Here is a 57359-nt window from a genome sequence, read left to right on the forward strand (position 1 = left end):
TGCAGAAAGTGCTGGCGCGCATTGGCGTGGGCTCGCGGCGTGATGTCGAGGCCTGGATCAGCCAGGGTCGCATCAAGGTCAACGGCGTCGAGGCCACCCTTGGCCAGCGCGTCGACCTGCACGACGCCATCGCCGTCGACGGCAAGCTGATCAAGCGCGAGGAGGCCGCCGAGGCCACCCGCCGGGTGATCATGTACAACAAACCCGACGGCGAAATCTGCACCCGTGACGACCCGGAAGGCCGTCCGACCGTGTTCGACCGCTTGCCACGGCCAAAAGAGGGCCGCTGGATCAACATCGGTCGTCTCGACATCAACACCACTGGCTTGCTGCTGTTCACCACCGACGGTGAACTGGCCAACCGCCTGATGCACCCATCCTACGAGATGGACCGTGAGTACGCGGTACGTGTGCGTGGTGAAGTCGACGACGAGATGATCGAGCGCCTGAAAGCCGGCGTAATGCTGGAAGACGGCCCGGCCAAGTTCACCGATATCCAGAAGGCACCGGGTGGCGAAGGCTTCAACCACTGGTACCACTGCGTGGTGATGGAAGGTCGTAACCGTGAGGTGCGTCGCCTGTGGGAATCCCAGGGCATGGTGGTCAGCCGCCTGAAGCGTGTGCGTTTCGGCCCGGTGTTCCTCAACTCCGACCTGCCGATGGGCCGCTGGCGCGAAATGACCCAGGGCGAAATCGACATCCTCGCCGCCGAAGTCGGCCTGCAGCCGGTCGCGCTGCCAGCCATGAAGCTCAAGGCCAAGGACAAGATGGAGCGCCTGCAGCGCAAGTCGACCCGCCCGCTGGGCCGTGGCGAGCGCGTGCGCAACCTGCGCCCGGCCCACGAAGGTGCCGCTACTGGCGAACGCCCGGCGCGTCAGCCGCGTGAAGAAGCGCCGCGTAAACCCACCCGTGGCAGCACGGTGGCTGAGCGCCCGAGCGAGATGCGCAAGCGTCCGGGCAAGCCTGATGGCGACAAGCCGGCAGGCCGTGGTCGCGGCAAGCCGCGTGGCTGATAAGCCAGTGTGGTTATCAAGGAACCAGCCTTCGGGCTGGTTTTTTTATGCCTGGGGGAATGTGGGCCAAGCCCAAGATATTGAACAAAAAGAATTTTTCGGACGACTGGCAAGTTCTTGAACCGCCTTGTAAAGAAATCTGTACGAATGTAGCCGTTTTCAGTCCGCATTTCAGATCATGCTCGATCGTGTAAACAAACCTTGCCGGCGCCCCTGTGCCAAAGCCGTCGCCATGGCGCTAGCCACCCTTGCCCAAACCCCCGTCCCCACGGTGTTATAGCCGCCATTGCCTTGTGCAGGAGCCCGTCCAGAGAGCCGGGCTGACAAAACAACAAATGGAGGCGCCATGTACGCCGATCACTTCGCCTTTGAAGGCCTGTACCACAGGAACGCTGCGTTTTTTCCCGAGGAAACGATGCAACGCGTTGACGCCTGCGCGTTTGCAGGGGTATACAGTGCGCCGCGTTTTACCTGTGACCCTCTTGCGTACCGCGCACTCTTGATCACGCCTGGTTGACCCGCTCCGGCGGCACCTGAGGTCAAGAAACCCAAGGTAACCACCTTGCCCATTCCGCTGCGCCACGAGCGCGGTGGGTCCGATTCCGTCACAGATAAAAACAATGCAGGTGACTTCGTTCATGAGTGGACAAAACATGCATTCAGGCGAGCTAAAGCGGGGCCTGAAGAACCGCCATATCCAGTTGATCGCCCTCGGCGGTGCGATTGGTACCGGCCTGTTCCTCGGCTCGGCAGGCGTGATGAAATCCGCCGGCCCGTCGATGATCCTTGGCTACGCGATCTGCGGCTTCATCGCCTTCATGATCATGCGCCAGCTGGGTGAAATGATCGTCGAAGAGCCGGTGGCCGGTTCGTTCAGCCATTTCGCCCACACCTACTGGGGTGGGTTCGCCGGCTTCCTGTCGGGCTGGAACTGCTGGGTGCTGTATATCCTGGTGGGTATGTCGGAGCTTTCGGCGGTCGGCAAGTATGTCCACTACTGGTGGCCGGAGATCCCCACCTGGGTCACGGCGGCAGCCTTCTTCGTGCTGATCAACGCCATCAACCTGATGAACGTGAAGTTCTTCGGTGAAGCCGAATTCTGGTTCGCCATCATCAAAGTGGTCGCCATCGTCAGCATGATCGGCCTGGGTGCCTACCTGCTGACCAGCGGCAGCGGCGGCCCTGAAGCCACCGTGGCCAACCTGTGGACACACGGCGGCTTCTTCCCCAACGGCGTCAGCGGGCTGGTAATGGCCTTGGCTTTCATCATGTTTTCCTTTGGTGGCCTGGAAATGCTCGGCTTCACCGCCGCCGAGGCCGACAAGCCAAAGACCGTGATCCCCAAAGCGATCAACCAGGTCATCTACCGCATCCTGATTTTCTATGTCGGTGCGTTGGTGGTGCTGCTGTCGCTGACCCCGTGGGACAACCTGGTCGCCAGCATCGACGCCTCGGGTGGCAGCTACGGCAGCAGCCCGTTCGTGCAAGTGTTCTCGCTGCTGGGCAGTGACGTGGCTGCCAACCTGCTGAACTTCGTGGTGCTGACTGCGGCGCTGTCGGTGTACAACAGCGGCACCTACTGCAACGCCCGCATGCTGCTGGGTATGGCCGAGCAGGGCGATGCCCCGGCGTCGCTGGCCAAGGTCGACAAGCGGGGCGTGCCAGTGCGTTCGATCCTGGTGTCGGCTGCCGTGACCTTCGTCGCCGTGCTGCTGAACTACCTGATGCCGCAAAACGCGCTGGAACTGCTGATGTCGCTGGTCGTGGCCACCCTGGTGATCAACTGGGCGATGATCAGCTACTCGCACCTGAAGTTCCGTCAGCACCTCGACCGTACCGGCCAGAAGCCGCTGTTCAAGGCGCTGTGGTACCCGTACGGCAACTATGTGGTGCTGGCTTTCGTGGTGCTGATTCTGGGCATCATGCTGATGATCCCGGGCATCCAGGTGTCGGTGTATGCGATCCCGGTGTGGCTGCTTGCGATGTTCGTGGTGTACATGGTCAAGTCGCGTCGCCAGGTGAATGCGGGCGGTGCTGTTGAGACTGTGGCCAAGTAAGGCGCCATAGGCGGTATGTGAAAACCCGGAGTCAGGTGACTGGCTTCGGGTTTTTTGTTGCCTGTGCGGGCCCTTTCGCGGGTGAACCCGCTCCTACAACGACCTGGTATGCCTGAGGCTTACGTAACCTTTGTAGGAGCGGGTTTACCCGCGAATACGGTGGCGGCGGCAACGTTGAACGGCGGGTGAAAATTGGCCAGCAGGCCCGGCCCTTTCGCGGGTGAACCCGCTCCTACAACGACCTGGTATGCCTGAGGCTTGCGTAACCCTTGTAGGAGCGGGTTTACCCGCGAATACGGTAGCGGCGGCAACGGTGAGCGGCAGGTGGAGATTGGCCGGCAGGCCCGGCCCTTTCGCGGGTGAACCCGCTCCTACAACGACCTGGTATGCCTGAGGCTTGCGTAACCCTTGTAGGAGCGGGTTTACCCGCGAATACGGTGGCGGCGGCAACGGTGAAAGGAAGGTGGAGATTGGCCAGCAGGCCCGGCCCTTTCGCGGGTAAACCCGCTCCTACGGGTACAGCGTTGCCCTCAGGTCAGGTGACCCCGCCAAAAATCAGATCTGCTCCAGCAACCAGCCTCTGAATGCCCGCAGCGACGGCAGTGCCTCATTCCTCGGCGGGTAGATCAGGTAATAACTGCGCTGGCTGGCAAACGCCACACCCGGGCTGTACAGCTCTCCCTTGGCCAGTTCCTCCTCCACCAATATGCGCGGCACCAGCCCGATCCCGATTCCGGCACGTACCGCCTGGATCAGGTGCGAGGTCAGCTCGAAGCTCGGCCCCAGCCGCATCGCCCGGTGCGGCAGGCCATGATGGGAAAACCACTCGCCCCACGCATGCGGGTTGTTGGCCACATTCAGCAGCACCTCTTCACTGATCCGCGCCGGGCTCCAGCCCTGGCTGCCGACGCCGGCCTCCGGCGGCAAGATCACCACCAGCTCCTCGGCATGCAGGCGATGGCAGACAAGCCCCGGCAAGTCGTGGCTGGCCACGCCGATGGCGGCGTCGATTTCGCTGGTGTCGAAGTTGATGGTTTCAATGCGTGAATGAATGTGCACCAGCATGCCCGGGTGAGCGCTGTAGAACGCATGCAGCCTCGGCAACAGCCATTTCGAACCGAAGGTTGGCAGGGTAGCCAGGCGCAACGTGCCTACTCCCGATTGATAGGCCAGTGCCTGCAAGGTGGCGCTGCGGATGCGCCCCAGTGCCTCGCTCAGCTCGCGCTGGTACAGGCGGCCGACATCGGTCAACTGCACCTGGCGCCCCTCGCGGCGGAACAGGGTCAGGCCCAACTGCTGCTCCAAGGCTTGCACCTGGCGGCTGACCGCGCTTTGGGTCAGCGACAGTTCGGCGGCGGCGCGGGTGTAGCTTTCATGCCGGGCGGCGGCCTCGAAAGCCAGCAGCAGTGACATGGATGGGGTCAGGTGGCGGTAATTCATTCATAAAAGTCATTGATAGCGGCAGGATTATCCGTTTGCCCCTGACGCGAAACTACAGGAACATTGGCCTATACGTCATCCCTGCATGCCTGAACCCATGCCAGGGCGACAGGTATCCCGTGATCTAGCCAATATCAAGAGGCCATCCTTCGATGATCGCCCAGCTGTCCACCGTTGCACCGAGCGCCAATTACCCCGAATTCCTCGAAGCCCTGCGCAACAGCGGCTTCCGCGGCCAGATCAGTGCCGACTACGCAACCCGCACGGTACTGGCCACCGACAACTCGATCTACCAGCGCTTGCCGCAGGCGGCGGTGTTCCCGCTGGATGCCGACGATGTGGCGCGGGTCGCCACGCTGATGGGCGAGCCGCGCTTCCAGCAGGTCAAGCTGACCCCCCGCGGTGGTGGCACCGGCACCAACGGCCAGTCGCTGACCGACGGTATCGTCGTCGACCTGTCGCGGCACATGAACAACATCCTCGAAATCAACGTGGAAGAGCGCTGGGTGCGGGTACAGGCCGGCACGGTCAAGGACCAGCTCAATGCTGCGCTCAAGCCGCACGGGCTGTTCTTCGCCCCTGAGCTGTCCACCTCCAACCGCGCCACGGTCGGCGGCATGATCAACACGGATGCCAGTGGCCAGGGCAGTTGCACCTACGGTAAAACCCGCGACCACGTGCTGGAGCTGCACAGCGTGCTGCTCGGTGGCGAACGCCTGCACAGCCTGCCGATCGACGATGCTGCGCTGGAACAGGCCTGCGCCGAGCCGGGCCGGGTCGGCGAGGTGTACCGCATGGCCCGGGAAATTCAGGAAACCCAGGCCGAACTGATTGAAACCACCTTCCCCAAGCTCAACCGTTGCCTGACCGGCTACGACCTGGCGCACCTGCGCGACGAGCAGGGCCGCTTCAACCTCAACAGCGTACTGTGCGGCGCCGAGGGCTCGCTGGGCTACGTGGTCGAAGCCAAGCTCAACGTGCTGCCGATTCCCAAGTATGCGGTGCTGGTCAATGTGCGCTACACCAGCTTCATGGATGCGCTGCGTGATGCCAACGCCCTGATGGCGCACAAGCCGCTGTCGATCGAGACGGTCGACTCCAAGGTGCTGATGCTGGCGATGAAAGACATCGTCTGGCACAGCGTTGCCGAGTACTTCCCGGCGGACCCCGAGCGCCCCACGCTGGGCATCAACCTGGTGGAGTTCTGCGGCGACGAGCCGGCCGAGGTCAACGCCAAGGTGCAGGCGTTCATCCAGCACCTGCAAAGCGACACCAGCGTCGAGCGCCTGGGCCACACCTTGGCCGAAGGCGCCGAGGCAGTCACCCGCGTCTATACCATGCGCAAGCGTTCGGTCGGCCTGCTGGGCAACGTCGAAGGCGAAGTGCGCCCGCAGCCGTTCGTGGAGGACACTGCAGTACCGCCAGAGCAGTTGGCCGACTACATCGCCGACTTCCGCGCACTGCTCGACGGCTACGGCCTGGCCTACGGCATGTTTGGCCACGTCGATGCCGGCGTGCTGCACGTGCGCCCGGCACTGGACATGAAAGACCCGGCGCAGGCCGCGCTGGTCAAGCCGATTTCCGATGCCGTTGCCGCGCTGACCAAACGCTATGGCGGGTTGCTGTGGGGTGAGCACGGCAAGGGCTTGCGCTCGGAATACGTGCCCGAGTACTTCGGCGAACTGTACCCGGCGTTGCAGCGCCTGAAGGGCGCCTTTGACCCGCACAACCAGCTCAACCCGGGCAAGATCTGCACGCCACTGGGCAGCGCAGAGGGCCTGACCCCGGTCGATGGCGTGACCCTGCGCGGCGACCTTGACCGTACCATTGACGAGCGCGTTTGGCAGGACTTCCCCAGCGCCGTGCACTGCAACGGCAATGGCGCCTGTTACAACTATGACCCCAACGACGCCATGTGCCCGTCGTGGAAGGCTACCCGCGAACGCCAGCATTCGCCCAAGGGCCGCGCCTCGCTGATGCGCGAGTGGCTGCGCCTGCAGGGCGAGGCGAACATCGATGTGCTGGCTGCGGCGCGCAACAAGGTGTCGTGGCTCAAGGGCCTGCCGGCGCGTCTGCGCAATAACCGCGCGCGCAACCAGGGCCAGGAGGACTTCTCCCATGAAGTGTACGACGCCATGGCTGGCTGCCTGGCGTGCAAGTCGTGCGCCGGGCAGTGCCCGATCAAGGTCAATGTGCCGGATTTCCGCTCGCGCTTCCTCGAGCTGTACCACGGTCGCTACCAGCGCCCGCTGCGTGACTACCTGATCGGCTCGCTCGAGTTCACCATCCCCTACCTGGCTCACGCGCCGGGGCTGTACAACGCGGTGATGGGTTCGAAGTGGGTGAGCCAGCTGCTGGCCGACAAGGTGGGCATGGTCGACAGCCCGCTGATCAGCCGCTTCAACTTCCAGGCTACCCTGACCCGTTGCCGCGTCGGCGTGGCCACGGTGCCGGCCCTGCGCGAGCTGACCCCGGCCCAGCGCGAGCGCAGCATCGTGCTGGTGCAGGACGCCTTCACCCGCTACTTCGAAACGCCGCTGCTGTCGGCCTTCATCGACCTTGCCCACCGCCTGGGCCACCGGGTATTCCTGGCGCCGTACAGCGCCAACGGCAAGCCGTTGCACGTACAGGGTTTCCTTGGCGCGTTTGCCAAGGCAGCGATCCGCAACGCCACGCAGCTCAAGGCCCTGGCCGACTGCGGTGTGCCGCTGGTGGGGCTGGACCCGGCGATGACGCTGGTGTATCGCCAGGAGTACCAGAAGGTGCCAGGCCTGGAGGGTTGCCCGCAGGTGCTGCTGCCGCAGGAATGGCTGATGGATGTGCTGCCCGAGCAGGCGCCTGCCGCACCGGGCAGCTTCCGCCTGATGGCGCACTGCACCGAGAAGACCAACGTGCCGGCCAGCACCCGGCAGTGGGAGCAGGTGTTCGCCCGTCTGGGGCTGAAGCTGGTGACCGAGGCCACGGGTTGCTGCGGTATGTCCGGTACCTATGGGCACGAAGCTCGCAACCAGGAAACGTCTCGGACCATATTCGAGCAGAGCTGGGCGACCAAGTTGGACAAGGAAGGGGAGCCGCTGGCGACCGGTTATTCGTGCCGTAGCCAGGTCAAGCGCATGACCGAGCGGAAGATGCGTCACCCGCTTGAGGTGGTGTTGCAGTACGCTCAGCGCTAAGGTTTAGGGCCTTGGGGGCTGCTTTGCAGCCCTTCGCGGGTGAACCCGCTCCTACGGGGGATCGTGCACGCCAGGCGGGCGGGGTTGCCCGCGAAGAGGCCGGCAGCGGCTTTCAGGCTTCTGTTGTACGGTCCCTGTCCCTACGCCCTTGGCGGTACAAATAGAGGCTCAACACCAACCCGCACGCTGCCGCAGCCGCCGCGAACAGAAACATCGAAGCAAAGCCGAACCCCGCCGCCACCGCACCGACCAATGGCCCGGTCACCCCCAGTGACAAGTCGATGAACAGCGAATACGCCCCCACCGCCGCCCCGCGGTTAGCCGCCGACACTTGGTTCACTGCCTCCACGCCCAATGCCGGAAACACCAGCGAGAAACCAAACCCGGTCAATGCAGCCCCCGCCAAGGCCAGTTCGGCGTTGGGTGCCAGCCACAGCATCAACAACCCGAGCGTTTCAACCGACAGGCAGGCGATCGCCACCCTGAAGCCACCGATGCGGTTGATCAGGTTGCCAAAGAGCAGCCGTGCGCTGATGAAACTGGCGCCGAACAGGCTCAGGGTCAGCGCCGCATTGGCCCAGCCACGGCTTGCATAGTAAAGGGTGATGAAGGTGGCGATGGTGCCAAAGCCGATCGAACCCAGGGCAAGCCCCGAGCCATGCGGGAATACCTTGCCCAGCACCCGCAGGAACGGCAGGCGTACACCGCTGACGATGGGTGCGGCTTGCTTGGGCCAGGCCAGCAGCAAACCGAGTACGCACAGCAGGATGATGCTCACACCCATGCTCCACAGCCCGAGGCCTTTGACCATCAGCACGCCCAGTGGGGCGCCGATGGCCAGCGCACCATAGCTGGCGATGCCGTTCCAGGAGATGACCTTGGCCGTGTTTGCGGCACCCACCCGGCCAATGCCCCAGCCGATCGCGCCCGAGCCTACCAGGCTTTCGGCGCTGCCCAGCACCAGGCGGCCGACCAGCAGGCAAGCCAGGCTCAGCCAGGGCAGGTGAGTGAGGAAGGCGCAGGCCAGCATGAATACCCCGCTAAGCCCGCAACCGGCCAGGCCGTACATGACTGCCTTCTTGCTGCCATGGTTGTCGATGATACGGCTGGCGCCAGGGCGGCTGAGCAACGTCGCGAGGTACTGCACGCTGATCACCAGGCCGGCGACCACGGCACTGAAACCCAGGTCGTTGTGCACATAGCCGGGCAACACGGCCAGAGGGATGCCGATGTTCAGGTAGCCGATGAAGGTGAACAGGACGATGGAGACGACTTGCCCAGTGACGGCAAGGGACGTGGGACTGCGTGCTGGCATTGGGGATCCGTTGCTGCGGTAAGGATGGCGGTGTATGCCGCCATCTTAACCACAGCAAGGGTGTTTGCGGGCGCAGCTGTCAGCCTGTAGTCAGTTGGTGTAATCGAGCATCCAGGTCACACTGAACTCGGCTTGCGAGTAATCCAGCCGCAAGCGCGGCAGCACAAAGCCGGCCCATCGGGTGAACATGGACGAATGCAGCAGGGCGTCGAGCGCTTGAGCGGCTGGCGCATTTCTGCCTCTTAGCGGTAGGAGGCACGAGTCTGTGTGGGGGAGGGGCGGGGCAGGTGGTAGTGGGTTGTTACAACGTTGATTTTAGACGGTGTGAAAACGTGATGACGGGGGTAGCCCGCAGGTCAGCCGTTTTCACACAGTCGGGGATGCGCAGTTATTCCTGGTCAGCGCTGGATTGATCGTCACCATCCTGCTCGGCGGCAGCTGCCGGTTCGGCGTGAACGGTCACGGATGGCTCTTCTGGGTTCAGGCTTGGGAAGGGAAGATTCGGGATTTCATGCATCTCGTCGTTCCTCGCAAGTGTGAGTGAAAAGTCTGCGCCAGGCGCGTTTGGAGCTTCAAAAAGCTCGGGCAGGATACACAACTCTGGATGACAGTTTGGTTTTTTTCCCGGTCGTTTGTCGGTTTTGCGGGCGAACAGCGCACATATGCCCCATGAAAAAAGGGGCCTCTGGCCTAATGCCAGTCAGTTAAGCTGACTGGCATTTTTCATTTTCGGGTGGGGTACTTCGCTGGACGTTGCTTCACCGTTCGCGGAAACCATCGGTCAGGCCGTCGATGTGGCAAGACATATTGTGCCGCCGAAGCCTGCAGATCCGACAAAAATCCCGGCAAATTTCCGGGGTGGTTCAAGGATGTGCCATGCAGCAAGCCCAGTATTGCCCAGCTACAGGCAGTAAAACTCATCTCGCATGGGTACACACCAGGGCACTGTCGAGACATTTGCACCATCTGATAACGCAACAGGTTGTAGCCCAGCAGTACGCCCCATAGCTCTTGCGCAATCATCTCCGGCGTCTTGCTTCTCAGCGTATATTCACCACCTAAAAGCCCTTGCTTGATCTCTCGATATCCCAGTTCGATTTCCCAACGCTGACTGTAAAGGTCGACGATCTCATCACCCGGGAAACGCAGCGGATCGACCATTGAGGTCAGTACGCTCACCACCTTGCCTTTAATCGTCTTGCTTAACAGCCGTGCTCGAGTCTCCAGCGGCAGGCCGGGCCATTGCTTACGGGCTTGTGGCGAGGTGCGCAGAATGACTACGGCATCGTTGCGCCCAAGCTTGTGCTCGACTTCGTACTGGCTACCCTTCTTCAAAGGAATAAGCCAATGACGCTGCTCGCCTTGTGATTGCCAGTGATGCAGCAAACCCAACGAGTAGAAACCTTTATCGAACAGGGTCAGCGAGTGATCAGGCGTGGTAGCGATCAACTGTTCGGCCAGCTTCATTTCGCTACTGTGATAGCTCTCGAAAGTACTGCTTATCAGCAGATGGCTAGTCAGTTCCATCTGGCAGACCATTCGGACTTGAGGGTAACTGCCATCGCCATGCTGATTGGTCGCGCCGCCGTAGCACGCCCGATTTTCTGCGGTGTCGGGGGTATTCCAGACGACGCCATCCACACCCAAAAGTGTTAACCCCAACCATTGAGGGTGTTGGACTTCTGCATGCCATCGCTGCTGGGTGAGCGAAAACACCTCGCGAACCGCTTCGCTACCCAGCCGTTGCCGTCCCTGAACAACAGCGCTGGGCGCCACCAGCGGTCGCTTGCCCGGCAGCATGATGTCCATGTGATTCACGACATCCCAAGCCGACATCCGGCGGAACAACGCCATGCCGATGATGCACCAGACCAGGCTTTCCAACGGCAACCGGCGCTTGCGTATAGTCGAGACACCTGCCGTTTCGAAGGCCTGTTTCACAATGTCTGGATCAAGCAAGGCTCCAAGCCCTTCGAGGGCATGTGGCCGCGATGCCATTTCATGAGTGAGGGACAGGGCTTTTGACAGGCGCATAAAAAATCCGATGCTCGTTTCCAAGCATCGGATTTTGCGGCCTATGGGCTAAAGGTCAATGCGTCAGTCTTAACTGACTGGCATTAGCCTCTGGCCCCTTTTTCTGGTGTTTACTTCCGGCCTTCAGCCGTTTCCGCCACCTTGTCAGTGCGTGCGCACATGATGAAGTCGTTGCGGTGCAGGCCTTTGATCGAGTGGCTCCACCAGGTCACGGTGACCTTGCCCCATTCAGTCAGCAGCCCTGGGTGGTGGCCTTCAGCTTCGGCGATTTCGCCCACGGCATTGGTGAACGCCAAGGCGTGCTTGAAGTTCTTGAACAGGAACACGCGCTCCAGCTCCATGTGGCCGTCACGTACTTCGATGTTCCAGTCCGGGATTTCGCGGATCAGCTCGGCCAGCTCTTCGTCGGTGACTTTCGGCGCATCGGCGCGGCAGGCTTCGCAATGGGCTTGGTTCAAGGCATTCATGAGGTGTTTTCCGGTTCGAGTTGTTATCGGCAAGGTCGCTCAGGCAGCGACCTTGGGTGGAAACTTCGGTGCATGCAGACCCAGTTGCATGGCTTTGTGGACCATGCCCATGATGTCCTCGTGGGCCAGGTCGAACAGGCGCTTCATGTTCGGCAGTACGAAATACACCGGTTGCAGAATGTCGATGCGGTAGGGCGTACGCATGGCCTCGATCGGGTCGAAGGCCTGGTGCTCAGGCTCGTCAGACAGACTGTAGACGGTCTCTTTCGGCGACGAGAGGATGCCACCACCATAGATTTTGCGGCCTTGCGCTGTTTCCATCAGGCCAAACTCGATGGTCATCCAGTACAAGCGCGCCAGGTACACACGTTGTTCCTTGGTCGCGGCCAGGCCGAGCTTGCCATAGGTGTGGGTGAACTCGGCGAACCAGGGATTGGTCAGCAGCGGGCAGTGGCCGAAGATCTCGTGGAAGATATCCGGCTCTTGCAGGTAGTCCAGCTCTTCCGGGGTGCGGATGAAGGTGGCGACCGGAAAGCGCTTGCTGGCCAGCAGTTCGAAGAAGGTCTGGAAGGGGATCAGCGCCGGTACCCGGGCAACCTGCCAGCCGGTGGTGGCACCCAGCACCTTGTTGATCTCGCCCAGTTGCGGAATGCGGTCATGCGGCAATTTCAGCTGGTCGATGCCGTCCAGGTATTCCTGGCACGCACGGCCTTCGATCACTTTCAGCTGGCGGGTGATCAGGGTGTTCCACACCGCATGCTCTTGCTGCGGGTAATCGATAAAACCATGCGCATCGGGCTCGCGTGCCACGTATTGCGTCTGTTTCATGAGGCTCTCCTGGTGAGGGCTTTTCTTGTTATGTACAGGACATGCCTAAAGGAATATCCCTTCGCCAGCGGTTTTGCACGGGGGCGTGGCTCGGCCGTGAAGGGGCCGACGTCGGTTTTCGTAACGATAATTTTACAAAACTCGGCAAGTGTCGGAAAATTCGAGGCATCTGGTTGATAGAAACGCGGTTTTTGTCAGCTTATCTTTACGACTTTTCTGCGCGGTGTGGAAAAACATCAGCGCTTCGAGAGCCCTCATGCGTATCAAAGTCCATTGCCAGAACCGCATTGGCATCCTGCGCGACATCCTCAACCTGCTGGTGGAGTACGGCATCAACGTGCTGCGCGGCGAGGTGGGCGGTGATCATGGCAACGCCATCTACCTGCACTGCCCGAACCTGATCAACCTGCAATTTCAGGCCCTGCGGCCGAAGTTCGAGGCCATTGCCGGGGTATTCGGCGTTAAGCGTGTGGGCCTGATGCCCAGCGAACGCCGGCACATGGAGCTGAATGCGTTGCTGGGAGCGCTGGACTTCCCGGTGCTGTCGATCGACATGGGCGGCAGCATCGTTGCGGCCAACCGTGCAGCCGCGCAGTTGCTTGGCGTGCGGGTTGATGAGGTGCCGGGCATGCCGCTGGCGCGCTACGTAGAAGACTTCGATCTTCCGGAGCTGGTGCGGGCCAACAAGTCGCGCATCAACGGCTTGCGCATCAAAGTCAAAGGTGATGTGTTTCTGGCCGATATCGCACCGCTGCAGTCCGAACACGATGACAGCGAGGCTCTGGCCGGCGCGGTGCTTACCCTGCACCGTGCCGACCGGATCGGCGAGCGTATCTACAACGTGCGCAAGCAAGAGCTGCGTGGCTTCGACAGCATCTTCCAGAGCTCGCGGGTGATGGCTGCCGTGGTGCGTGAAGCGCGGCGCATGGCGCCGCTGGATGCACCGTTGCTGATCGAGGGCGAAACCGGTACGGGCAAGGAGTTGCTGGCGCGTGCCTGCCATTTGGCCAGCCCGCGTGGACAGTCGCCGCTGATGGCGCTCAACTGCGCCGGGTTGCCCGAGTCGATGGCCGAGACCGAGCTGTTCGGTTACGGCCCTGGGGCATTCGAAGGGGCACGGGCCGAAGGCAAGCTGGGGCTGCTGGAGTTGACTGCAGGCGGCACGTTGTTCCTTGACGGGGTAGGGGAGATGAGCCCGCGGTTGCAGGTAAAGCTGCTGCGCTTTCTGCAGGACGGCTGCTTCCGTCGGGTAGGTAGCGATGAAGAGGTCTACCTGGATGTGCGGGTAATTTGTGCAACCCAGGTGGATTTGTCCGAGTTGTGTGCCCGTGGCGAGTTTCGCCAGGACCTGTATCACCGGCTCAATGTACTGTCGCTGCACATTCCGCCTTTGCGCGAATGCATGGATGGTCTGGAGGGGTTGGTGCAGCATTTTCTCGATCAGGCCAGTCGGCAGATTGGCTGCGCCATGCCGCGCCTGGCACCGGCGGCAATGGACAAACTTGGACAGTACCACTGGCCAGGTAATGTAAGGCAGTTGGAAAACGTTTTGTTCCAGGCGGTTTCGCTATGTGATGGCGGCGTGGTTAAAAGCGAGCATATTCGTTTGCCGGATTATGGCGTGCGGCAACCGTTGGGCGAGTTTTCGCTGGAAGGGGATCTTTCGCAGATAGTAGGGCGCTTTGAAAAGGCGGTGCTGGAAAGTTTGATGGGGGAGTTTCCCAGTAGTCGGGCCTTGGGCAAAAGACTGGGTGTTTCGCATACCACGATTGCCAACAAGTTGAGGGATTATTCGTTGGGCAAGTCGACTGATTAAATGGCTGTAAGTTAATAGCCTGTTAATCAGGTGGTGAATGCTTCGCGGGTGAACCCGCTCCTACAGGTACCGCGCCGCATTCATGGTGTGCGAGGTGCCCGTAGGAGCGGGTTCACCCGCCAAGGGGCCCGCAGGGCCCCCAATTCACAAGGTATCAGCCGTTAGAGCAGCCGTTCCCCATCACGCGGTATTCGAGAATGTGCCTCTGGCCCTTGGAGTCCTCGTAGGTCATGCGGGCTGGCACGACTTCGCAGACGTTGGGCACTTCGCTCATGGAAATGACGCGAGCAATGTCCAGGTGCTGCGAGTAACTGTACTGTTCAACCGGAATCTGCTCGGCATCTTTGGCTTCGCCGGCCATCGCCGCGCCGCAAAGACTGCCAAGTACCAATACCAGTAAAGCTTTCATTTTCTTTTTACCTGTCTAAGGTCGTGAGGGGGCACGCGGCGCTTATGGCGCCGCGAGTACAGCGAGTGTTAACTATCGGGATTAGAGGGAGATTAACGCTTGCCTTCGTGGGGGCTGTTACCAGTTGTTAATCGCCTTGCCGTTGCTGGCGAGGTGAATTTTATGGCGGTGGCCAATGCTGAAACAGTGGGTGTTTTGATAAAGTGTTTTGACAGAATCTGTAACAATCCTGGGCCAATCCCCCTCCTTTTTTCTCCGGCAGGCTGTAACGCCCGCGCCAGAGCGCTTTGCCGGAACGGGTGTACCAAATTACTACCAACGTCGAATGGCTTTTGTCGCTCTGGTACAGTTACAAACGGTTCCATACAAAAACAACTATTACACCGAGGTAACACAGATGAGTGCGGCTCCACTGTATCCCGTTCGTCCCGAGGTTGCGGCCACTACCCTGACCGACGAGGCCACCTACAAGGCCATGTACCAGCAATCGGTGATCAACCCGGACGGCTTCTGGCGCGAGCAGGCCCAGCGTATCGACTGGATCAAGCCGTTCACCAAGGTCAAGCAGACCTCCTTCGACGACCACCATGTCGATATCAAATGGTTCGCCGACGGCACTCTGAACGTTTCCTCCAACTGCCTGGACCGCCACCTTGAAGAGCGCGGTGACCAGTTGGCCATCATCTGGGAAGGTGACGACCCTTCCGAGCACCGCAACATCACTTACCGCGAGTTGCACGAGCAGGTCTGCAAGTTCGCCAACGCCCTGCGTGGCCAGGATGTGCACCGCGGTGACGTGGTCACCATCTATATGCCGATGATCCCCGAAGCGGTGGTCGCCATGCTGGCCTGTGCACGCATTGGTGCGATTCACTCGGTGGTGTTCGGCGGCTTCTCGCCCGAGGCGCTGGCTGGCCGTATCATCGACTGCAAGTCCAAGGTGGTGATCACTGCCGACGAAGGCGTGCGTGGTGGCCGCCGTACACCGCTCAAGGCCAACGTCGACCTGGCGCTGACCAACCCTGAAACCAGCAGTGTGCAGAAAATCATCGTGTGCAAGCGCACCGGTGGCGACATTGCCTGGCACCAGCACCGCGACATCTGGTACGAAGACCTGATGAAAGTGGCCTCCAGCCACTGTGCACCCAAAGAAATGGGCGCTGAAGAGGCGCTGTTCATCCTTTATACCTCCGGCTCCACCGGCAAGCCGAAGGGCGTGCTGCACACCACAGGCGGTTACCTGGTTTACGCCGCGCTGACCCATGAACGTGTGTTCGATTACCGTCCGGGCGAGGTGTACTGGTGCACCGCCGACGTCGGTTGGGTCACAGGCCACAGCTATATCGTCTACGGCCCGCTGGCCAACGGCGCCACCACCTTGCTGTTCGAAGGCGTGCCGAACTACCCGGACATTACCCGCGTATCGAAGATCGTCGACAAGCACAAGGTCAACATCCTCTACACAGCGCCAACTGCCATTCGCGCCATGATGGCCGAAGGGCAGGCAGCTGTTGAAGGCGCCGACGGTTCCAGCCTGCGCCTGCTGGGGTCGGTGGGTGAGCCGATCAACCCTGAGGCCTGGAACTGGTACTACAAGACCGTCGGCAAGGAGCGTTGCCCGATCGTCGACACCTGGTGGCAGACCGAGACCGGCGGCATCCTGATCAGCCCGCTGCCTGGTGCCACCGGCCTCAAGCCGGGTTCGGCAACTCGCCCGTTCTTCGGTGTGGTGCCTGCCCTGGTCGATAACCTGGGCAACCTGATCGACGGTGCTGCCGAAGGCAACCTGGTAATCCTCGACTCCTGGCCGGGTCAGTCGCGTTCGCTGTACGGCGACCATGACCGCTTCGTCGACACCTACTTCAAGACCTTCCGTGGCATGTACTTCACCGGCGACGGTGCGCGCCGCGACGAGGACGGTTACTACTGGATCACCGGCCGTGTGGATGACGTGCTCAACGTGTCCGGCCACCGCATGGGTACCGCCGAGATCGAAAGCGCCATGGTCGCGCACTCGAAGGTTGCCGAGGCTGCAGTGGTCGGCGTGCCGCATGACATCAAAGGGCAGGGCATTTATGTGTATGTCACCCTCAATGCCGGCATCGAGGCCAGCGAGCAATTGCGCCTGGAACTGAAGAACTGGGTGCGCAAGGAGATCGGCCCGATTGCTTCGCCAGATGTGATCCAGTGGGCGCCGGGGCTGCCGAAGACCCGCTCGGGCAAGATCATGCGCCGCATCCTGCGCAAGATCGCCACCGGTGAATACGACGCCCTGGGCGATATCTCGACCTTGGCCGACCCAGGTGTGGTGCAGCACCTGATCGATACCCACAAGGCGATGAACCTGGCTTCGGCCTAATTCCCTCCCCGGCAATACCCCCTGTAGGCGCGGGCTTGCCCGCGAATGCGTCAGTTCAGGCTAAGCTGTCCCCTGACCTCACGCATTCGCGGGCAAGCCCGCTTTTGCATTGTTACCCGACAATCATCGGTTACTGTTCTGTCACCGGCCCCGCACAGGTTCGGGGCGCCAGGAAACAATTTCGGCCCGTTTCGGTGCATCGGAGTCAGCATTTTGTGCATCAAGGCACGCTGCACTTGCCGTCGTACAAGGCTTTGCCAATAATAGGCCCAGGAATTGCTAGGTCTATAGGTTCTATTTCTTGCGCCTTTGCATATTTTGCACTGGCTGTCAACATCGCCCGCGGCGGTTTCAGGCGCTTCTATAAGTAGTTGTCGCTTTGAAGAAATATCGACTACCGGGCTGTCGTTAAAATGCCACTCACTCGCTCGTGGTATGCGGCCTTGGTCGAACCCTGCGCGGCTCGCGTTGTACTCATTCGCATATCGGGCAGCTGTTACCTGCCTTGTATTGCCCCGTACCGATGGAGTTACCTGATGAAGAAGCTCGCACTGCTTGGCGCCCTGGCGCTGTCTGTGTTTTCCCTGGTGTCGCAGGCTGCTGAAAAACCGCTGAAAATCGGCATCGAAGCTGCCTACCCACCCTTCGCCTTCAAGCAACCTGACGGCAGCATTGCCGGCTTTGACTACGATATCGGCAACGCGCTGTGCGAAGAGATGAAAACCAAGTGTACCTGGGTCGAGCAGGAGTTCGACGGCCTGATCCCGGCGCTGAAAGTGCGCAAGATCGACGCCATCCTGTCGTCCATGTCGATCACCGATGACCGCAAGAAGTCGGTCGACTTCACCAAGCGCTACTACCTGACTCCGGCGCGCCTGGTCATGAAGGACGGCACCACCGTCAGCGACAGCCTGGACGAACTGAAAGGCAAGAAGATCGGCGTGCAGCGCGGCTCCATTCACGACCGCTTCGCCAAGGAAGTGCTGGGCGCCAAAGGTGCCACCGTGGTGCCTTACGGTACCCAGAACGAAATCTACCTGGACGTCGCAGCTGGCCGCCTCGACGGCACCGTGGCTGACGCCACCCTGCTGGAAGATGGCTTCCTCAAGACTGACGCCGGCAAGGGCTTCGCGTTCGTAGGCCCGGCCTTCACCGACGCCAAGTACTTCGGTGACGGTATCGGTATTGCCGTACGCAAGGGTGACAAGGCCAATGTCGACCGCATCAACGCGGCGATCGACGCCATCCGTGCCAACGGCAAGTACAAAGAAATCGAAAGTAAGTACTTCAATTTCGACATCTACGGTCCAGACTCGAAGTAAGACGTCGGGTTTCACCTGTGCAATGGTGCAAACAGCAGAGGCTCTGAGGTTTGCACCATTTTTCATTCTCTAGGTCGAGGACCTCATCATGTTGAAAGGCTACGGGGCAGTCATCCTCGACGGGGCGTGGCTGACGCTACAGCTCGCCCTGTCGTCGATGGCCCTGGCCATCGTGCTCGGCCTGATCGGTGTGGCGCTGCGTTTGTCGCCAGTGCGCTGGTTGGCCTGGCTGGGCGATCTGTATTCCACGGTGATCCGTGGTATTCCGGACCTGGTCCTGATCCTGCTGATCTTCTACGGCGGGCAAGACATCATCAACCGGGTGGCGCCGCTGCTCGGCTATGAAGACTATATCGATCTGAATCCGCTGATTGCGGGTATCGGTACCCTGGGCTTCATCTTTGGCGCCTACCTCTCGGAAACCTTCCGCGGGGCCTTTCTGGGCATTCCCAAGGGCCAGGCCGAGGCGGGCGTGGCGTATGGCATGAGCCCTCGCCAAGTGTTCTTCCGCATCCAGGTGCCGCAAATGATTCGCCTGGCCATTCCGGGCTTCACCAACAACTGGCTGGTGCTGACCAAGGCTACTGCGCTGATTTCGGTCGTCGGTCTGCAGGACATGATGTTCAAGGCCAAGCAGGCGGCTGACGCCACCCGCGAACCCTTCACCTTCTTCCTGGCAGTGGCGGCGCTGTACCTGGTGCTGACCAGTGTTTCGCTGCTGGCCCTGAAGTATCTGGAGCGCCGCTACTCGGTGGGCGTCAAGGTGGCTGAACTATGATCTTCGACTACAACGTCGTCTGGGAAGCGCTGCCGATGTACTTCGGCGGCCTGCTGACCACCCTGAAACTGCTGGCGATTTCGCTTTTCTTCGGCCTGTTGGCAGCCATTCCGCTGGGGCTGATGCGGGTATCCAGGCAGCCGGTGGTCAACCTTGCTGCATGGCTGTACACCTACGTCATCCGTGGCACGCCGATGCTGGTGCAGCTGTTCCTGATCTACTACGGCCTGGCCCAGTTCGAGGCGGTGCGCGAGAGTATCTTCTGGCCGCTGCTGTCCAGCGCCACCTTCTGCGCCTGCCTGGCGTTCGGCATCAATACCAGCGCCTACACCGCCGAAATCATTGCCGGCAGCCTCAAGGCGACGCCGCATGGCGAAATCGAGGCTGCCAAGGCCATGGGGATGTCGCGCATGAAAATGTACCGCCGCATCCTGCTGCCTTCGGCACTGCGTCGGGCACTGCCGCAGTACAGCAATGAAGTGATCATGATGCTGCAGACCACCAGCCTGGCGTCGATCGTCACCCTGATCGACATCACCGGTGCTGCGCGCACGGTCAATGCCCAGTACTACCTGCCTTTCGAGGCTTATATCACGGCGGGCGTGTTCTACCTGTGCCTGACCTTCATCCTGGTGCGCCTGTTCAAGATGGCCGAACGCCGCTGGCTCGGCTACCTGGCGCCGCGCAAGCACTGACCGCTTTGTGAGAATCGACAGCATGTACAAACTCGAAGTCCAAGACCTGCACAAGCGCTACGGCAGCCACGAAGTGCTCAAGGGCGTGTCGCTGGCGGCCAAGGCCGGCGACGTCATCAGCATCATCGGCTCCAGCGGTTCGGGCAAGTCGACCTTCCTGCGCTGCATCAACCTGCTGGAGCAGCCGCACGCCGGCAAGATCCTGCTCAACAACGAAGAACTGAAGCTGGTCCCCGGCAAGGATGGCGCGTTGAAGGCTGCCGACCCGCGTCAATTGCAGCGCATGCGCTCGCGCCTGTCGATGGTGTTCCAGCACTTCAACCTGTGGTCGCACATGACTGCGCTTGAGAACATCATCGAAGCGCCCGTGCACGTGCTGGGCGTGAACAAGAAGGAAGCCCTGGAAAAGGCCGAGCACTACCTGGCCAAGGTGGGGGTTGCCCATCGCAAGGATGCCTTCCCCGGGCATATGTCGGGGGGTGAGCAACAGCGTGTGGCAATTGCCCGGGCGCTGGCCATGGAGCCGGAGGTCATGCTGTTCGACGAGCCGACCTCGGCGCTTGACCCTGAGCTGGTGGGTGATGTGCTGAAGGTGATGCAGGCGCTGGCCCAGGAAGGTCGGACCATGGTAGTGGTGACCCACGAAATGGGCTTTGCCCGCGAGGTGTCCAACCAGTTGGTGTTCCTGCACAAAGGCCTGGTGGAAGAAACCGGCTGCCCGCGTGAAGTGCTGGCCAACCCGCAGTCGGAGCGCTTGAAGCAGTTCCTCTCCGGCAGCCTGAAGTAAAAGCTGCATTTTTGCACCAGAATAGGGCATGCTGCGCGGCGAGCGCAGCCTGACCCGGCGCACAGACTCGAACGACCTCAGGTTTCGGACCGCACCCTATGACCACCCAGCGAATCGGTTTTCTCATCTGGCCCAGCACCAGGCCTTTGACCCTGGCGTTGGCCGAGGAAGTGTTGCTGGTGGCGCAGCGTGTGCATCCGGATGTGGTCTACGAGTTGGTCTTCCTGCAGGCCGAGCCCGCGCAGGAAGGCGCCTGGCGGCTGCCGGGCGAGCCGTGGACCGGCCGCCTGGAGGGCTGTCACAAGCTCTTTCTGCTGGCCGACGAGCCGCCTGCGGCGATGGGGGCTGCCTTTTCAGCGGCGCTCAAGCAACTGGCGCGCAGTGGCTGCCTGATCGGTGGCCTGTCGGCCGGGGTGTATCCGCTGGCAATGCTGGGCCTGCTCGATGGGTACCGGGCAGCCGTGCACTGGCGCTGGCAGGATGACTTTGCCGAACGCTTCCCCAAGGTGATTGCCACCAGCCACCTGTTCGATTGGGATCGCGACCGACTGACCGCCTGCGGCGGTATGGCGGTGACCGACCTGCTGCTGGCGGTGCTGGCGCGGGATCACGGGGCGGAGTTGGCCGGGGCGGTGTCGGAAGAGCTGGTGGTAGAGCGCATCCGCGAGGGTGGCGAGCGCCAGCGTATTCCGCTGCAGAACCGCCTGGGCTCGAGTCACCCCAAGCTGACTCAGGCCGTGTTGCTGATGGAAGCCAACATCGAAGAGCCGCTGACCACCGACGAAATTGCCCAGCATGTGTGTGTGTCGCGTCGGCAGTTGGAGCGTATCTTCAAGCAGTACCTGAACCGCGTGCCCAGCCAGTACTACCTGGAGTTACGGTTGAACAAGGCGCGGCAGATGCTGATGCAGACCAGCAAGTCGATCATCCAGATCGGGCTGTCTTGTGGTTTCTCGTCGGGGCCGCATTTTTCCAGTGCCTACCGTAATTTCTTTGGTGCAACGCCGCGGGAAGACCGCAATCAGCGTCGCAGCAGCAGCCCGTTTGAATTGAGCTCGGCGCCGGCTGAAAAGGGCTGAGATTTCGGGTGGGTTCGGGGTGTATGCCTTGGGGTTGGTGTTGGGGCGCAAATCGAGCGCCGCCCACGCGGCGCTTCGCGGGTAAACCCGCTCCTTGTATGTTGTCCTTAGCCTGGCGGGAGAGGTTATTCTCGTCAGGCTGAAGAAGCACTTCCGGGGAGGCCGATCGCTCCTAAAGGCAGGGATTACCCCTGACCTTGTACGTAGAGAGGCCCCCCGCCTCATTGCCCACTGCGAAGAGTATCGAGAAGCCGACAAGTCGGACTTCGCATTACAAGGTTGCAGCAGCATGAAGTTCGAGGTCGGGGAACCGGAGGCCATTGTTACCTAACTCGCTGGGGAGAGGGAAGAATGAGTGTCTGTGTTGGCCTCGATATCGGCTCACGCACTTCGATCGTCGGGGTACGTAAAGATGGGCGTCCGGCCGGACAGTGGGATATCGCTCAAACCCCTGCAGGCCGTAAGGCTGCGGTGAAAAAGCTGCTGGCACTCAAGCCCAAGTCGATCGTGATGGAGGCGACCGGAATCTATTACCTAGACTTGGCTCTTGAGCTACATGCGGCTGACCTCCCTGTTTCAGTGATCAACCCCAAGAGCTTTCACAATTTCGCCAAACTGATGCTGGTGAACAGCAAGACCGATGCAATAGATGCTCAGTTGCTGTCCGAGTACGGCGAGCGTATGACACCGCGCTTGTGGACGCCTCCAAGCCCTGTGCAGCTTGAGCTGAGGGCTCTGGGCCGGCACATCAACCGTTTGGTGGGACACCGTACCAGGGCGAAGAACGAACTTCATGCGCTGCAGGCGACCTCTACGACCGTGTCGATGCTGATCGAAGATCAAGAAGAAGCCATTGCTTCACTGGATAATCGAATTGAACGCTTTCGTAAGGCTGGCCGCGAGATGGTCGCCCAGTGTCCGACGCTTACTCGGCAGTACAAGCAGCTGCTCGCAGGCCCAGGAATAGGAGAAGTCTCAGCACTTGCTGCATTGGCTGAGCTGACCACCCTTCCTCAAATGCTCAAGTCCTCGCAGGTAGCTCGTCACGCGGGGCTGGATGTTCGGCAGACACAGTCGGGGACGAGCATTGACAAGCCCGGTCGGCTCGGCAAAAGCGGGAATGCTTATCTGCGGGCAGCCATGTACATGCCTGCCTTGACCGCAGTGCGCTGCGACCCTTATGCGAAGGCTTTTTACGAATCCCTGGTCAGTAGGGGCAAGAAAAAAATGCAGGCTATCGCTGCTGTCATGCGCAAGTATCTGACAGGCATCTGGGCATGCATGCGTGGGGATGTGCCATTTGATACGGTGAAGCTTTTCAGCTCTGAACACCTCGGAAAAGCTTGACCGCCAACAGAGTATCTACGTTTGTTTCGAGCCAGTCCATCCTGTGCCAGGCGCGCGCGATGGCCTTGTTTGTACGACGCGATATCGAGCCATGCGCCAGGGCGTTCGCGCGCAAATCCCACAGGCATAATTGGCCCGAAACAAACGTAGGAGCGGGTTTGCCCGCGAAGCGCCGCGCGGGCGGCGCTCGATCTCCCCGTCATCACATCAACATCGCCGTACATCCTGCCCCCTCACAATCCTATGTGAACACCCGTTCACCCAGCCCCCTCTCTCCCGTACACTGCGCGATTGCGACAGTGTTTGTCGCATTGCCGAAAGCCTTGTCAAAACTGGGTTTTGCGCTGTAACAAGTTGTCGCTTGGCCGCAAGGACAGGCGCGGATCAGTCCTTACAATCCCCCCATCGCTCGCCACTTCCAGGCCAGCGTTCCTCTTCAGGAGACTCAGATGTCCGTTGAGCAAGCCCCGGTGCAACGTGCCGATTTCGACCAGGTGATGGTCCCCAACTATTCTCCGGCGGCCTTCATTCCTGTGCGAGGCGAGGGTTCCCGTGTCTGGGACCAGTCGGGTCGCGAGCTGATCGACTTTGCCGGCGGCATCGCGGTCAATGCCCTGGGCCACTGCCACCCGGCACTGGTCAAGGCCCTGACTGAACAGGCCAACACCCTCTGGCACGTCTCCAACGTGTTCACCAACGAGCCGGCCCTGCGCCTGGCCCACAAGCTGGTGGACGCCACCTTTGCCGACCGCGCGTTCTTCTGCAACTCCGGCGCCGAGTCCAACGAGGCCGCTTTCAAGCTGGCCCGTCGTGTGGCGCATGACCGCTTCGGTCCGCAAAAGCACGAAATCATCGCCACCGTGAACAGCTTCCACGGTCGCACCCTGTTTACCGTCAGCGTGGGTGGCCAGCCGAAGTACTCCGATGGCTTTGGCCCGAAGATCACCGGTATCAGCCATGTGCCGTACAACGACCTGGAAGCGTTGAAGGCACAGATTTCCGACAAGACCTGCGCCGTGGTGATCGAGCCGATCCAGGGCGAGAGCGGCGTGGTGCCGGCCGACAAGGCCTACCTGGAAGGCGCGCGCAAGCTGTGTGACGAGCACAACGCTCTGCTGATCTTCGACGAAGTGCAGACTGGCGTGGGCCGTACCGGCTCGCTGTATGCCTACCAGCACTACGGCGTGACCCCGGACATTCTGACCAGTGCCAAGAGCCTGGGCGGCGGTTTCCCGATTGGCGCCATGCTGACCACCACCGAGCTGGCCAAGCACCTGGCCGTTGGCACCCACGGCACCACCTATGGCGGCAACCCGCTGGGCTGCGCCGTTGCCTGCGCGGTGCTGGACGTGGTCAACACCCCGGAAACCCTGGCCGGTATCAAGGCTAAGCACGAGCGCTTCAAAACCCGCCTGGAACAGATCGGCCAGCAGTACAACCTGTTCAGCCAGGTGCGTGGTGTCGGCTTGCTGCTGGGCTGTGTCTTGACCGAGGCCTGGAAAGGCAAGGCCAAGGACGTGCTCAATGCTGCCGAGAAAGAAGGCGTGATGGTGCTGCAGGCCGGCCCGGACGTGGTCCGCTTCGCGCCAAGCCTGGTAGTTGAAGACGCCGACATCGACGAAGGCCTGGACCGCTTCGAACGCGCTGTGGCCACACTGACCAAAGGCTGATCCGCCAGCGGTCCTTTCGCCGGCCCTGGCGCAGCCTCAGCCCGAGGCTGAGCCGGGTCGGCGATACCCGATTCCAGTGCAGGTGCCTGGGTGCCTGCCGTTTTTCCGTGCCGACGTGAATGGCCCGTATTCCAAAGGAGTGACACCATGCTGGTGATGCGCCCCGCGCAAATGGCTGATCTGAACGACGTGCAGCGCATGGCTGCAGACAGCCCCATTGGTGTCACCTCGCTGCCGGACGACACTGCTCGTCTGGGCGACAAGATTGCCGCCTCTGAGACATCCTTCGCCGCCGAGGTCAGCTTCAACGGTGAAGAGAGTTACTTTTTCGTACTCGAAGACAGCGAAACAGGCAAGTTGGCCGGCTGCTCGGCCATTGTCGCTTCGGCCGGCTATTCCGAGCCGTTCTACAGTTTTCGTAACGAAACATTCGTGCACGCCTCACGCGAGCTGAAGATACACAACAAGATCCATGTGCTGTCGCTGTGCCACGATCTGACCGGCAACAGCCTGCTGACCAGCTTCTATGTGGCGCCGGAGCTGGTGAACAGTGGCTGGGCCGAGCTCAACTCGCGCGGCCGGCTGCTGTTCATGGCCGCGCACCCGGAGCGCTTTGCCGATTCGGTGGTCACCGAGATCGTCGGCTTCAGCGACGAGCAGGGTGAATCGCCGTTCTGGGATGCCATCGGCCGCAACTTCTTCGATCTCAACTATGCCGACGCCGAGCGCCTGTGCGGCCTGAAGAGCCGTACCTTTCTCGCCGAGCTGATGCCGCATTACCCGATCTACGTGCCGTTGTTGCCAGACCTGGCGCAGGAAGCCATGGGCCAGGTACATCCGCGGGCACAGATCACCTTCGACATACTCATGCGCGAAGGCTTCGAGACCGAGCACTACATCGACATCTTCGACGGTGGCCCGACCCTGCATGCGCGCACCTCTGGCATCCGCTCGATCGCCCAGAGCCGGGTTGTACCGGTGAAGATCGAAGAGGCCCCGGTCAAAGGCGGGCGCCCGTACCTGGTGTGCAACGGCCTGTTGCAGGACTACCGCGCGGTGTTGCTGGACCTGGACTGGGTGCCTGGCAAGCCGGTCAGCCTGAGCGTGGCAGCAGCCGACGCGCTGGGCGTGGGTGAGGGCGCCAGCGTGCGCCTGGTCGCGGTTTGAGGTCTGGCAACAGACGTTTCGGGCTTGATGCGTTAGCAGAGTTTCGCGCCGGCCGATGCCGCCGCACAAGGAGATAGCATGATCGTTCGTCCTGTACGCAGCAGCGATTTGCCTGCGTTGATCGAATTGGCACGCAGCACCGGCACCACCGGGCTGACCACGCTGCCGGCCAACGAAGAGCGCCTGGGGCATCGCGTTGGTTGGGCGGAAAAAAGCTTTCGTGGCGAAGCTGAGCGTGGCGACACCGATTACCTGTTCGTGCTGGAAAACGACGAAGGTCTGGTGGTGGGCATCAGTGCCATCGCCGGCGCCGTCGGCCTGCGTGAGCCCTGGTACAACTATCGGGTCGGCCTGACTGTCAGCGCCTCGCAGGAGCTGAAGATCTACCGCGAAATCCCGACGCTGTTCCTGGCCAACGACCTGACCGGCAATTCCGAGCTGTGCTCGCTGTTCCTGCGCAGCGACTACCGCTCGGGCCTCAATGGCCGCCTGCTGTCGCGTGCGCGCATGCTGTTCATTGCCGAGTTCCCCGAGCTGTTCGGCAAGAAGATCATTGCCGAAATGCGCGGCATGTCTGACGAGCAGGGCCGTTCGCCGTTCTGGGAAAGCCTGGGCCGGCATTTCTTCAAGATGGAGTTCAGCCAGGCGGACTACCTCACCGGCGTGGGCAACAAGTCGTTCATCGCCGAGCTGATGCCCAAGTTCCCGCTGTACACCTGCTTCCTGTCCGAAGCGGCGCGCAGTGTGATCGGCCGTGTGCACAAAGACACCGAGCCGGCGCTGGCCATGCTCAAGCAGGAAGGCTTCAACTACCAGGGCTACGTCGACATCTTCGATGCCGGCCCGGCCATCGAGTGTGACACTGCCAAGATCCGCGCCGTGCGCGAGAGCCAGACCCTGGTGCTGGCGGTAGGTACGCCAGGCGATGACGCGACCCCTTTCATCATCCACAACCGCAAGCGCGACGACTGTCGCATCACTGCTGCACCTGCACGGTTGGCCGCCGGCACCCTGGTGGTCGACCCGTTGACCGCCAAACGCCTGCGCATGGGCGTTGGCGACAATGTCCGCGCGGTGCCGCTGTCGGCCAGCCGGGAGGCCCAGTAAATGACCACGCATTACATCGCAGGCAATTGGCAGGCCGGCCAGGGCGAACCCCTGCAGTCGCTCAACCCGGTGACCCAGGCCGTGATCTGGCAAGGGCAGGGCGCTGACGCCAGCCAGGTCGACGCCGCCGTGCAGGCCGCGCGGCAGGCCTTTCCGGCCTGGGCGCAATTGAGCCTGGAGGCACGTATCGATGTGCTGGAGAAGTTTGCCGCGCAGCTGAAAGTGCATGCCGAGGCCATGGCCCAGTGCATTGGCGAGGAAACCGGGAAGCCGCTGTGGGAATCTGCGACTGAAGTCACCAGCATGATCAACAAGGTGGCGATTTCGGTACAGAGCTACCGCGAGCGCACCGGCGAAAAGAGTGGTCCTCTGGCCGATGCCACGGCTGTTCTGCGGCACAAGCCTCACGGCGTCGTGGCGGTGTTCGGCCCTTACAACTTCCCCGGGCACCTGCCCAATGGCCATATCGTGCCGGCGCTGCTGGCAGGCAACTGCGTGGTGTTCAAGCCCAGCGAGCTGACCCCCAAGGTCGCTGAGCTTACCGTCAACTGCTGGATTGCTGCCGGCCTGCCGGCGGGTGTGCTGAACCTGGTGCAGGGCGCACGCGAAACCGGTGTGGCGCTGGCCGCCAACCCAGGTATCGATGGCCTGTTCTTCACCGGCTCGAGCCGCACCGGCAACCTGCTGCATCAACAGTTCGCAGGCCGCCCAGACAAGATTCTGGCCCTGGAAATGGGGGGTAACAACCCGCTCGTGGTGGACGAGGTCAAGGACCTCGACGCGGCGGTGTATACCATTATCCAGTCGGCGTTCATTTCCGCCGGCCAACGCTGCACTTGCGCGCGGCGCCTGCTGGTACCGCAAGGCGCCTGGGGCGATGCACTGATCGCGCGCCTGGTCGAGGTGTGCAAAGCCATCACGGTGGGGGCGTTCGATGAACAGCCGGCGCCTTTCATGGGCTCGGTGATTTCGCTGCAGGCGGCTCGGGCGCTGCTTGCCGCCCAGGCCGAACTGGCTGCCAAAGGTGGCGTGAAACTGCTGGAAATGACTCAGCCACAGGCCGATGCTGCACTGCTGACTCCGGGTATTGTCGATGTCACCGCCGTGGCTGACCGCCCGGACGAAGAGTTTTTCGGCCCGCTGTTGCAGGTGATCCGCTACGCCGACTTCGATGCTGCCATCGATGAAGCCAACAACACCCAGTATGGCCTGGCCGCTGGCTTATTGTCTGATTCGCGAGCTCGCTACCAGTACTTCTGGCTGCGCAGTCGCGCGGGCATCGTCAACTGGAACAAACAGCTGACGGGGGCTGCCAGCAGCGCGCCGTTCGGTGGCGTGGGAGCCAGTGGCAACCATCGCGCCAGTGCCTATTACGCAGCCGACTACTGCGCTTACCCCGTGGCTTCGCTGGAGACCGCCAGCCTTGCCTTGCCGGCGACCCTGACGCCGGGCGTCACCCTATAACAACAGGTCACGGAGCCTAGCCGATGAAATCCTATGAAGTGAATTTTGATGGCCTGGTGGGGCCTACCCACAACTATGGCGGTCTGTCTTACGGTAACGTGGCTTCGCAGAGCAATAGCCAGCAGGCGTCCAACCCGCGTGAGGCAGCGCGCCAGGGCCTGGCGAAGATGAAAGCGCTGGCCGACATGGGCTTCAAGCAGGGTGTTCTGGCGCCACAAGAGCGCCCGGACGTGGCGGCGCTGCGCCGCCTGGGGTTCAGTGGGAGCGATGCCGAAGTTATCCAGCGCGCCGCCCGCGAGGCCATGCCTTTGCTTGTGGCCAGTTGCTCGGCCTCGAGCATGTGGGTGGCCAACGCCGCAACAGTCAGCCCGAGTGCCGACACTGCTGACGGTCGCGTGCACTTCACCGCCGCCAACCTCAACTGCAAATATCACCGCAGCATCGAGCACCCGACCACCAGCCGCGTGCTGGGCGCCATGTTCAACGACGAGAAATACTTTGCCCACCACGCCGCGCTGCCTGCCGTGGCACAGTTCGGTGACGAGGGCGCGGCCAACCACACGCGCTTCTGCCGCGTCTATGGCGAGGCTGGCGTGGAGTTCTTTGTCTACGGCCGCAGTGCCTTCGACAGCCGTTACCCGGCGCCACAGAAGTACCCGGCCCGACAAACCCTGGAGGCCTCGCAAGCTGTGGCCCGGCTGCACGGCCTGAGCGATGACGGTGTGGTCTACGCTCAACAGAACCCGGCGGTGATCGACCAGGGTGTGTTCCACAATGATGTGATTTCGGTGGGTAACGGCGAGGTGCTGTTCTACCACGAGGACGCGTTTCTCGAGACCGACGCGGTACTTGGGCAGCTGCGAGCTAAACTGGCCAGCAAGGGTGGCAACTTCCAGGCCATCTGCGTGCCCAGGGCAGCGGTGGCGGTGGAGGACGCGGTGCGTTCCTACCTGTTCAACAGCCAGCTGCTCAGCCGCGACGATGGTTCGATGCTGTTGGTCGTGCCGGAAGAGTGCCGCAACAACGAGCGGGTCTGGGCCTATCTGGGCCAGCTGACCAGCCAGGGAGGCCCGGTGAAGGAGGTCAAGGTGTTCGACCTCAAGCAAAGCATGCAGAACGGCGGCGGCCCGGCCTGCCTGCGTTTGCGCGTGGCTTTGAAGGAAGCGGAGCTGGCGGCGGTCAACCAAGGCGTTATCATGACGGCCACGCTGTATGACACGCTGCTGCAGTGGGTCGACAGGCACTACCGCGATCGCCTTGGCGAAGCAGACCTGGCTGACCCGCAACTGCTGGTGGAATGCCGTACGGCACTGGACGAATTGACCCAGATCCTGAAGTTGGGCTCGGTGTATCCGTTCCAACGCCAACCTTGAAGAGAGACTCTGTAATGACCGACGCCTTGCGCCTGATCCTCGAAGATGAAGACGGCACCCAGCTGGAAACCTCCTGCACCCGCTTTGCTGTGGTCTGGCAAGGCAAGGAAGTGTGGATTCAGCAGGATGGCCGTGGCCAGTTGCTGATCGGCGTGGATGTCGAGGAAGACGACACCGAGTATGCCAACTTGCTGCTGCGCCCGATGGCCACCAATCTGGTCAGCCTGCAGCTGGAAATGGAACCGGCAGAACTTGGCGAAGACGACGATCACGTTCATGGCCCTGACTGCGGTCACCACCACTAAGGAAGCACCTATGCTCGCCCTTGGCAAATTGCTTGAGCTGACCCTCACCGATCACGAACCGGCCGAGAAGACCCAAGTGACACCCAAGGGCGCGCGTTTGCGATGGCTGGGGGAGGGCGCGCTCGAAGTGCGCCCGGCCGAAAGCGACGATTGCGGGCTGGACTTGCTGTTGTCCGCCGGCATTCATGGCAATGAAACAGCGCCGATCGAATTGCTCGAGCGGCTGCTGCACGGCGTGGCCAACGGCAAGATCAGGCCCAGGGCACGGGTGCTGTTCCTGTTCGGCAACCCGGCGGCGATCCGCAAGGGCGAGCGCTTTATCGAACAGGACATCAACCGCTTGTTCAATGGCCGCCATGAGCTGTCCAGCGGTTTCGAAGCATTGCGTGCTGCCGAGCTGGAACAGTTCGCCCGGGTGTTCTTCAGCAAGCCGGGGCGCAACCGCCTGCATTACGACCTGCATACTGCCATCCGCGGTTCGAAGATCGAGCAATTTGCCTTGTACCCTTATAAAGAGGGACGCAAGCACTCCCGTCGCGAACTGGCGCGCCTGGCGGCGGCAGGTATGGAAGCGGTGTTGCTGCAAAGCAAGTCGTCCATCACCTTCAGCGCTTTCACCTACGAGCAACTTGAGGCTGAAGCCTTCACCCTGGAGTTGGGCAAGGCCCGTCCGTTCGGCCAGAACGAGCAGGTGAACCTCGACAAGCTCGAAGAGCGGCTGATCCGCATCATCGAGGCTACCGAGCCAGAGGACGAAAGTTCGCTGGATGGCCTGCAGCTGTTCAGTGTTTCCCGCGAAATCATCAAGCACAGCGACAGCTTCCACCTGCACCTGCCGGCGGACATCGAAAACTTCTCCGAGCTGAGCAAGGGTTACCTGCTGGCTGAAGACCTGGCCGAGATGCGCTGGGTGGTCGAGGAAGAGGGTGCGCGCATCATTTTCCCCAACCCCAAGGTCAAGAACGGCTTGCGCGCCGGCATTCTGATCGTGCCGGATTCGGGGCAGCGCCTGGGGTGAGAGCGGTGTCGCCTGTTTCGCGGGTGAACCCGCTCCTACGAGATATGTGCAAGGTCTCAGTGTGGCGCCGTGCCCGTAGGAGCGGATTTACCCGCGAAACAGGCGACACAGTTTCGGATCCTATCCTTGATGAAAACCCTTTAATTCACCGCCTGTTCCATTTTCCCCTCCCTTGAGCGGTAATTGGCTTGCCAGTGGCGAAACACAGGATTTAGCATCCGGTCATGTCGTTTTCGTTTGCATAGCCCCAAAAACCGTCCAAACGATGGCTTCTATCGTATAAACACACTGCATCGAGACTGCAGGACCGATATAATGCGGCCCTTTGCCGTCGTTTCGTCGACGCGTTTGCCCAACAGGGCCGCCGTTTCCGTGGAAGAACCTATGAAAAGCGCAGAAATCCGTGAAGCCTTCCTTCGCTTCTTCGAAGAGCAGGGACATACCCGAGTCGCCTCCAGTTCGCTGATCCCGAACAACGACCCGACCCTGCTGTTCACCAACGCAGGCATGAACCAGTTCAAGGACTGCTTCCTCGGTGCGGAGAAGCGCGCCTACACGCGTGCTGTCAGCAGCCAGAAGTGCGTGCGTGCCGGTGGCAAGCACAACGACCTGGAAAACGTCGGTTACACCGCGCGTCACCACACCTTCTTCGAAATGCTGGGCAACTTCAGCTTCGGCGACTATTTCAAGCGCGACGCCATTACCTTTGCCTGGACCTTCCTGACGTCTGAGCAGTGGCTGAACCTGCCCAAGGAAAAGCTCTGGGTCACCGTCTACGCCACCGACGACGAAGCCTACGACATCTGGACCAAGGAAGTCGGCGTGCCGGCCGAGCGCATGGTGCGCATCGGCGATAACAAGGGCGCCCCGTACGCCTCCGACAACTTCTGGACCATGGGCGATACCGGCCCGTGCGGCCCGTGCACCGAGATTTTCTACGATCACGGCCCGGATATCTGGGGTGGTCCACCCGGCTCGCCAGAAGAAGACGGTGACCGCTACATCGAGATCTGGAACAACGTCTTCATGCAGTTCAACCGCACTGCCGACGGTGTGTTGCACCCGCTGCCAGCGCCGTCGGTGGACACCGGCATGGGCCTGGAGCGTGTCAGCGCCGTGCTGCAGCACGTGCATTCGAACTACGAGATCGACCTGTTCCAGAACCTGCTGGCTGCCGCAGCCAAGGCCATCGGTTGCAGCAATGACGGCCAGGCTTCGCTGAAAGTGGTCGCCGACCACATCCGTTCGTGCGGCTTCCTGATTGCCGACGGCGTGCTGCCGTCCAACGAGGGCCGTGGCTACGTGCTGCGCCGCATCATTCGCCGCGCTTGCCGTCACGGCAACAAGCTGGGCGCCAAGGGCAGCTTCTTCTACCAGATCGTTGCCGCACTGGCCGCTGAAATGGGCGAAGCCTTCCCGGAGCTCAAGAGCCAGCAAGCGCACATCGAGCGCGTGCTCAAGGCCGAAGAAGAGCAGTTCGCCAAGACCCTGGAGCAGGGCCTGCGCATCCTCGAGCAAGACCTGGCCCAGCTGAAAGGCGACGTGGTACCGGGCGACGTGGTGTTCAAGCTGTACGACACCTATGGCTTCCCGATGGACCTGACTGCCGACATCGCTCGTGAGCGTGAGCTGACCATCGACGAAGCCGGCTTCGAGCGTGAAATGGACGCCCAGCGTGAGCGCGCCCGCTCCGCCAGCGCCTTCGGCATGGATTACAACAGCCTGGTCAAGGTCGACAGCGCCACCGAGTTCCTCGGTTACGACGCCACCGAGGGCCAGGGCAAGATCATCGCCCTGTACAAGGACGGCCAATCCGTTGACCAGCTGGGTGAAGGCGAGCAGGGCGTTGTGGTGCTCGACCGCACGCCGTTCTACGCCGAGTCCGGTGGTCAGGTGGGTGATACCGGCTTCCTGCAGGCTGGCGCTGCACGCTTTGACGTGCGCGACACCACCAAGACCGGCGGTGCCTTCCTGCACCACGGCGTGGTGGCCAGCGGTGCGCTGGTGATCGGTTCGCCCGTCGAGGCCAAGGTCGATGCAGAGGTGCAGCGTGCCACCTCGCTGAACCACTCCGCCACTCACCTGCTGCACGAAGCACTGCGCCAGGTGCTGGGCGAGCATGTACAGCAGAAGGGCTCGCTGGTCGACAGCCAGCGCCTGCGTTTCGACTTCAGCCACTTCGAGGCGGTGAAGCCGGAGCAGATCAAGCAGCTGGAAGACATCGTCAACAGCGAGATTCGCAAGAACACCCCGGTTGAAACCGAACTGACCGACATCGAAACTGCCAAGGCCAAAGGCGCAATGGCGCTGTTCGGCGAGAAATACGGCGACACCGTGCGTGTGCTGAGTATGGGCGGTGATTTTTCGGTGGAATTGTGCGGCGGTATCCACGCCAAGCGCACCGGTGACATCAGCCTGTTCAAGATCATCAGCGAAGGCGGCGTAGCCTCTGGCGTGCGCCGTATCGAAGCCGTAACCGGTGCCGCTGCGCTGGCCTACCTGAACGCTGCCGAAGAGCAGGTCAAGGAAGCCGCGCAACTGGTCAAGGGTAACCGCGACAACCTGATCGACAAGCTGTCGGCTGTGCTTGAGCGCAACCGCCAGCTGGAGAAGCAGCTGGAACAGCTGCAGGCCAAGGCCGCCAGCGCCGCCGGGGACGATCTCTCCAACGCGGCTGTTGAGGTCAAGGGTGCCAAGGTCCTCGCCGCCCGCCTGGATGGGCAGGATGGCAAGGCCCTGCTGGCCCTGGTCGATCAGCTGAAGAACAAGCTCGGCCACGCAGTGATCCTGCTGGGCAGCGAGCATGAGGGCAAGGTTGTGCTGGTGGCCGGCGTGACCAAGGACCTCTCCAGCCAACTCAAGGCTGGCGATCTGATGAAACAAGCCGCTGCGGCGGTGGGTGGCAAGGGCGGCGGCCGTCCGGACATGGCCCAGGGTGGTGGCGTCGACGTCGCTGCGCTGGACCAGGCCCTGGCGCTGGCCGTGCCATTCGCAGAGCAGGGACTTTGAGATGAAGGGGTGGATGGTCCAGTGGTCACGCAGGCCACTCCCGTCCACCCCTTCATGTTGGATTGTTTTTTGGGGCCCTGTATGGGCTGAGGCACCATTGAAATGGCGTTGATCGTACAGAAATTTGGCGGCACCTCTGTCGGTTCCATCGAGCGGATCGAGCAGGTAGCCGAAAAGGTCAAGAAACACCGTGAAGCGGGCGACGACCTGGTGGTTGTGCTGTCGGCCATGAGCGGTGAAACCAATCGCCTGATCGACCTGGCCAAGCAGATCACCGATCAGCCGGTTCCTCGTGAACTGGACGTGATCGTGTCGACGGGTGAGCAGGTCACCATTGCCCTGCTGACCATGGCCTTGATCAAGCGTGGTGTGCCAGCGGTGTCCTACACCGGCAACCAGGTGCGTATTCTCACCGACAGCTCGCACAACAAGGCGCGCATTCTGCAAATCGACGACCAGAAGATTCGTGCCGACCTCAAGGAAGGCCGCGTGGTCGTGGTTGCAGGCTTCCAGGGCGTCGACGAGCACGGCAGCATCACTACCCTGGGTCGTGGTGGCTCTGATACCACCGGCGTGGCCCTGGCGGCGGCGCTGAAGGCTGATGAGTGCCAGATCTACACTGATGTTGATGGCGTCTACACCACCGACCCGCGCGTCGTGCCACAGGCTCGTCGCCTGGAGAAGATCACCTTCGAAGAGATGCTGGAAATGGCCAGCCTTGGTTCCAAGGTGCTGCAGATCCGTTCGGTGGAGTTCGCCGGCAAGTACAACGTTCCGCTGCGCGTGCTGCACAGCTTCAAGGAGGGTCCGGGTACCCTCATTACCATTGATGAAGAGGAATCCATGGAACAGCCGATCATTTCCGGTATCGCCTTCAACCGTGATGAAGCAAAGCTGACCATTCGCGGCGTGCCGGATACCCCGGGCGTGGCCTTCAAGATCCTCGGCCCGATCAGCGCTTCGAACATCGAAGTCGACATGATCGTGCAGAACGTTGCTCACGATAACACCACCGACTTCACCTTCACCGTGCACCGCAACGAGTACGAGAAGGCGCAGAGCGTGCTGGAAAACACTGCGCGCGAAATCGGCGCCCGTGAAGTGATCGGCGACACCAAGATCGCCAAGGTCTCGATCGTTGGCGTCGGCATGCGTTCGCACGCCGGTGTTGCCAGCTGCATGTTCGAAGCCCTGGCCAAGGAGAGCATCAACATCCAGATGATCTCCACTTCCGAGATCAAGGTTTCGGTGGTGCTCGAAGAGAAGTACCTGGAGCTGGCCGTACGCGCGCTGCATACCGCGTTCGATCTGGATGCTCCTGCCCGACAGGGCGAGTAAGGCGCTGCCTGGAAGGGCGCGGCTTGCCGCGCCCTTCGCGTTTCTGCTCGCCGCGCAGGTCCTGTCCTGCCTTGTGCGGCGAGTAACCGGGGCCATGGTCGTCGTCCGCGACCCGGGCCCGATATCCAAGACTGTTACCCCTGAATGTTTTGCGTAAGGAGAAAGCTATGTTGATTCTGACTCGTCGGTGCGCCGAGAGCCTGATCATTGGAGACGGCGAGATCACCGTGACGGTGCTTGGCGTCAAAGGCAACCAGGTGCGTATTGGCGTGAGCGCCCCGAAAGAAGTGGCAGTTCACCGCGAGGAAATCTACCTGCGGATCAAGAAGGAGAAGGATGAAGAGCCAAGCCTTTAATTTTTTTGAAGTTTTTTTCAAAAAAAGGGTTGCAAAGGTGAAAGAGGTTCTTTAATATTCGCCTCGTGTTGCGGTGAGGTGGCCGAGTGGCCGAAGGCGCTCCCCTGCTAAGGGAGTATACCTCATAAGGGTATCGGGGGTTCGAATCCCCCCTTCACCGCCATTATTTGCGTAGGGCGCTGTAAACGGTAGGAACGCTAAGTAGTTGTTTTATAACGCAAAGCTTCTTGCAAAAATGTTTCAGCGACCTATAATGCGCGGCAAGACACGGACTCATAGCTCAGCTGGATAGAGTACTCGGCTACGAACCGAGCGGTCGCAGGTTCGAATCCTGCTGAGTCCGCCACTTTTGAAGTGGCTTTGTTTGCAAGGCTGCTTCAATCAACCAGCGGTATCTGGTCTAAAACTGCCAATCGCGGACTCATAGCTCAGCTGGATAGAGTACTCGGCTACGAACCGAGCGGTCGCAGGTTCGAATCCTGCTGAGTCCGCCACTTTCTTGAAGTGGTTCTGCTTGCAAAGCCATTTCAGTCAACCAGCGGTAATCTGGTTTAAAACTGCCAATCGCGGACTCATAGCTCAGCTGGATAGAGTACTCGGCTACGAACCGAGCGGTCGCAGGTTCGAATCCTGCTGAGTCCGCCACTTTTTGAAGTGGTTCTGCTTGCAAAGCCATTTCAGTCAACCAGTGGTAATCTGGTCTAAAACTACCACCACGGACTCATAGCTCAGCTGGATAGAGTACTCGGCTACGAACCGAGCGGTCGCAGGTTCGAATCCTGCTGAGTCCGCCATACCCCATCAAAAAGCCCGCTCAATAGAGCGGGCTTTTTGTTTGTGCGCCAATGAATTCTTGAGCCTCTCGATCTACGCTCTTCTGTAATGATTGCGGTGTAGTCTTGAGCCGCTGAGCGGCCTCAAAAATCAAATGTGCTTTCCCATCCACAACAATCGTCGCACTGATAGCTTCACGCGTTGTCCCAGCTTTATCACGCAAACGATTGTTCTGGCCAAAAATTTAAGCGATCTGACAGCTTTAGCAGTGTATGATTGCGCCCGTCAGCCCCGCCGGGGCTTGTGGAAAACCACCATGGACTTACCCAGTAGTTACTCGCTAACACGATTCATACAGAAAGATCTGACCGATTGATTCCCTCGGCGTGCTCCGCTGCTGGGAGTGGAGTTCGCCTATGACCGAAGTAGAAGTTAAAAAAGCGCAAGAAAGCCTGCAGGATCGCCTGGCCCAGGTGGTCGAACTGCTGCAGCGCCAGCGCATGGTCGAAGACCTGACCCATCGCCAGGAAGGCGCGCACAACGACCTGGTGGAAAACCTGGTCCACCGCCAGAACCTCGTTGAGCTGCAGCGCAAGCTCGATGACCTGCACCCCGCCGACATCGCCTACATCCTCGAAGCCTTGCCCCTGGAAGATCGCCTGACGGTCTGGCAGCTGGTGCGCTCGGAGCGCGATGGCGACATCCTGCTGGAAGTTTCCGATTCGGTTCGCCAATCGCTGATCGCCGACATGGACGATCACGAGCTGCTGGCTGCCGCCAAGGAGATGGACGCCGACGAACTGGCCGACCTCGCCCCAGAGCTGCCGCGTGACGTTGTTCACGAGCTGATGGAAACCCTCGATGCCCAGCAACGCGAGCGGGTGCGTTCGGCGCTGAGCTACGACGAGGAGCAGGTTGGTGCGCTGATGGACTTCGAGATGGTCACCATCCGCGAAGACGTCAGCCTGGAAGTGGTGCTGCGCTACCTGCGCCGCCTGAAAGAACTGCCGAACCACACCGACAAATTGTTCGTGGTCGATTACGACGGCATCCTCAAGGGGGTATTGCCGATCAAGCGCCTGCTGGTCAACGACCCGGAGAAGAAGGTAGCGGAGGTCATGGCGACCGACCCTGTCTCCTTCCAGCCCGAGGAAGATGCCTACGATGCAGCGCAGGCTTTCGAGCGTTATGACCTGGTATCCGCCCCGGTGGTGGACAAGAGCGAACGCCTGATCGGCCGTCTGACCATCGACGAAATGGTTGACCTGATCCGTGAGGAAAGCGAGAGCGAAGTCCTCAACATGGCGGGTCTGCGTGAAGAGGAAGATATTTTCGCCTCGGTCTGGCGTTCGTTCCGCAACCGTTGGGCGTGGCTGGCAATCAACCTGATTACCGCGTTCGTTGCTTCGCGAGTGATCGGGTTGTTCGAAGGTTCGATTGAAAAGCTGGTGGCGTTGGCTGCGTTGATGCCGATCGTTGCGGGTATTGGTGGTAACTCTGGTAACCAGACCATCACCATGATCGTCCGCGCCATGGCCCTGGACCAAGTGTCGCCAGGCAATACCAGCCGTTTGATGCGCAAGGAGTTGGCGGTGTCGCTGATCAACGGCCTGGTTTGGGGCGGCGTGATTGGTGCGGTGGCTTTCTGGCTGTATGGCAGCTGGTCGCTGGGGGTGGTGATGACCGCGGCGATGACCTTGAACTTGTTATTGGCGGCGCTGATGGGGGTGCTGATCCCGATGACCTTGGCCCGCTTGGGGCGCGACCCTGCGATGGGGGCGAGTGTGATGATCACTGCTGTGACCGACAGCGGTGGTTTCTTCATCTTCCTTGGGCTGGCCACGCTGTTCCTGTTGTAAGCCAATCCTCCCTGCGGGAACAATCCCGCAGGGAAATGGCCTTGCTGCCAGTCAGACGCCCACAAAAAAGCCAGCTTACGCTGGCTTTTTCGTGTTCGCTGCAGCCCTCAGGAGGCGTCTGCGGCCATTTCCACATCGTGAGCGATGAGGGCGACCAGGGCGTTCTGCTGGCGGTGGGACAGTTGGCGGAAACGCTGCAGCAACTCGCGCTCATGCAGGGACAGTTCAGGGCTGTCCAGGCGCATGCTCAGTTCGTCACCCAGCGCACCTTCCTGGATAAGGCTCTGTTCCAGGCGTGCAATGATCTCGGAGTTCATGCTGCGGTGGTGGTTGCGTGCTACCTCGGCAATGCGCTCACGCATTCCGTCAGGCAGGCGGACGACGAACTTGTCAGCAGTGCGGCTCGAATAAATAGCCTGTTTCATTGGGCGCATATAAATTGACCAGAGTTTGGTTCAGGGGAAGCGGTTCTCAAATTGGCCGCACGGGATGGAAGTACGACCGTGGCGACGACAAAATGTTCAACCGCCAGTGAAAAATGGATGCTCATCTTGCCTCATGGTCGCCGTTTGCTTGGCGTCAATTATGTGACAAATAGTGATCCGGATAAAGGCTTTATGCCAGTACCAATTATCAGAAATGAGCACTGGTTTGAAAAGTTTTACATGCTCTGGCTAGCCTGGCCGTCAGTCTTTTGCCGTCAACAATCGGTAAAACGCAGAAAAATGCCCAGAAAAGCCCTAGAATGCGCCGGTTCCCTCCATAGAGCATAGTGGCTATGCAACATGACGCAAGCGACCGCCGATCAGGGACGGGCCGGTTGATATTTCTGGTTGGGCCGTCGGGTTCCGGGAAAGATTCCCTGATCGACGCTTCGCGTGAGCAACTGGCCGCCGCCGGGGTAGAAATTGCCCGCCGGGTCATCACCCGTTCGGCCGAAGCCAAGGGCGAAGCTGCCCAAGGGGTCACGCCTGAGCAGTTTGATACCTTGCGTGCGCAGGGTGCGTTTGCCATGCACTGGCGGGCCAATGGCCTGGACTATGGCATACCCCGGCAGGTGGACCAGTGGTTGGCGGCGGGGAGGGCAGTGCTGGTGAATGGCTCGCGGGCTTATCTGCCAGAGGCCCGTCAGCGCTATCCGGATTTGTTGGCCGTGTTGGTCGAGGTCAAGCCTGAGGTGCTGCGCCAGCGCTTGCTGGCCCGGGGCCGGGAAACCGCAAAAGAAGTGGAGCAGCGCCTGGCGCGCAGCGCACGCTTGCAAGCTGCAGCCGACCCGTCGGTGCATGTGCTGGATAATTCTTCCACACTGGAGGCGGCGGTCGCCGCATTCGTTTCGCTGCTTCGCGATCAGGGCGTGCTACCGCGGGGATAGCAGCCGCAGAAAAGGATTACGCGAAAAAGCCCAGTTCAGGCATGACAAACGCCAGCATGCTGGTTAACATGCTGGCCATCCCGCTGTGCAGCGCTCGCTGCCGGTCGTAGCGTCTCAGTAGCTCAATTGGATAGAGCATCCCCCTCCTAAGGGGAAGGTTGCAGGTTCAATTCCTGCCTGGGACGCCATTCTCGTCATTCCCATTATTGTCTCCGTCGCCTTTGTCGCCGCCGTGCTGCTGTTGACAGCACCTGCGCGTGGCCAGCGCTGTCATGCATCACGTTCGTGGGCTAACACCGCGCTTGACGCCAGCCGCTGGCGCATCAGGAAGTACCCCGCCACCACCAGCAATACCGTCAGTACCGTGAACCAGAACTGAAAACGCGATGCCGGGTCGAACGCCTGGGTGCCGATGACTGCCAGCAAGGCGAACAGCGCAATGATATTGGTGTAGGGGAACAGCCAGGCACGGAAGGCGTTTGGGGCGACCGCTTCGTGGCGGGTTTTCATGCGCATGGCCACGTGGGCGATGATGATGAAGATCCATACGACCATGACCAGGCTGCCGGTACTCTTGGCCAAGGTCATGAACAGGTCGCCGCCACTGACAAAGTGCACGGTCAGGATCATCGTGCAGATCGACAGGCTCAGCAGCAGTGCATTGATCGGTACGCCCTTGGCACTGGTGCGCGAGAAGAGCTTGGGCGCGTGACCGCGCTGGCTCAGCGAGAACAGCATGCGTGAGTTGGAGAACATGAACGAGTTCATCACCGACATGAACGAGACGAACAGCACCAGTTTCATGGCCACTGCCGCACCACCGAACCCGGCCAGGCTGAACAGCGAAACATAGGGCGAGGCCAGGTTGGCCTTGTCGGTCCAGGGCAGGCAAAGGATCAGGATCGATACAGAACCTACGTAGAACAGCATCACCCGCAGGATCACGCTCTTGATCGCGCGGATCACGTTCTGTCGCGGGTTCTCTGACTCACCCGCGGCCACGGCGGCAATTTCGCTGCCGCCCAGGGAGAAAATGACCACGATAACGCCGGCCATCACCGGTGACAGGCCGTTGGGCATGAAGCCGTTATGGGCGGTGAGGTTGATCAGGCCGGGGGCGGGAATCTCACTGTGCAGGCCGAGCAGGATCGAGACGCCCAGCAGCATGAAGATGAGGATGGTGGCGACCTTCATCGCGGCCAGCCAATACTCTACTTCGGCAAACGAACGCACCGAGTAGGCGTTGCTGGCCATGAGTGTCACCAGCATCAGGAAGGCGCCTGCCCAGATCGGTAGCCAGGGCAGGAAGTCATGCAGGATGGCGCCCAGCAGTACCGCTTCCAGGGTGATGGTCATCATCGACTTGAACCAGTACAGCCAGCCGACCGCAAACCCAGCCCAGTCGCCGAGGTAGGTGTTGGCGTAGGTCGAGAACGACCCTGCATCCGGGTTGCGGCAGGCCATTTCGCCCAGCATGAACATGACCAGGGTGACCACCAGGCCACCAATGAAATACGACAGTATGGCCGCGGGCCCTGCCGATGCGATCAGTGAGCCCGAGCCCATGAACAGCCCTGCACCGATCACCCCACCCAGCGCGATCATGGTGATATGCCGCTGCTTGAGGCTTTGCTTCAAACCGTGTGATTGCATTTCCTTGTCCTCTCTTATTTTAGGGGGGATCCGGCATCGTTCCCCTACGCAGGCATCGTCATGCGCCTGCGTCCACGCGTGGCAAATAGCTACCAGCCTGCCACCCTGGACAATAAGGCCAAGGACCTCAAACGAATTCTCTGCACAACATCCTGCCGATTTTTCCTGAGACCGGTGATGGCGCCGGTAGCGGTGCAGTTGGCGAAGCCATGCACCACCTGAACATCGACGCCACCGGACGCCTTCAAACCGTTCAGGCTGGTTCGCCTTGGACGAACCGCGGCGCTCTCCTTACCGGCCGCTGCCACTCCCTCATACCGGGCGTGCCGCTTGTTGCTCTTCATCCACACCGCCGTCCACCTTGGCGACCTGCTCTTGCGCTTTCTCCTCGATCTTGCGCTCGATGTCTTCTTTCATGCGCTGGGCGATCAACTCGTCGACCTTTGCTTTCATTTCGGGCGGCAGGGCGTCGTACTCTTCTTCGGTCAAGCCTATTTCACGCAGCAGTTTTTCCTTGATCATCTCGCCGGGCGACTTGGACATGAAGTCGTGAAATTCCTGTCGGGCAGTCTTGGGCGGCAGTGGTTCTCCGATGACCGGCTCGGTGGTCGCAGAACCCAGGTTTTGCAGCATCACCTTGAATTTGGCAAAGGCTTCTGCACGAGCATCCTCAGCGTTTTGCTGAGCGGTACTGCCCCCGCTCTGTTGTTGGCTCGCCGTGTTGGCGGTGGTTATTGGCGTGCGCAGCGGTGCAATCTGGGCCACTGTCTGCTCATCGCTGGTGTACCGAGGCTGGTGGAGCGTGGGCTGCCAGCTGACGCCGTTAGGGGCGATTATCATGTTTCCTCCTTGGAAATCTCGTTGGCAGCTACCAAGCGCAAAAGCCATGCCAGCGCTGTGCCGGTCGAAATCAGGGCGTTGGCGCTATTTCGGTTGCACGCGGGTGGGCATATGCTTGCCCGTGATAGGCATCATCTTGCCGCTCGCGGCAATCAACACCACTGTCGGCAGCCCCTTGATCGGAGCGCAGTTGCTGGGCATCAGGGAGAGCGTCCATGAGTCAAGACACCAGGCCGGTACCTGCCGGCTTCAGTGAACAGCAGTTGCACACCTTGTTCGATTTGATCAGCGATGGCATCTGGGACTGGAATGCCAATACCGGTTACGTCTATCGCAACCCGGGCTGGTACAGCATGCTGGGTTATGCCAGCCACTCCATGGCCAACTCGGTATTTACCTGGGAAAGCGTGATCCATCCCGAAGACTACCCACGGGTAATGGCCCATTTCGAGGCCTATATCAATCACCGCAACGAGCGCTACCGCATTGAATACCGTTGCCGTTGTCAGGACGGCAGCTACATCTGGATCGAAGACAGCGGCTACATCATCGCGCATAACGAGGACGGTTCCGTGGCGCGCATGCTGGGTGCGCACCGCAATATCGACGCTGGCAAGCGTTTGGTGTCTCAACTGGAACAGAAGAACCAGTCGCTGGAGTTTCAGGTGGCCGAACGCACTCGTGAGTTGTCCTGGGTGAACCAGCAGTTGCAGCGGCAACTGGACGAAAACCGTGAATTGGCCGAACGCGATGCGTTGACCCGTGTCGCCAACCGTTACCGGCTGGAGAGCGCGTTGCAGCTGGAGTGCCAGCGCGCCCAGCGCTTCCGCCAGCCGTTGTCGCTGATTGCCATGGACATGGATGATTTCAAGCCGATCAACGACCGCTACGGTCACGCCCGTGGCGATGCGGCGCTGGTCCGGGTGGCCGAAAGCCTGCGCACCTGCTTGCGCGAACTGGACCTGCTGGCGCGCTGGGGCGGCGACGAGTTCGTCATCGTGCTGCCGCAGACCGCGCTGGGGGAGGCGCTGGATGTGGCAGCGCGCTTGCGTCAGGTGCTGGAGCAGGTGGAGCCGGTGGGTGATTGCCGGCTGACCATGAGCTATGGCGTGGTGCAATGGCTGGAAGGGGAGGACCAGCACGCGCTGCTGGCGCGTGCCGACAAGGCACTCTACAGGGCCAAGGGGACAGGCAAGAACGCAATTGCCGAGTAGCTAGTGTGGTGTTTCACAAATAACGACCATAACTCGCGGCGCTTTTTGCGCTCATGCGGCGTTGTCGCTCCTCGCCGTAGCTGGGCTACGACTCGTCGCGACGCCTTGCCTGAGCGCAAAAATCGCTCGCGAGTTATTGGCCGTATTTGCAAAACACCACACTAGCCCCTCAAAGAGCGCGCTGTTTTCTGGAGGCTTAGATGGCCTGAATGAAAAAAGACCCGCAGCGCCTCTCGGCGCAGCGGGCCAAATCGGCCTCGGCCGCTTCAGTGTCAGATATGCAAGGCGTGGCCCAGGGCGCGCAGTGCGGCTTCCTGTACCGCTTCACCGAGCGTTGGGTGGGCATGAATGGTGCCGGCCACATCTTCCAGGCACGCGCCCATCTCCAGCGATTGGGCAAACGCGGTGGATAGCTCGGAGACCGCCACGCCAACCGCCTGCCAACCCACGATCAGGTGGTTGTCACGGCGCGCCACCACCCGCACGAAACCGCTTTTCGATTCCAGGCTCATGGCCCGGCCGTTGGCGGCAAACGGGAACTGCGCGACGATGCAGTCCAGGCCCTGCTGGCTGGCTTGTTCCGGGGTCTTGCCGACCACCACCACTTCCGGGTCGGTAAAGCACACGGCGGCAATCGCTGCCGGCTCGAAGCGTCGGGCCTTGCCGGCGATGATTTCGGCGACCATCTCGCCCTGGGCCATGGCCCGGTGCGCCAGCATCGGTTCGCCAGCGACGTCGCCGATGGCCCAGACGTTGTGCATGCTGGTGTGACAGCGCTCGTCGATGGCAATGGCGGCGCCGTTCATCTTCAGGTCCAGGCATTCCAGGTTGAAACCCTTGGTGCGTGGCCGGCGGCCTACGGCCACCAGTACCTGGTCGGCCTCAAGGCGCAGTTGCCCACCCTTGCCGTCGCTGGCCAACAGGCAGCCATTTTCGTAGCCCTCGACGCTGTGGCCCAGGTGCAGCGCTATGCCCAGTTTCTTCAGCGACTCGGCCACCGGGGCGGTCAATTCGCTGTCGTAGGTCGGCAGGATGCGCTCACGCGCTTCCACCACACTCACCTGTGCACCCAGCTTGCGATAGGCAATGCCCAGCTCCAGGCCGATATAGCCACCGCCGACCACTACCAGGTGTTGCGGCAGGGTTTTCGGCGCCAGGGCTTCGGTCGAGGAAATCACCGGGCCACCCAGCGGCAGCATAGGCAGTTCGACACTGCTGGAACCGGTCGCCAGCAACAGATGCTCGCACTGGATACGCTGGCCATCGACCTCGACCTGCTTGCCGTCCAGTACCTTGGCCCAGCCATGCACCACTTTCACCCCGTGCTTTTTCAGCAGGGCGGCAACACCGGTGGTCAGGCGGTCGACAATGCCGTCCTTCCAGGTGACGCTCTGGCCGATGTCCAGGCGCGGCGAAGCCACGCTGATGCCCAGCGGCGAGGGTTCGGTAAAGCGCGAGGCCTGGTGAAACTGCTCGGCCACGTGGATCAGCGCCTTGGACGGGATGCAGCCGATGTTCAGGCAGGTGCCGCCCAGTGCCTGGCCTTCCACCAGTACGGTAGGAATGCCCAGTTGCCCGGCGCGGATGGCTGCTACATAGCCGCCAGGGCCGCCGCCGATGATCAACAGGGTAGTCTGGATAATCTGTTGCATGCTCACTCCACGAACAGGCAGGCGGGTTGTTCGAGCAGGCCACGCACGGCCTGGATGAACAGGGCGGCGTCCATGCCATCGACCACGCGGTGGTCGAACGAGCTGGACAGGTTCATCATCTTGCGCACGACGATCTGGCCGTCGATCACCACTGGCCGTTCGACCATGCGGTTGACCCCGACGATTGCCACTTCCGGGGTGTTGACCACCGGCGTGCTGACAATGCCACCCAGGGCGCCAAGGCTGGTCAGGGTGATGGTCGAGCCGGACAGCTCTTCACGGCTGGCCTTGTTGTTACGTGCAGCGTTGGCCAGGCGCGAAATCTCGCCGGCATTGGCCCACAGGCTGCCTGCTTCGGCGTGGCGCAGCACGGGCACCATCAGGCCATTGTCACCTTGGGTGGCAATGCCCACATGCACCGCGCCATGGCGGGTGATGATCTGCGCTTCGTCATCGTAGGTCGCGTTGATCTGCGGGAAGTCACGCAGCGCCACGACCAGGGCGCGTACCAGGAATGGCAGCAAGGTCAGCTTGCCACGGCTGTCGCCGTGCTTGCTGTTGAGTTGCTGGCGCAGGGCCTCCAGGGCGGTGACGTCGATTTCCTCGACATAACTGAAGTGCGCGACCCGGCGTTTGGCGTCCTGCATGCGCTGGGCGATCTTGCGGCGCAGGCCGATCACTGGCACCTGCTCGCTGTCGGTGCGCTTGGCATAACCATCAGGTGCTTGCCCGGCATTGCTTTGCGGCCTGCTCATGAAGGCGTCGAGGTCTTCGTGCAGAATGCGCCCGGCCGGGCCGCTACCATGCACATAACGCAGTTCGATACCGGCATCCAGGGCGCGTTTGCGCACGGCAGGCGAGGCCAGCGGCTTGTCGCCCGGCTTGCGCGGCACGATGGGCGCAGCTTCGTGGTTGGTGGGCGCCTGGTACACGGCGGGTTTTACGTCTTTCTGCGGTTCCGGCTTGGCTGCAATGGGGGCAGCCGGGGCCTCTACCGGTTTTGGCTGAGGCACATCCACATGGTTGCCGCTGCCTTCCACTTCGATGCGGATCAGTTCGCTACCGACCGCCATCACTTCCCCGGGCTGGCCACCCAGGGCCAACACCTTGCCGCTGACCGGCGAGGGGATTTCCACGGTGGCCTTGTCGGTCATGACGTCGGCCACCACCTGGTCCTCGGCGATGATGTCGCCGACCTTGACGAACCATTCCACCAACTCGACCTGCGCGATGCCTTCGCCAATGTCCGGCATCTTGATGACGTGCGTGCCCATTCAGACCTCCATGACCTTTTTCAGTGCCGCACCTACCCGCGAAGGGCCTGGGAAGTAAGCCCATTCCTGTGCGTGAGGGTAGGGGGTGTCCCAGCCGGTGACGCGCTCGATCGGCGCCTCCAGGTGGTGGAAGCAGTGCTCCTGCACCAGCGACACCAGCTCGGCACCGAAGCCGCAGGTGCGGGTGGCCTCGTGCACCACCACGCAACGGCCGGTCTTCTTCACCGACTCGACGATGGTGTCCAGGTCCAGCGGCCACAGGCTGCGCAGGTCGATCACTTCGGCATCGACGCCGCTTTCTTCGGCGGCCACCTGGGCCACGTACACCGTGGTGCCGTAGGTCAGCACGGTCACGTCATTGCCAGGGCGGGTAATGGCGGCCTTGTCCAGCGGTACGGTGTAATAACCGTCGGGCACGGCACTGTGCGGGTGCTTCGACCACGGTGTTACCGGGCGGTCGTGGTGGCCATCGAACGGGCCGTTGTACAGGCGTTTGGGCTCCAGGAAGATTACCGGGTCGTCGCATTCGATCGAGGCAATCAACAGGCCTTTGGCGTCATAAGGGTTGGACGGCATCACGGTGCGCAGGCCGCACACCTGGGTGAACATCGCTTCCGGGCTCTGGCTGTGAGTCTGGCCGCCATAGATGCCGCCGCCGCAAGGCATGCGCAGGGTCAGCGGGGCAATGAACTCGCCGGCCGAGCGGTAACGCAGGCGGGCCAGCTCGGAGACGATCTGGTCGGAGGCCGGGTAGAAGTAGTCGGCGAACTGGATCTCCACCACCGGGCGCAGGCCATAGGCACCCATGCCCACGGCGGTACCGACGATGCCGCTCTCGGAGATGGGCGCGTCGAACACGCGCGATTTGCCGTACTTGTTCTGCAGGCCTTCGGTGCAGCGGAACACGCCGCCGAAGTAACCGACGTCCTGGCCGTACACCACCACATTGTCGTCGCGCTCAAGCATGACATCCATGGCCGAGCGCAGGGCCTGGATCATGGTCATGGTAGTGGTGGCCATGGCGGTTTCCGGGTTGATGCTGTTGTTGTGGTCGTTCATCTCAAACCCCCAGTTCCTGGCGTTGACGGCGCAGGTGTTCGGGCATCTCCTTGTACACATCCTCGAACATCGAGGCGGCGCTCGGGATGTGCCCGTTGGCCAGGGTGCCGTACTGCTCGGCTTCTTTCTGTGCGGCAATTACCGCCGCTTCGAGCTCGGCCGTGACGGCCTGGTGTTCTTCCTCGGACCAGTGGCCGATCTTGATCAGGTGCTGCTTCAGGCGGGCGATCGGGTCACCCAGCGGGAAGTGGCTCCAGTCGTCGGCAGGGCGGTACTTGGAGGGATCGTCCGACGTCGAGTGCGGGCCGGCACGGTAGGTGACCCACTCGATCAGGCTTGGGCCCAGGCCGCGGCGGGCGCGCTCGGCCGCCCAGCGCGAGGCGGCGTACACGGCGACGAAGTCGTTGCCGTCAACCCGCAGCGAAGCAATACCGCAACCCACGCCACGGCCGGCAAAGGTGGTCGACTCGCCACCGGCGATGGCCTGGAAGGTGGAAATGGCCCATTGGTTGTTGACCACGTTGAGGATGACCGGGGCGCGGTATACGTGGGCAAAGGTGAGGGCGGTGTGGAAGTCCGACTCGGCAGTAGCGCCGTCACCAATCCATGCCGAGGCGATCTTGGTATCGCCCTTGATCGCCGATGCCATGGCCCAGCCGACCGCCTGTACGAACTGGGTCGCCAGGTTGCCGCTGATGGTGAAGAAGCCGGCTTCGCGCACCGAGTACATGATCGGCAACTGGCGGCCCTTGAGGGGGTCGCGCTCGTTGGACAGCAGTTGGCAGATCATCTCGACCAGCGACACGTCGCGGGCCATCAGGATGCTTTGCTGGCGGTAGGTCGGGAAGCACATGTCGGTGCGGTTCAGCGCCAGCGCCTGGCCGCTGCCGATGGCTTCTTCGCCCAGGCTTTGCATGTAGAAGGACATCTTCTTCTGGCGCTGGGCAACCACCATGCGGCTGTCGAAGATCCGCGTCTTGAGCATGGCGCGCATGCCTTGGCGAAGGATCTGCGGGTCGATGTCTTCGGCCCAGGGGCCTTGCGCATCGCCTTGCTCGTCGAGCACGCGGACCAGGCTGTAGGACAGGTCGGCAGTGTCGGCAGCATCGACATCGATAGCGGGTTTACGGGCTTGACCTGCATCGTTGAGGCGCAGGTAGGAAAAATCGGTCTGGCAGCCTGGCCGGCCGGTGGGCTCGGGCACATGCAAACGCAGGGGGGCGTACTCGTTCATGCTTTTTACGCTCGCTCGGGTATTTGTTTTTGTGAGCTCTGAAGCGGCCGCCGCTGAGTACCGGCTTGTGACTGGTAAGTCAGCGTCACCTACATCTTAGTGGCCCGGCAGGAGAATTTTTCTCTCAAGTTGATTGCCTTTGCTGAGCGGGACAGATAAACATTCCGCATAAACACAAAAAACCGGTGATTTTGTCTTATGCGCAAACTCGATCGTACCGATATCGGCATTCTCAACAGCCTGCAAGAGAACGCCCGCATCACCAATGCCGAGCTGGCACGCTCGGTGAACCTTTCGCCCACGCCTTGTTTCAACCGGGTGCGGGCCATGGAAGAGCTGGGGGTGATCCGCCAGCAGGTGACCTTGCTGTCGCCTGAGGTGCTGGGGCTGGATGTGAATGTGTTTATCCATGTCAGCCTGGAAAAACAGGTGGAGCAGTCGTTGCATCGCTTTGAAGAAGAGATCGCCGAGCGGCCCGAGGTGATGGAGTGCTACCTGATGACCGGCGATCCGGATTACCTGCTGCGGGTGCTGCTGCCGAGCATCCAGGCGCTGGAGCGGTTTCTCGATTACCTGACGCGCTTGCCAGGGGTAGCCAATATTCGCTCGAGTTTTGCCCTGAAGCAGGTGCGCTACAAGACGGCGTTGCCGTTGCCGGCCAATGGCATGACCTTGCGGGAGTAGGGGGGGGCGGCGCCGGCACAAGGATCGCATCCACCTGTAGGCGCGGGTTCACCCGCGAAGAGGCCGGGACAGCCACCCAATAGGCTGCTTGATATTTTAAACACCCGCAGCCTATGTTGTTGTCAGCCTACAACAACAAGGACAAGCGTCATGAGCACTGCTCAGCTCCAGGGCATCGACGAAATCGAATGCGTCACCCCCGACCTCAACGGCGTCCCGCGCGGCAAGGTGATGACCGCCGAAGGCTTCCTCGAAGGCCGTCGTCTGCAGATGGCCCGGGGCGTGCTGCTGCAATGCATCATGGGCGGTTATCCACCAGCGAAATTCTACGGCAGTGACGACGGCGACCTGGCACTGGTGGCCGAACCCGGTCAGGTCCACCGCCTGCCCTGGAGCGATGACGGCCGCGCCTTGGCCATCTGCGATGCCAACGAGCTGGATGGCCGGCCCTCGGCACTGTCCACCCGGGGCCAGCTGAAGGCCGTGATAGCCCGCTATGCGGCACTGGGCCTGGCGCCGGTAGTGGCAACCGAGCTGGAGTTCTTCGTCTTTGCCCCCAACACCGACCCGCAGCAACCGTTCCTGCCGCCTGTAGGCAGCGATGGCCGCCGCGAGCTTGGCCATTCGGCGTTCAGTGTCAGTTCCAACAACGGCCTGCGCCCGTTCTTCAAGGAGGTGTACCAGTGCATGGCCGCGCTCGGCCTGCCACGTGACACCTTCATGCACGAAATGGGTGTCAGCCAGTTCGAGATCAACCTGCTGCACGGTGACCCGCTGCTGTTGGCCGACCAGACCTTCCTGTTCAAGCACCTGCTCAAGGAAGTGGCGCTCAAGCACGGGCTGACCGTTGTCTGCATGGCCAAGCCGCTGGCGCGTACGCCCGGCAGTTCCATGCACATTCACCAGAGCCTGGTCGAGGTCGGCAGCGGGCGTAACGTGTTCAGTGACGAGCAGGGCCTGCCGACAGACACCTTCCACCACTTCATCGGTGGGTTACAGGCGTGCATGGCCGACTTCACCGCCCTGTTCGCACCCAACGTCAACTCCTACCAGCGCCTGTGCCACCCCTATGCCTCGCCGAACAATGCGTGCTGGTCCGAGGACAATCGTGCTGCTGGCTTGCGCATTCCGGCCAGTGCGCCGGTAGCGCGACGGGTGGAAAACCGCCTGCCTGGCGCCGATGCCAACCCCTACCTGGCCATTGCTGCCAGCCTGGCCGCCGGGCTGCATGGCATCGAGCAGCGCTTGCAGCCATCGCCGGCCATCCAGGGCGAATTCGAAGTGCCCGAGCACCTGAGCCTGCCGTGCACGCTGCACGCGGCCCTTGAAAGGCTCAAGCGCAGTACGCTGGCGCGGGAACTGTTCGGCAGCGAGTTCATCGAAGGCTACATTGCCAGCAAGACCCTTGAGCTGAGCGATTTCTTCGACGAGATCACGCCGTGGGAGCGTCGGGTCCTGGCGGCACAGGCCTGAGCGCGACACAACCTGCACCGGGCACGCCCCCGCAGTGCCAAATAGCTGTCGGGGGCCTGCGCCAGGCGGGTTTTGCCTTTATGCTGCTAGCACCCAAAACTGCCACCTGACCAGGGAGCTCCACGGGACGTATGCGAAATGTATGGAAGCCGTTTCAGTCGTTGTATTTCGCCGCGCTGATGATGTTGATCGGCTCGGGCCTGCTCAGCACCTACCTGGCCCTGCGCCTGGCTGCCGACCACGTCGACAGCCTGTGGGTGGGTGCGTTGATGGCGGCCAACTACTTTGGTCTGGCGGTTGGCGGCAAGGTTGGCCACCGGCTGATCGGACGGGTAGGGCACATACGAGCCTATGCCACCTGTGCCGGTATCGTCGGCGCTGCGGTGCTCGGCCATGGCCTGACCAGCTGGCTGCCGGCCTGGGTCGGGCTGCGCGTGATCGTCGGCCTGGGGATGATGTGCCAATACATGGTCATCGAGAGCTGGCTCAATGAGCAGGCCGATGTGAAGCACCGGGGCGCGGTGTTCAGCGGCTACATGATTGCCTCGTACCTGGGGCTGGTGCTTGGCCAGTTGATTCTGGTGGTGCACCCGCAGCTCGGCCCTGAGCTGCTGATGCTGGTGGCGATGTGCTTTGCCCTGTGCCTGGTGCCCGTGGCGATGACCCGGCGTATTCACCCGGCGCCCTTGCGCCCGGCACCGATGGAGCCGAAGTTCTTCATCAAGCGCGTGCCGCAGTCGCTCAGTACGGTTTTGGGCTCGGGGCTGATTGTCGGCTCGTTCTACGGTCTGGCGCCTTTATATGCGTCAAGCCAGGGGATGAGTACCGAGCAGATCGGTCTGTTCATGGGTAGCTGCATTTTTGCCGGCCTGCTGGTGCAGTGGCCGCTGGGCTGGTTGTCTGACCGTTATGACCGGGCGGTGCTGATTCGGAGTGTGGCAGTGGGGCTGGCGCTGGCGGCTGCGCCATTGGCAATACTGCCCAGTGTGCCGCTGGAGTTGCTGTTCGGTATCGGCTTCCTGATCTCGTTGCTGCAGTTTTGCCTGTACCCGCTGGCGGTTGCCTTTTCCAATGACCACGTGGAAAGCGAGCGCCGGGTATCGCTGACGGCGATGCTGTTGGTGACCTACGGTGTGGGTGCATGCGTCGGCCCGCTGGCGGCAGGGGTTCTGATGAAAGTGCTGGGCGCGCAGATGCTGTATGCCTTCTTCGTATTCTTTGCCCTGGTGCTGGTCTGGCGCATTCGGCCGAAAGCGGTTACCGGCCTGCATCAGGTGCAGGACGCACCGCTGAGCCACGTGGCGATGCCGGCGGCCGGTTCGCCATTGTCGGCGGCGCTGGACCCGCGAGTGGATGAGCAGACGGTGCAGGACGTGATGCAGGCGCCGGTGGCGGCTGAAGACACCGAGGATGAAGAGAAGGGCGGGCAGCAACAGGCGCCTGAACCTGAAGAGGTCAGCAAGTCGGTGTAGGAGCGGGTTTACCCGCGAAGAGGCCAGCCCAGCAGAAACACAAATGAAAACGCCACCTCAGCAGGTGGCGTTTTCTGTTTTACCGACCGACGATCAATAATCGTCCTTGTCGAACCGCCGCGCCTCACGCTGCAGCTGGTACACGAAACTCTCGATCTTGCGTTGAGCCTGCCCGCTCAGGTTGTGGAAGCGCACGCCGGCAAAGGTGGTGTTGATGCGCTCTTCATAGTGCAGATGACGCAGCTCGACCATGGTGTCCACCAGGCCCAGTGGGTTGCCTGCCTTGAAACGCTCATACACCTGGCCCAGTTGCAAGCGGTCTTCGACATTGCCTTCAAAGCGCAGTTTGCAGCCGGTGGCCGAGATATCCAGCAGCTTGCCTCGCATGGCGCCGTTGCCCTTGAGGTGAGCACCGTCGAGGATGATGTCGACCAGCTGCGATAGCTTCAGCGCGGCGCGGAAGGCGTTGCGGCGCTGGTGGTAGGTCACCTCTTGCGGCAGGGCGCCGCTGTAGCAGCGGTGGCCGTCGACTTCGCTGATTTTCAGCGCGTGATCGCATTCCCAGGCGATGCGTACACCATCGTGGAAGCCTTCGACACGGAAGTGCTCGCCGTTCTCGATGAATTTCTCGCCGTCACGGGGGATCATCTCATCCAGTGCCAGGGTGTTGCTTTCGCGGTCCACGTGTACCACATAGCTCTGGAAGCGCTGGCTGCGGTCGTGGAAGGTGATGATCAGGGGGTCGTGGCTTTCCTGCAGCTGCCGCAAGTTGGCCGCAATCTCCAAGGGGGTGCTCAACACCTTGGGTGGTTGCGGGGCATCGGATTCATTGAACACAGCTTATTGTTCTCCAGGCAAAAGCGACACACGCAAGTAACGGCATTTTGCCACTATGTTCTGTGCCTTGATAGAAAAATCACACTTGGCTGAGCGCGCGCGGCTTGGCCAGCGGCGAGGTGCTGCCACGGCTGTCGTAGAGCGAAGGCGAATCGCCGCCCTGAAGGATGCGGATCTGGTTGTTGGTGACGTGTTGCTGCACCTGGATGATCCGGCCATTGGTCTGGTTGACCTGCTGGCAGTCGTCCATCAGTTGCGACAACATGTCGAGCCGCTGCAGCATCACATCACCATGGGGTGACTGCGCAGCTACAGCCTGCACACCGGTGCGGTCGGCACTCAGGCCCAGGCTGCCGAGCAATTGGCTGCGGCGCTGGCCGTGCTGCTCGAGCAAGATGATCAACGACTGCTTGCGCGCCAGGATTTGCTCCAGCAGCGGCATGTCGCGGCCATGCAGGGCGATTGCTTCCTTGTGCAGAAGGTCGAGCAATTCCTGCATCGGGGCAATGTCATCTTCGATCAGTTGCAGCAAGGTGGTGTCGTGCATGGCTAACTCTTGGCTTTTCTGGCGTCCGTGAAGTCAGCGCGCCGTACGGTCAGCGCTGGGCTTCGAAATCAAGCAGTTTGCTGGCGACCCGGCCGGCATCGACCTGGTAGCTGCCGTCGGCGATCGCCTGCTTCAACTGGGCCACACGGGCGCTGTTGACCACGGGCTCGTCGCGCAGCTTGTCGCTGATCTTCTGCAACTGCTGTGCCTCTTGGCTGAGGTGTACCGCCTCTCCGCTGGCGCTGGTGTCTTTCACCGCTTCCTGGCTGGCTGCCGGTTTTTCGGCGCTGCCGGACGCGGTGTTGCCGCGCACGCCGCCCGTGACGGACGGAGAGTTATTCAAACGACTGAAGTCGATGACCATGATCAGAAACCTCTGGGTATTTGGACGCTTGCCTTGTTTTCGGCCAACCCGATATAAACTTTAGGCACAAATGCATTGCCGCCTGTCGGCAAGCCCGCGAACCCGTGTTCTGACACAGTTTAGGAAAAGCGGTTCCTCACTGCCAGCGCAATCTGGTGGCTGGCCTACATACTGACCTCGACCTGGCCCGGGCCGGTCACCCTGGCCTTGACCACGCGTTTGGAATTGAGGTTGCGTACCCGGATCTGCTCGCTCAGGCCGCCCTTGCTCAGGGCTTCGCCCGGCATGCGCACACTCAGGCTGCCACTGCGGGCGATGATCACCACCTGGTCACCCTTGCGCACCACCTCGGCCTGTTCCAGGTGTTGCGGGGTGAGCACCTGGTCGATCACCGTGGGGCGCAGCATCTTCATGCCCACCGCCTGGTCCAGCTCGGTCAGAAAGCCCTGGCCCAGGGTGCCGACATCGCGCTCGCGCAGGGCCACGTCACCTTCGCCGACCGTGTTGTCGCGCTTGAGCGGGCGGGTCACCACCACCACATCGCGGAAAAGTCGCACGGTGGCCGGCACGAATACCGTCCACGGTGCTGCGCCGTTGCAGCGTATCCGTACCGTCACCCGGCCCAGCGGCTGGGCCGGGCTTTCCAGTGAGGCGTCCAGCTGCTGGCTGCACAACGGCATGCGCAGGCGTGGGTCCAGCGGGTTGACCTGGATTTCATAGCGGCCGGCAGTCTGGGTGGTGGACAGATAATCTTCAACGGTGAATTCAAGAAACCCTTGGGTGACACCGATAAGCTGTTCAGGCAAGGTGAACGCGTTCGCCACCGTGCGAACGCCGGGCATCAGCAGGCACAGCGTGGCCAGCGGGCCAGTCAGCAGGCGTGTCAATCGTCGGGAAAATGTCGTTTTCGTGTGCATGACACTCAAAAAAGCAAAGCCCGTGCCGACTCGCTACCTGAGTTGCAACGAAAGGCTGAAACGTTAAGGAGTCTGGCATGGCGGGTGTTATGGATTCGGTCAACCAGCGCACGCAGCTGGTGGGGCAGAATCGCCTGGAATTGCTGCTGTTCCGCCTCAATGGCGAACAGCTTTACGGCATCAATGTGTTCAAGGTCAGGGAAGTACTGCAATGCCCTGCGCTGACCCTGCTGCCCAAGGCGCACCCTGTGGTGCGTGGCGTTGCCAATATTCGCGGGGCGACCATCCCGATCCTCGACTTGTCGATGGCCACCGGGTTGCGGCCGTTGCAGGAAGACACACGCAACAGCTTCGTGATCATCACCGAGTACAACACCAAGACCCAAGGCTTCCTGGTGCATTCGGTGGAGCGCATCGTCAACATGAACTGGGAAGAGATCCATCCGCCACCCAAGGGTACCGGCCGTGATCACTACCTGACCGCTGTCACTCGGGTGGACAACCGCATGGTCGAGATCATCGACGTGGAGAAGGTGCTGGCCGAAGTGTCGCCGTCGTCCGAGTCGGTATCGGCCGGTGTGATCGATGCCGAAGTGCAGGACAAGGCGGTGTTGATGCGGGTGCTGACCGTCGACGACTCGTCGGTTGCGCGCAAACAGGTCAGCCGGTGCCTGCAGACCGTAGGGGTCGAGGTAGTGGCGCTCAATGATGGCCGTCAGGCGCTGAACTACCTGCGTCAGCTGGTGGGTGAGGGCAAAAAGCCGGAAGAAGAGTTCCTGATGATGATCTCGGACATTGAAATGCCGGAAATGGACGGTTATACGCTAACCGCAGAGATTCGCAGCGATCCGCGCATGCAAAAATTGCACATCTGCCTGCATACTTCGCTTTCCGGGGTGTTCAACCAGGCAATGGTCAAGAAGGTCGGTGCCGATGACTTCCTGGCCAAGTTCAAGCCGGACGACCTGGCCCAGCGCGTGGTCGACCGGATCAAGGCAGCGCATTGAAGCAGCCGGGGGCATGCCCTCCGGCACCAGTGATTGAAAAGAGGCGGCAGTAGTGTCTACGGGTAATTTGGATTTCGAACAGTTCCGGGTCTTCCTGGAGAAAGCCTGTGGCATCCTGCTGGGCGAGAATAAGCAGTACCTGGTTTCCAGCCGTCTCAACAAGCTGATGGAACAACAGGGCATCAAGAGCCTGGGTGAGCTGGTGCAGCGCATCCAGGCCCAGCCGCGCGGCGGTTTGCGCGAGCAGGTGGTCGATGCCATGACCACCAACGAGACCCTGTGGTTTCGCGACACCTATCCCTTCGAGGTGTTGAAGAACAAGGTGATCCCCGAGTTCATCCGCAACAACCCCGGCCAGCGCCTGCGCATGTGGTCGGCGGCCTGTTCGTCGGGGCAGGAGCCATATTCCATTTCAATGGCGATCGACGAGTTCGAGCGCAGCAACCTCGGCCAGTTGAAGATGGGGGCGCAGATCGTCGCCACCGATCTCTCCGGCACCATGCTGACCAACTGCAAGACCGGCGAATACGACAGCCTGGCGATTGCCCGCGGCCTGTCCCAGGAACGCCTGCAGCGCTATTTCGACCCCAAGGGGCCGGGGCGTTGGGCGGTCAAGCCGGCGATTCGCAGCCGTGTCGAGTTCCGCTCGTTCAACCTGCTCGACAGTTATGCCAGTCTGGGCAAGTTCGACATCGTGTTTTGTCGCAATGTGCTGATCTATTTCTCGGCGCAGGTGAAGAAGGACATCCTGCTGCGCATTCACAGTACCCTCAAGCCCGGTGGCTACCTGTTCCTCGGCGCCTCGGAAGCGCTGAACGGCTTGCCGGACCATTACCAGATGGTGCAGTGCAGCCCGGGGATCATCTACCAGGCCAAGTAAGCACGAAGGCCGGTATCGAGAGATGCCGGCCTTTTTGTATGCCTATCCGCTGTTCCTGCCGAGCTCCCCGTAGGAGCGGGTTTACCCGCGAAGAGGCCGGCCCTGCTGGCCATTTACCACCCGCCGTTCACCGTTGCCGCCGCTACCGTATTCGCGGGTAAACCCGCTCCTACCACACTGATCGGTGATGGCCACACAATCAGGGGTTGGCCACAGGCCGCGTGTAGGCGCGGGTTCACCCGCGAAAGGGCCGGGCCTGCTGGCCAATTTCCACCAGGCGTTCACCGTTGCCGCCGCTACCGTATTCGCGGGTAAACCCGCTCCTACGCAGATTGGTGGTGGACATACATCGGAGGTTGGACACAGACCGCCGTAGGAGCGGGTTTACCCGCGAAGAGGCCCGCCCAGGAAAACACTGACGTCAATTTTTTGTTTTGCCGCTTTTGCCGCCCATCAATTGCCGCTTTTGTCACCTCAGGCGGAAGGCCTTTGCCGCTTTTCTGGCATCAATCTGACAGTAC

The 57359-nt window shown here is 61.3% G+C and carries 48 protein-coding genes and 6 tRNA genes (1 of these 54 running past the window's edge); 36 read left to right on the forward strand and 18 right to left on the reverse strand.

The features are described from left to right. Together rluB and ACI7M0_RS07315 are read left to right on the forward strand one after the other, a co-directional pair. Window positions 1-1013, forward strand: the 3' portion of a protein-coding gene (gene rluB / locus ACI7M0_RS07310) for a 23S rRNA pseudouridine(2605) synthase RluB (protein WP_003254539.1). The gene continues 55 nt to the left of window position 1, outside the view; the window shows 1013 of its 1068 coding nt (coding positions 56-1068); its start codon lies beyond the left edge, outside the window; the stop codon is at window positions 1011-1013. Between the two features lie 638 nt (window positions 1014-1651). Continuing rightward, window positions 1652-3070, forward strand: coding sequence for an amino acid permease (locus ACI7M0_RS07315; protein WP_165366987.1), 1419 nt, complete (start codon window positions 1652-1654; stop codon window positions 3068-3070). 555 nt (window positions 3071-3625) lie between these two features. Here the strand turns inward: ACI7M0_RS07315 and ACI7M0_RS07320 are convergent. Next, window positions 3626-4510 (reverse strand): LysR substrate-binding domain-containing protein, encoded by an 885-nt coding sequence (locus ACI7M0_RS07320; protein WP_003254537.1) that lies wholly within the window; start codon window positions 4508-4510, stop codon window positions 3626-3628. A gap of 152 nt (window positions 4511-4662) precedes the next feature. Between ACI7M0_RS07320 and ACI7M0_RS07325 the strand changes: the two genes are divergently transcribed. Then, on the forward strand, window positions 4663-7683 hold the full coding sequence (locus tag ACI7M0_RS07325) for an FAD-binding and (Fe-S)-binding domain-containing protein (RefSeq protein WP_129934015.1): 3021 nt from the start codon (window positions 4663-4665) through the stop codon (window positions 7681-7683). Window positions 7684-7795: 112 nt separating this feature from the next. Here ACI7M0_RS07325 and ACI7M0_RS07330 read toward each other — a convergent pair whose 3' ends face one another. From ACI7M0_RS07330 to phhA, 5 genes are all read right to left on the reverse strand, one after another. Beyond that, a complete protein-coding gene (locus ACI7M0_RS07330; RefSeq protein WP_129934016.1) occupies window positions 7796-8998 on the reverse strand; it encodes an MFS transporter in 1203 nt (400 codons plus the stop codon). 388 nt (window positions 8999-9386) lie between these two features. Further along, window positions 9387-9515 carry a hypothetical protein gene (locus ACI7M0_RS07335; RefSeq protein ID WP_003254533.1) on the reverse strand — a complete coding sequence of 43 codons (129 nt, stop codon included), beginning with the start codon at window positions 9513-9515 and terminating at the stop codon, window positions 9387-9389. A gap of 206 nt (window positions 9516-9721) precedes the next feature. After that, window positions 9722-11032, reverse strand: coding sequence for an IS4 family transposase (locus ACI7M0_RS07340; RefSeq protein ID WP_104960600.1), 1311 nt, complete (start codon window positions 11030-11032; stop codon window positions 9722-9724). 110 nt (window positions 11033-11142) lie between these two features. After that, window positions 11143-11499 carry a 4a-hydroxytetrahydrobiopterin dehydratase gene (locus ACI7M0_RS07345; protein WP_003254532.1) on the reverse strand — a complete coding sequence of 119 codons (357 nt, stop codon included), beginning with the start codon at window positions 11497-11499 and terminating at the stop codon, window positions 11143-11145. Between the two features lie 39 nt (window positions 11500-11538). Then, entirely contained in the window at window positions 11539-12327 is a 789-nt protein-coding gene (gene phhA, locus ACI7M0_RS07350; RefSeq protein WP_003254528.1) for a phenylalanine 4-monooxygenase, read from the reverse strand. Between the two features lie 256 nt (window positions 12328-12583). Here phhA and ACI7M0_RS07355 point away from each other — a divergent pair, with 256 nt between their 5' ends. After that, window positions 12584-14143 (forward strand): sigma-54-dependent phenylalanine hydroxylase transcriptional regulator PhhR, encoded by a 1560-nt coding sequence (locus ACI7M0_RS07355; RefSeq protein ID WP_014590097.1) that lies wholly within the window; start codon window positions 12584-12586, stop codon window positions 14141-14143. 154 nt (window positions 14144-14297) lie between these two features. Here ACI7M0_RS07355 and ACI7M0_RS07360 read toward each other — a convergent pair whose 3' ends face one another. Further along, a complete protein-coding gene (locus tag ACI7M0_RS07360; protein ID WP_021783457.1) occupies window positions 14298-14552 on the reverse strand; it encodes a DUF2790 domain-containing protein in 255 nt (84 codons plus the stop codon). A gap of 397 nt (window positions 14553-14949) precedes the next feature. Here ACI7M0_RS07360 and acs point away from each other — a divergent pair, with 397 nt between their 5' ends. The 23 genes from acs to mgtE all read left to right on the forward strand — a co-directional run bounded on the left by acs (window position 14950) and on the right by mgtE (window position 38359). After that, window positions 14950-16911: an acetate--CoA ligase gene (acs, locus tag ACI7M0_RS07365; RefSeq protein WP_003254525.1), complete on the forward strand. Its 1962-nt coding sequence runs from the start codon at window positions 14950-14952 to the stop codon at window positions 16909-16911. A gap of 536 nt (window positions 16912-17447) precedes the next feature. Further along, entirely contained in the window at window positions 17448-18233 is a 786-nt protein-coding gene (locus ACI7M0_RS07370; RefSeq protein WP_003254524.1) for an ABC transporter substrate-binding protein, read from the forward strand. Between the two features lie 88 nt (window positions 18234-18321). After that, window positions 18322-19011: an ABC transporter permease gene (locus ACI7M0_RS07375; protein WP_003254523.1), complete on the forward strand. Its 690-nt coding sequence runs from the start codon at window positions 18322-18324 to the stop codon at window positions 19009-19011. Continuing rightward, on the forward strand, window positions 19008-19706 hold the full coding sequence (locus ACI7M0_RS07380; protein WP_003254520.1) for an ABC transporter permease: 699 nt from the start codon (window positions 19008-19010) through the stop codon (window positions 19704-19706). Before ACI7M0_RS07375 ends, ACI7M0_RS07380 begins: the two co-directional genes overlap by 4 nt. Before the next feature lie 22 nt (window positions 19707-19728). Further along, complete coding sequence (gene aotP / locus ACI7M0_RS07385; RefSeq protein ID WP_014590100.1) at window positions 19729-20493, forward strand: arginine/ornithine transport ATP-binding protein AotP; 765 nt, start codon at window positions 19729-19731, stop codon at window positions 20491-20493. Between the two features lie 98 nt (window positions 20494-20591). Beyond that, window positions 20592-21572 carry a transcriptional regulator ArgR gene (gene argR / locus ACI7M0_RS07390; RefSeq protein WP_004576734.1) on the forward strand — a complete coding sequence of 327 codons (981 nt, stop codon included), beginning with the start codon at window positions 20592-20594 and terminating at the stop codon, window positions 21570-21572. 351 nt (window positions 21573-21923) lie between these two features. Then, window positions 21924-22919, forward strand: coding sequence for an IS110 family transposase (locus ACI7M0_RS07395; protein WP_129934054.1), 996 nt, complete (start codon window positions 21924-21926; stop codon window positions 22917-22919). Window positions 22920-23368: 449 nt separating this feature from the next. Beyond that, on the forward strand, window positions 23369-24589 hold the full coding sequence (locus ACI7M0_RS07400; RefSeq protein ID WP_064493124.1) for an aspartate aminotransferase family protein: 1221 nt from the start codon (window positions 23369-23371) through the stop codon (window positions 24587-24589). A gap of 147 nt (window positions 24590-24736) precedes the next feature. Continuing rightward, entirely contained in the window at window positions 24737-25756 is a 1020-nt protein-coding gene (gene aruF / locus ACI7M0_RS07405; RefSeq protein ID WP_010955177.1) for an arginine/ornithine succinyltransferase subunit alpha, read from the forward strand. Window positions 25757-25834: 78 nt separating this feature from the next. After that, window positions 25835-26863, forward strand: a complete 1029-nt coding sequence (gene astA / locus ACI7M0_RS07410) for an arginine N-succinyltransferase (RefSeq protein ID WP_003254513.1) — start codon at window positions 25835-25837, stop codon at window positions 26861-26863. After that, window positions 26864-28327 carry a succinylglutamate-semialdehyde dehydrogenase gene (astD, locus tag ACI7M0_RS07415; protein ID WP_129933923.1) on the forward strand — a complete coding sequence of 488 codons (1464 nt, stop codon included), beginning with the start codon at window positions 26864-26866 and terminating at the stop codon, window positions 28325-28327. It begins immediately after the preceding gene. Window positions 28328-28350: 23 nt separating this feature from the next. Continuing rightward, a complete protein-coding gene (gene astB / locus ACI7M0_RS07420) occupies window positions 28351-29700 on the forward strand; it encodes an N-succinylarginine dihydrolase (protein WP_129933922.1) in 1350 nt (449 codons plus the stop codon). 14 nt (window positions 29701-29714) lie between these two features. Further along, window positions 29715-30005, forward strand: a complete 291-nt coding sequence (locus tag ACI7M0_RS07425; protein WP_003254508.1) for a topoisomerase II — start codon at window positions 29715-29717, stop codon at window positions 30003-30005. 10 nt (window positions 30006-30015) lie between these two features. After that, on the forward strand, window positions 30016-31023 hold the full coding sequence (gene astE, locus ACI7M0_RS07430) for a succinylglutamate desuccinylase (protein WP_010955173.1): 1008 nt from the start codon (window positions 30016-30018) through the stop codon (window positions 31021-31023). 384 nt (window positions 31024-31407) lie between these two features. Next, the gene (alaS, locus tag ACI7M0_RS07435) at window positions 31408-34032 is read left to right on the forward strand and encodes an alanine--tRNA ligase (RefSeq protein WP_165366988.1); all 2625 of its coding nucleotides are present in this window, start codon (window positions 31408-31410) and stop codon (window positions 34030-34032) included. A 102-nt stretch (window positions 34033-34134) separates the two neighbouring features. Then, the gene (locus tag ACI7M0_RS07440; protein ID WP_003254504.1) at window positions 34135-35370 is read left to right on the forward strand and encodes an aspartate kinase; all 1236 of its coding nucleotides are present in this window, start codon (window positions 34135-34137) and stop codon (window positions 35368-35370) included. 167 nt (window positions 35371-35537) lie between these two features. Next, window positions 35538-35726, forward strand: a complete 189-nt coding sequence (gene csrA / locus ACI7M0_RS07445) for a carbon storage regulator CsrA (protein WP_003254503.1) — start codon at window positions 35538-35540, stop codon at window positions 35724-35726. 72 nt (window positions 35727-35798) lie between these two features. Beyond that, window positions 35799-35889: transfer RNA gene (locus ACI7M0_RS07450), tRNA-Ser, on the forward strand. A 106-nt stretch (window positions 35890-35995) separates the two neighbouring features. Then, a tRNA-Arg gene (locus ACI7M0_RS07455) sits at window positions 35996-36072 on the forward strand. A gap of 71 nt (window positions 36073-36143) precedes the next feature. Continuing rightward, window positions 36144-36220: transfer RNA gene (locus ACI7M0_RS07460), tRNA-Arg, on the forward strand. Window positions 36221-36294: 74 nt separating this feature from the next. Beyond that, window positions 36295-36371, forward strand: a tRNA-Arg gene (locus ACI7M0_RS07465). A gap of 72 nt (window positions 36372-36443) precedes the next feature. Further along, window positions 36444-36520, forward strand: a tRNA-Arg gene (locus ACI7M0_RS07470). Between the two features lie 396 nt (window positions 36521-36916). Continuing rightward, window positions 36917-38359: a magnesium transporter gene (gene mgtE, locus ACI7M0_RS07475; RefSeq protein WP_003254500.1), complete on the forward strand. Its 1443-nt coding sequence runs from the start codon at window positions 36917-36919 to the stop codon at window positions 38357-38359. Window positions 38360-38466: 107 nt separating this feature from the next. On the opposite strand, the gene ACI7M0_RS07480 is transcribed toward mgtE, so the two are convergent. After that, window positions 38467-38793, reverse strand: a complete 327-nt coding sequence (locus tag ACI7M0_RS07480) for an Arc family DNA-binding protein (RefSeq protein WP_003254499.1) — start codon at window positions 38791-38793, stop codon at window positions 38467-38469. Window positions 38794-38862: 69 nt separating this feature from the next. On the opposite strand from ACI7M0_RS07480, the gene ACI7M0_RS07485 reads away from it, so the two are divergent. The 3 genes from ACI7M0_RS07485 (at window position 38863) to ACI7M0_RS07495 (ending at window position 39919) form a co-directional block, all read left to right on the forward strand. After that, on the forward strand, window positions 38863-39132 hold the full coding sequence (locus tag ACI7M0_RS07485) for a hypothetical protein (RefSeq protein ID WP_129932598.1): 270 nt from the start codon (window positions 38863-38865) through the stop codon (window positions 39130-39132). Window positions 39133-39137: 5 nt separating this feature from the next. After that, entirely contained in the window at window positions 39138-39731 is a 594-nt protein-coding gene (gene phnN, locus ACI7M0_RS07490; protein WP_129932597.1) for a phosphonate metabolism protein/1,5-bisphosphokinase (PRPP-forming) PhnN, read from the forward strand. A gap of 111 nt (window positions 39732-39842) precedes the next feature. Beyond that, a tRNA-Arg gene (locus ACI7M0_RS07495) sits at window positions 39843-39919 on the forward strand. An 82-nt stretch (window positions 39920-40001) separates the two neighbouring features. Here the strand turns inward: ACI7M0_RS07495 and ACI7M0_RS07500 are convergent. After that, on the reverse strand, window positions 40002-41384 hold the full coding sequence (locus ACI7M0_RS07500; protein ID WP_129932596.1) for an amino acid permease: 1383 nt from the start codon (window positions 41382-41384) through the stop codon (window positions 40002-40004). A 312-nt stretch (window positions 41385-41696) separates the two neighbouring features. Beyond that, complete coding sequence (locus ACI7M0_RS07505) at window positions 41697-42224, reverse strand: hypothetical protein (protein ID WP_020193305.1); 528 nt, start codon at window positions 42222-42224, stop codon at window positions 41697-41699. A 215-nt stretch (window positions 42225-42439) separates the two neighbouring features. On the opposite strand from ACI7M0_RS07505, the gene ACI7M0_RS07510 reads away from it, so the two are divergent. Then, entirely contained in the window at window positions 42440-43438 is a 999-nt protein-coding gene (locus ACI7M0_RS07510) for a diguanylate cyclase (protein ID WP_129932595.1), read from the forward strand. A 272-nt stretch (window positions 43439-43710) separates the two neighbouring features. Here ACI7M0_RS07510 and lpdA read toward each other — a convergent pair whose 3' ends face one another. Genes lpdA through ACI7M0_RS07530 form a run of 4 tightly spaced genes read right to left on the reverse strand, consistent with a single transcriptional unit; the run spans window position 43711 to window position 48657 of the window. Further along, a complete protein-coding gene (gene lpdA, locus ACI7M0_RS07515; protein WP_129932594.1) occupies window positions 43711-45090 on the reverse strand; it encodes a dihydrolipoyl dehydrogenase in 1380 nt (459 codons plus the stop codon). Between the two features lie 2 nt (window positions 45091-45092). After that, the gene (locus tag ACI7M0_RS07520; RefSeq protein ID WP_129932593.1) at window positions 45093-46364 is read right to left on the reverse strand and encodes a dihydrolipoamide acetyltransferase family protein; all 1272 of its coding nucleotides are present in this window, start codon (window positions 46362-46364) and stop codon (window positions 45093-45095) included. Next, window positions 46365-47423 carry an alpha-ketoacid dehydrogenase subunit beta gene (locus ACI7M0_RS07525; protein WP_012051588.1) on the reverse strand — a complete coding sequence of 353 codons (1059 nt, stop codon included), beginning with the start codon at window positions 47421-47423 and terminating at the stop codon, window positions 46365-46367. It lies immediately after the preceding gene. A gap of 1 nt (window position 47424) precedes the next feature. Next, a complete protein-coding gene (locus tag ACI7M0_RS07530) occupies window positions 47425-48657 on the reverse strand; it encodes a 3-methyl-2-oxobutanoate dehydrogenase (2-methylpropanoyl-transferring) subunit alpha (RefSeq protein WP_003254486.1) in 1233 nt (410 codons plus the stop codon). Window positions 48658-48855: 198 nt separating this feature from the next. Here ACI7M0_RS07530 and bkdR point away from each other — a divergent pair, with 198 nt between their 5' ends. The 3 genes from bkdR to ACI7M0_RS07545 all read left to right on the forward strand — a co-directional run bounded on the left by bkdR (window position 48856) and on the right by ACI7M0_RS07545 (window position 52286). Then, entirely contained in the window at window positions 48856-49341 is a 486-nt protein-coding gene (bkdR, locus tag ACI7M0_RS07535; protein WP_003254485.1) for a Bkd operon transcriptional regulator BkdR, read from the forward strand. 231 nt (window positions 49342-49572) lie between these two features. Next, on the forward strand, window positions 49573-50814 hold the full coding sequence (locus ACI7M0_RS07540) for a glutamine synthetase family protein (protein WP_165366989.1): 1242 nt from the start codon (window positions 49573-49575) through the stop codon (window positions 50812-50814). A 131-nt stretch (window positions 50815-50945) separates the two neighbouring features. Further along, entirely contained in the window at window positions 50946-52286 is a 1341-nt protein-coding gene (locus ACI7M0_RS07545) for an MFS transporter (RefSeq protein WP_129932591.1), read from the forward strand. Between the two features lie 93 nt (window positions 52287-52379). On the opposite strand, the gene ACI7M0_RS07550 is transcribed toward ACI7M0_RS07545, so the two are convergent. The 4 genes from ACI7M0_RS07550 to flgA form a co-directional block, all read right to left on the reverse strand. Next, entirely contained in the window at window positions 52380-53123 is a 744-nt protein-coding gene (locus ACI7M0_RS07550) for a flagellar brake protein (RefSeq protein WP_104961042.1), read from the reverse strand. Between the two features lie 79 nt (window positions 53124-53202). Next, a complete protein-coding gene (locus ACI7M0_RS07555; protein ID WP_010955106.1) occupies window positions 53203-53670 on the reverse strand; it encodes a flagella synthesis protein FlgN in 468 nt (155 codons plus the stop codon). Window positions 53671-53719: 49 nt separating this feature from the next. Continuing rightward, on the reverse strand, window positions 53720-54034 hold the full coding sequence (flgM, locus tag ACI7M0_RS07560; protein ID WP_003254479.1) for a flagellar biosynthesis anti-sigma factor FlgM: 315 nt from the start codon (window positions 54032-54034) through the stop codon (window positions 53720-53722). A 164-nt stretch (window positions 54035-54198) separates the two neighbouring features. Then, window positions 54199-54951, reverse strand: a complete 753-nt coding sequence (gene flgA / locus ACI7M0_RS07565) for a flagellar basal body P-ring formation chaperone FlgA (RefSeq protein ID WP_012051593.1) — start codon at window positions 54949-54951, stop codon at window positions 54199-54201. A 77-nt stretch (window positions 54952-55028) separates the two neighbouring features. Here flgA and ACI7M0_RS07570 point away from each other — a divergent pair, with 77 nt between their 5' ends. Together ACI7M0_RS07570 and cheR are read left to right on the forward strand one after the other, a co-directional pair. Next, window positions 55029-55958 (forward strand): chemotaxis protein CheV, encoded by a 930-nt coding sequence (locus ACI7M0_RS07570; RefSeq protein ID WP_129932590.1) that lies wholly within the window; start codon window positions 55029-55031, stop codon window positions 55956-55958. 52 nt (window positions 55959-56010) lie between these two features. After that, on the forward strand, window positions 56011-56838 hold the full coding sequence (gene cheR / locus ACI7M0_RS07575; RefSeq protein ID WP_004575768.1) for a protein-glutamate O-methyltransferase CheR: 828 nt from the start codon (window positions 56011-56013) through the stop codon (window positions 56836-56838). The last annotated feature ends 521 nt before the right edge of the window (window positions 56839-57359 follow it).

The sequence above is a fragment of the Pseudomonas sp. 10(2024) genome (assembly GCF_045164175.1).
Taxonomy (GTDB): Bacteria; Pseudomonadota; Gammaproteobacteria; order Pseudomonadales; family Pseudomonadaceae; genus Aquipseudomonas; species Aquipseudomonas alloputida.

Coding starts and splice junctions, on each gene's coding strand:
- ACI7M0_RS07315 (WP_165366987.1), top strand. CDS start 1,652: ATGAGTGGACAAAACATGCATTCAGGCGAGCTAAAGCGGGGCCTGAAG.
- ACI7M0_RS07320 (WP_003254537.1), bottom strand. CDS start 4,510: ATGAATTACCGCCACCTGACCCCATCCATGTCACTGCTGCTGGCTTTC.
- ACI7M0_RS07325 (WP_129934015.1), top strand. CDS start 4,663: ATGATCGCCCAGCTGTCCACCGTTGCACCGAGCGCCAATTACCCCGAA.
- ACI7M0_RS07330 (WP_129934016.1), bottom strand. CDS start 8,998: ATGCCAGCACGCAGTCCCACGTCCCTTGCCGTCACTGGGCAAGTCGTC.
- ACI7M0_RS07335 (WP_003254533.1), bottom strand. CDS start 9,515: ATGCATGAAATCCCGAATCTTCCCTTCCCAAGCCTGAACCCAGAAGAG.
- ACI7M0_RS07340 (WP_104960600.1), bottom strand. CDS start 11,032: ATGCGCCTGTCAAAAGCCCTGTCCCTCACTCATGAAATGGCATCGCGG.
- ACI7M0_RS07345 (WP_003254532.1), bottom strand. CDS start 11,499: ATGAATGCCTTGAACCAAGCCCATTGCGAAGCCTGCCGCGCCGATGCG.
- phhA (WP_003254528.1), bottom strand. CDS start 12,327: ATGAAACAGACGCAATACGTGGCACGCGAGCCCGATGCGCATGGTTTT.
- ACI7M0_RS07355 (WP_014590097.1), top strand. CDS start 12,584: ATGCGTATCAAAGTCCATTGCCAGAACCGCATTGGCATCCTGCGCGAC.
- ACI7M0_RS07360 (WP_021783457.1), bottom strand. CDS start 14,552: ATGAAAGCTTTACTGGTATTGGTACTTGGCAGTCTTTGCGGCGCGGCG.
- acs (WP_003254525.1), top strand. CDS start 14,950: ATGAGTGCGGCTCCACTGTATCCCGTTCGTCCCGAGGTTGCGGCCACT.
- ACI7M0_RS07370 (WP_003254524.1), top strand. CDS start 17,448: ATGAAGAAGCTCGCACTGCTTGGCGCCCTGGCGCTGTCTGTGTTTTCC.
- ACI7M0_RS07375 (WP_003254523.1), top strand. CDS start 18,322: ATGTTGAAAGGCTACGGGGCAGTCATCCTCGACGGGGCGTGGCTGACG.
- ACI7M0_RS07380 (WP_003254520.1), top strand. CDS start 19,008: ATGATCTTCGACTACAACGTCGTCTGGGAAGCGCTGCCGATGTACTTC.
- aotP (WP_014590100.1), top strand. CDS start 19,729: ATGTACAAACTCGAAGTCCAAGACCTGCACAAGCGCTACGGCAGCCAC.
- argR (WP_004576734.1), top strand. CDS start 20,592: ATGACCACCCAGCGAATCGGTTTTCTCATCTGGCCCAGCACCAGGCCT.
- ACI7M0_RS07395 (WP_129934054.1), top strand. CDS start 21,924: ATGAGTGTCTGTGTTGGCCTCGATATCGGCTCACGCACTTCGATCGTC.
- ACI7M0_RS07400 (WP_064493124.1), top strand. CDS start 23,369: ATGTCCGTTGAGCAAGCCCCGGTGCAACGTGCCGATTTCGACCAGGTG.
- aruF (WP_010955177.1), top strand. CDS start 24,737: ATGCTGGTGATGCGCCCCGCGCAAATGGCTGATCTGAACGACGTGCAG.
- astA (WP_003254513.1), top strand. CDS start 25,835: ATGATCGTTCGTCCTGTACGCAGCAGCGATTTGCCTGCGTTGATCGAA.
- astD (WP_129933923.1), top strand. CDS start 26,864: ATGACCACGCATTACATCGCAGGCAATTGGCAGGCCGGCCAGGGCGAA.
- astB (WP_129933922.1), top strand. CDS start 28,351: ATGAAATCCTATGAAGTGAATTTTGATGGCCTGGTGGGGCCTACCCAC.
- ACI7M0_RS07425 (WP_003254508.1), top strand. CDS start 29,715: ATGACCGACGCCTTGCGCCTGATCCTCGAAGATGAAGACGGCACCCAG.
- astE (WP_010955173.1), top strand. CDS start 30,016: ATGCTCGCCCTTGGCAAATTGCTTGAGCTGACCCTCACCGATCACGAA.
- alaS (WP_165366988.1), top strand. CDS start 31,408: ATGAAAAGCGCAGAAATCCGTGAAGCCTTCCTTCGCTTCTTCGAAGAG.
- ACI7M0_RS07440 (WP_003254504.1), top strand. CDS start 34,135: ATGGCGTTGATCGTACAGAAATTTGGCGGCACCTCTGTCGGTTCCATC.
- csrA (WP_003254503.1), top strand. CDS start 35,538: ATGTTGATTCTGACTCGTCGGTGCGCCGAGAGCCTGATCATTGGAGAC.
- mgtE (WP_003254500.1), top strand. CDS start 36,917: ATGACCGAAGTAGAAGTTAAAAAAGCGCAAGAAAGCCTGCAGGATCGC.
- ACI7M0_RS07480 (WP_003254499.1), bottom strand. CDS start 38,793: ATGCGCCCAATGAAACAGGCTATTTATTCGAGCCGCACTGCTGACAAG.
- phnN (WP_129932597.1), top strand. CDS start 39,138: ATGCAACATGACGCAAGCGACCGCCGATCAGGGACGGGCCGGTTGATA.
- ACI7M0_RS07500 (WP_129932596.1), bottom strand. CDS start 41,384: ATGCAATCACACGGTTTGAAGCAAAGCCTCAAGCAGCGGCATATCACC.
- ACI7M0_RS07505 (WP_020193305.1), bottom strand. CDS start 42,224: ATGATAATCGCCCCTAACGGCGTCAGCTGGCAGCCCACGCTCCACCAG.
- ACI7M0_RS07510 (WP_129932595.1), top strand. CDS start 42,440: ATGAGTCAAGACACCAGGCCGGTACCTGCCGGCTTCAGTGAACAGCAG.
- lpdA (WP_129932594.1), bottom strand. CDS start 45,090: ATGCAACAGATTATCCAGACTACCCTGTTGATCATCGGCGGCGGCCCT.
- ACI7M0_RS07520 (WP_129932593.1), bottom strand. CDS start 46,364: ATGGGCACGCACGTCATCAAGATGCCGGACATTGGCGAAGGCATCGCG.
- ACI7M0_RS07525 (WP_012051588.1), bottom strand. CDS start 47,423: ATGAACGACCACAACAACAGCATCAACCCGGAAACCGCCATGGCCACC.
- ACI7M0_RS07530 (WP_003254486.1), bottom strand. CDS start 48,657: ATGAACGAGTACGCCCCCCTGCGTTTGCATGTGCCCGAGCCCACCGGC.
- bkdR (WP_003254485.1), top strand. CDS start 48,856: ATGCGCAAACTCGATCGTACCGATATCGGCATTCTCAACAGCCTGCAA.
- ACI7M0_RS07540 (WP_165366989.1), top strand. CDS start 49,573: ATGACCGCCGAAGGCTTCCTCGAAGGCCGTCGTCTGCAGATGGCCCGG.
- ACI7M0_RS07545 (WP_129932591.1), top strand. CDS start 50,946: ATGCGAAATGTATGGAAGCCGTTTCAGTCGTTGTATTTCGCCGCGCTG.
- ACI7M0_RS07555 (WP_010955106.1), bottom strand. CDS start 53,670: ATGCACGACACCACCTTGCTGCAACTGATCGAAGATGACATTGCCCCG.
- flgM (WP_003254479.1), bottom strand. CDS start 54,034: ATGGTCATCGACTTCAGTCGTTTGAATAACTCTCCGTCCGTCACGGGC.
- flgA (WP_012051593.1), bottom strand. CDS start 54,951: ATGCACACGAAAACGACATTTTCCCGACGATTGACACGCCTGCTGACT.
- ACI7M0_RS07570 (WP_129932590.1), top strand. CDS start 55,029: ATGGCGGGTGTTATGGATTCGGTCAACCAGCGCACGCAGCTGGTGGGG.